The organism is Nocardia rhizosphaerae, from assembly GCF_042650365.1.
Classification (GTDB): Bacteria; Actinomycetota; Actinomycetes; order Mycobacteriales; family Mycobacteriaceae; genus Nocardia; species Nocardia rhizosphaerae.
Window position 1 is genome coordinate 495282 of record NZ_JBHSBA010000007.1, and the last position, 57671, is coordinate 552952.

Sequence of the window (57671 nt, forward strand, 5' to 3'; positions counted from 1 at the left end):
CCTGATCGACGGGACGGGCCGCGACCGCCGCTGACGCGGCGGACCCTCCTCAGAGTCGGGTCTCGTGCGGGCTGGGTGTGCTGGACACGCCTTTCGCTGGAGGCGGTCGCTCGATAGCCAACAGGAAGAAGTACACTTCATCCTGTTGGCTATTCGTGTATTCGGCGACCATCGGGTTTCCGCGTGCACTACAACATGTGACAGCCGTGTGCATCCGTCCGCGTGGCGTCGGTCTTCGGTAGTGGCCTTTCGGCAGGTGTTCGCCGCCGCCGTCGGGCTTCGATCGATGATCGCCTCCGCGTCGCCCCTCTCGTGGAACGTTCCAGCCAAGGGGATCCGGTCGGGTGCTGCGCGTGGTAGCCACGAGTGTTCCCACGTGTCCGTGTCCGGTACGGCTGACGAACAGCCGGTTCGCGCCCGCATGGTGCTGCGCTCCGGCGAGACGAGAGGTCGAGAGAAGAAATATGACGCAGACAACTGAACGTGCTTCGACCGCGGTCGAGGTCGAGCCCGGTGTTTTCGAATCGGTCGCGCTGATCGACAACGGCAGCTTCGGCACCCGCACCATCCGCTTCGAGACCGGCCGCCTCGCCAAGCAGGCCGCCGGCTCCGTGGTCGCCTACCTGGACGACGAGACCATGCTGCTGTCGGCGACCACCGCCGGTAAGCACCCCAAGGACCAGTTCGACTTCTTCCCGCTCACGGTCGACGTCGAGGAGCGCATGTACGCCGCGGGCCGCATCCCTGGCTCGTTCTTCCGTCGCGAGGGCCGCCCCTCCACCGACGCGATCCTCACCTGCCGCCTGATCGACCGTCCGCTACGCCCGTCGTTCGTCGACGGCCTGCGCAACGAGATCCAGGTCGTGGTCACCGTGCTGAGCCTGGATCCGCAGGACCTCTACGACGTGGTGGCCATCAACGCCGCCTCGGCGTCCACCCAGATCTCCGGCCTGCCGTTCTCCGGCCCGGTCGGCGGCGTGCGCGTGGCCCTGATCGGTGGCCAGTGGGTCGCGTTCCCGACCGTGGAGCAGCTCGAGGACGCGGTCTTCGACATGGTCGTCGCCGGTCGTGTCACCGAGTCCGGTGACGTCGCCATCATGATGGTCGAGGCCGAGGCCACCGACAGGGTCATCGCGCTGATCGAGGGCGGCGCGCAGGCGCCGACCGAGGCCGTCGTCGCCGAGGGGCTGGAGGCCGCCAAGCCGTTCATCGCCCGCCTGTGCCGCGCGCAGTCGGACCTGGCGACCCTGGCCGCCAAGCCCACCGAGGAGTTCCCGCTCTTCCCGCCGTACGCGGCCGATGTGTTCGAGGCCGTCGAGGGCACCGCCAAGCGTGAGCTCAACGAGGCGCTGTCGATCGCCGACAAGCAGGCCCGCGAGGCCAAGATCGACGAGATCAAGCTGGATGTGCTCTCCCGGCTCGGCGAGGACTTCACCGGTCGCGAGAAGGAACTGGGCGCCGCGTTCCGCTCGGTCACCAAGAAGCTGGTGCGTCAGCGCATCCTCACCGACGGCTTCCGCATCGACGGCCGTGGGCTGGCCGACATCCGCGCGCTGTCCGCCGAGGTCGCCGTGATCCCGCGCGCCCACGGTTCGGCGCTGTTCGAGCGTGGCGAGACCCAGATCATGGGCATCACCACCCTGGACATGGTGAAGATGGCCCAGCAGGTCGACTCGCTCGGCCCGGAGACCACCAAGCGCTACATGCATCACTACAACTTCCCGCCGTTCTCCACCGGTGAGACCGGCCGTGTCGGTTCGCCCAAGCGCCGCGAGATCGGCCACGGCGCGCTCGCCGAGCGTGCGCTGATGCCGGTGCTGCCCTCGCAGGAGGAGTTCCCCTACGCCATCCGTCAGGTCTCGGAGGCGCTGGGCTCCAACGGCTCCACCTCGATGGGTTCGGTGTGTGCCTCCACCCTGTCGCTGCTCAACGCCGGTGTGCCGCTGAAGGCGCCGGTCGCGGGTATCGCCATGGGTCTGGTGTCGGACACCGTCACCAATGACAAGGGTGAGGACGAGGTCCGCTACGTCGCGCTCACCGACATCCTCGGCGCCGAGGATGCCTTCGGTGACATGGACTTCAAGGTCGCGGGCACCCGTGATTTCGTCACCGCGCTGCAGCTGGACACCAAGCTGGACGGCATCCCCTCGCAGGTGCTCGCCGGTGCGCTGAACCAGGCACACGACGCGCGCACCACCATCCTGGACGTGATGGCCGAGGCCATCGCCACCCCGGACGAGATGAGCCCGTACGCGCCGCGCGTCACCGCGATCAAGATCCCGGTCGACAAGATCGGCGAGGTCATCGGGCCCAAGGGCAAGATGATCAACCAGATCACCGAGGACACCGGCGCCAACATCTCCATCGAGGACGACGGCACCGTGTTCGTCGGTGCGACCGACGGGCCATCGGCTCAGGCCGCGATCGACGCGATCAACGCGATCGCCAACCCGCAGCTGCCGAAGGTCGGCGAGCGCTTCCTCGGCACGGTCGTCAAGACCACCGCCTTCGGCGCGTTCGTCTCGCTGCTGCCGGGCCGCGACGGCCTGGTGCACATCTCCAAGCTGGGTCAGGGCAAGCGGGTCGCCAAGGTCGAGGACGTGGTGAACGTCGGTGACAAGCTGCGCGTGGAGATCGCCGACATCGACAACCGTGGCAAGATCTCGCTGATCCCGGTGGAGGACGAGGCCGCGGCGGCCGAGCCCGCCGCCGAGACCGAGTCCGTGGACGCCGCCGCCGAGTAGTCGCCAGCGGTAGCTTCTTCCGCCTCGAAACCCCCGCCGTTGCCTACGGCGGGGGTTTCGTCGTCTCGGCGACCTGTGGACGTGGTGCGAATCACTGCGATGCAACGGTGATGCAACGTTGTTTCACATAGTGTTGGCGGACACAGTATGTGAACGGCCGTCGAGTCGCATTTCCCCGCGACTGCGCTCCGGCCGTCCCCTCGGCGTATGCGGTCCGATTGCTGGAGGGTTCTCGGCGCCGCCGATCCAGCCCGGTGTGGGAGATTTTGACGGAATCTGGTCCGGTTTATTACCGGACCGAATACGCTTCAGTCGTCTGCGGGCATGGGTGCCGGGTGATGTGGTCGACGATGGAGGTCGGGGATAGCCGAGTCATAGCTGGAGGGCATGTACCCGATGGCGGTGAGCCGGAATGCGCGGATCGTGTCATAGCCGATCGTGCTGAATGCCGGTGTGAGTGGGTGGCTTCCGGGCAGGGTGCCCCGGTATCGGCCGCCCCGCGCCGAGCCCGTCACCGGTGGGTGCGGGGAGTTCGAGAGTTTGTTTCGCGGCCGCGTGGCGTCTCCTGCGGTCGGTAGAGGGAAGGCAGTCCAGATGACCAACACCACTCCGGCGCGCGCGGGAACAGAGCAGTTGGCGGCGCTGGTGGCGGCGGTCGCGGCACTGGAACCGGCCAGGTCCGCGGTGGCATTCGGTGCGGCGACGGTGTCGTATGCCGACCTCGACGGCAAGCTCACCGCCATGGCGGAGCTGACCGGTGGTGCGCTGGACGCCCAGACACTGGTGCAGGTGGTGCTGGCCGAACTGTTCCCCGACGTGCTCGACGCCGCCGACGGTACCTTCGGTGTGCTGCTGGAGTCGCTCGCCGCCGACGCGATGGCCGTACTCGGCGTGGTGGTGCCCACCGCGCCGACGCTGGCCGACCGATTCGCCGAGCAGGTGGCCCGGACCCCGGACGCCGTCGCGGTGTGCTTCGGTGACACGCTCCTGACCTACGCCGAATTCGACGCGAGGGTGGGCGTTCTGGCCGCGCGGCTGGTCGAGCTCGGCGTCGGGCCCGAGGTGCTGGTCGGGCTTTCGCTACGTCGCGGCATCGAGCTGATCGTCGCCGTGCACGCCATCGTGCGCGCCGGCGGGGCCTACGTGCCGCTCGACCCCGATCATCCGGCGGACCGGCTGCGCTATGTGCTCGACGTGGCGCGCCCGCTGGTGGTGGTGACGCGAGCCTGCGATGAGCCGGATCTGGCCGGCTTCCCGGTGCTGCGCACCGACGATCTCGACTGGTCGGCGGCGCCGGCGGCGGTCGAGCGGCGGGCCGCCACGGGCAATACGGCCTATGTCATCTTCACCTCGGGCTCGACCGGCAGGCCCAAGGGTGTCGCGGTCACGCACAGTGCGATCGTGGCCAACCTGGACTGGCGTCAGCGCGGCTATCCGCTGACCCCGGCCGATGTGGTCCTGCAGAAGACGCCGTACACCTTCGACGTGTCGGTGTGGGAACTGTTCTGGCCCCTGCAGATCGGCGCCCGGCTGGTGGTCGCCGAACCGGGACGGCACGGTGACCCGGCCTACCTGGCCGCGCTGATCGCCGAACATCAGGTGAGCGTCACCCATTTCGTGCCGTCGATGCTGGCCGCGTTCGTCGGTGAGCTGGCCGAGACGCCGGTGGACCTGTCGTCGCTGCGGCTGGTGTTCGCCTCCGGTGAGGCGCTGCCCGCCGCCACCGCCGCCCGCCTGCGTGCTCTGTCGGATGCCGCGCTGCACAATCTGTACGGGCCGACCGAGGCCGCGGTCGACGTCACCGCGCATGCGGTGACCGCCGCGGACACGGTCTCGGTGCCGATCGGCGGTCCCGCCGACGACACCGGACTGCTGGTGTTGGACGAGAACCTCGATCCGGTGCCCGCCGGAGTGGTGGGTGAGCTGTATCTGTCCGGTGTCCAGCTGGCGCGTGGCTATGTGGCGCGGCCGGGGCTGACCGCCGACCGGTTCGTGGCCAACCCGTTCGGGCAGCCCGGCGAGCGCATGTACCGCACCGGCGACCTGGTGCGCGGTCTGCCCGGTGGTGACGAGCTGGAGTACCTGGGGCGCAGTGACTTCCAGGTGAAACTGCGCGGTCTGCGGATCGAGCTCGGGGAGATCGAGGCGGTGCTGGCGACGCATCCGCGGGTCGCCAACGCGGCGGTGGTACTGCACCGGCACGCGGCGGGGGAGGCTTTGGTCGGCTATGTGACCTGTGTCGACGGTGCCGAGCTCGACGAGGCCGACCTGCTCGCGCACGCGAAGGCGGCGATGCCGGAGTACATGGTGCCCGCGCTGTTGGTGCGGCTGCCCGCCATGCCGATCAATGCCAGCGGCAAGCTGGACCGGAAGGCGTTGCCGGAGCCGGACTTCCGGGTCGCGGCCGCCGAGTTCCGGGCACCGGTCACCGCGACCGAACGCGCCGTCGCCGACCTGTTCGCCGAGCTGCTCGGGGTCGACGCCGTCGGCCTCGACGACGACTTCTTCCGGCTCGGCGGCAACTCGCTCGTCGCGACCCGAGCAGTCGCCAGGTTGCAGGCGAGTTTCGGTGTGCGCGTGGATGTCCGGGACTTCTTCGACAGCCCTACCGTCGCGGTGCTGGCGAAACTCGTCGAGGACGGGCGGGCCGACGACCGTCCGGCCCTGGTCGCCGGAGCGCGTCCCGAGGTGCTGCCGCTCTCACCCGCCCAGCAGCGCATGTGGTTCCTGAACCGCTTCGACCCCGAATCCGGCGCCTACAACATCCCGATCGCGGTTCGCCTGTCCGGTGACCTCGAATTGCCTGCCCTGCGCGCCGCGGTCGGCGACCTGCTCGCCCGGCACGAGGTGCTGCGCACGGCGTATCCAGAACGCGACGGGGTGGGCACCCAGCACGTGCTGACCATCGATCAGGCCCTGCGCGCCCTCGCCGACGAAGCCGCGGCGGCTGGGCGCGACCGTCTCGCGCGGTCGGCGGCCGATGGCGCGTTGCTCGCGCCGATCGGCATCGGTGCTTCCGAGCTCCGCGGTGCGCTGGCCGCCGTGCTCGAGGCAGGCTTCGATGTGACGGTCGCGCCGCCGATGCGGGTGCGGTTGTTCGAGGTCGACGGTGATCATGTGCTCGTGCTCGTGGTGCACCACATCGCCGCCGACGGATGGTCGGCCGGGCCGCTGGTGCGCGACACGATGGTGGCCTACCAGGCCAGAACCGGTGGGGCGGCGCCGGATTGGGCGCCGTTGCCGGTGCAGTACGCCGACTACACACTGTGGCAGCGGGAGTTGCTCGGCGCCGAGGACGATGCCGAATCCCGCGCGGGCCGGGAAATCGCTTACTGGCGTACCACGTTGGCGGAGCTGCCGGACGAGTCGAGCCTGCCGACGGACCGTCCGCGGCCCGCTGTGGCGTCGATGCGCGGGCACCGGGTCGGGTTCGAACTCGACGCCGATCTGGTGGCCGGCCTGCGCGCCGTCGCCGCCGCCGAGGGCGCGACCATTTTCATGGTGCTGCACGCGGCCCTTTCGGTGCTGCTGGCGCGGCTGTCGGGCAGCACCGACGTCGCCGTCGGCACCCCGGTCGCCGGGCGTGGGGCCGCCGAGCTCGACGACGTGATCGGCATGTTCGTCAACACCGCCGTGCTGCGGACCAGGGTCGACGGCGCCGAATCGTTCGCGGACCTGCTCGGCCGGGTCCGCACCGACGACGTCGCGGCCTTCGCACACACCACCCTGCCGTTCGAGCGGCTCGTCGAGGTACTGGCACCGGTCAGGTCGGCGGGCCGCCATCCGCTGTTCCAGGTGGCGCTGTCGCTGCTGAACCTGCCGCCCGCCGACTTCGCGCTGCCCGGCCTGCGCGCCACGGCCGTCGACCTGCCCTACGACATCGAGAAATTCGACCTGTCGGTGACGCTGCGCGAGTCCGCCGCCGGACTGTCCGGCGAATTCTCCTACGCCACCGACCTGTTCGACCGCGCGACGGTCGCGACCATGGCCCGGCGCTTCACCGGTCTGCTCACCGCCGTCGCCGCCGCGCCCGCCACCCCGGTCGCGGACCTACCGCTGCTGCTCGACGGCGAACTCACCGAGCTGACCACGCGCACCGGCGGTCCGGTCACGCCCGCGCCGCTGCTGCCCGACGTGCTGGCACTGGCGGCCGCCGACCCCACCGCGGTGGCGCTGCGCGACGGCGCGGACACCCGCACCTACGGTGAGCTCGACGCCGCCGCCACCCGGATCGCGCGGCGGCTGCGTGCGGCGGGGATCGGTCCTGGCGATATCGTCGCGGTGAGCATTCCCCGCTCGGCCGCCTCGGTCACCGCGGTCTGGGCCGTCGTGCGCTGCGGCGCCGCCTTCCTGCCCGTCGATCCGAACTATCCGGCCGAGCGCATCGCCCACATGCTGTCGGATTCCGGTGCGGCAGCGGGCATCACCACTGCCGCCGTGCGGGCCGAGCTGCCGACGGCACTCGACTGGCTCACCATCGATGCTCCCCGGGCCGACGGAGCCGGGCTCGCCGGTTCCGACGGTATCGCTGTCGACGGGACCGCCGTGTCCGATCACCGTGCCGCCGAAGACGCGCGTGCCACCACCGCGTTCGGCGCGGGCGGCGAGCGCTGCGGCGTGATCGACCCGGATGCCGACACCAGGTCGGATGCCGGCCAGGGGCTTGCGGCGGCGGCCGGTGCGGTGTCCCGCCGCGCGCTGGATCCGCGCGACCCCGCCTATGTCATCTACACCTCCGGGACCACCGGTCTGCCCAAGGGCGTGGTGATCCCGCACCGCGCGGTCAGTGCCCACCTGCCGGTGCAGGCGCGACGGTATCTGGCCACGGCCGACGCGCGGGTGCTGCATGTGTCCTCGCCCTCGTTCGACATCTCCGTCGCTGAACTGCTGCTCACCGTCGCCGCGGGCGCCACCATGGTGGTCGCGCCGCCAGGGGTGTTCGGCGGCGCCGAGCTGCGTGACCTGTTGCGGGCCGAACGGGTGACCCATGTGATCATCACGCCGTCGGCGCTGGCGACGGTCGACCCGGCAGGACTGACCGACCTGCGCGTGGTGGTCGTCGGTGGTGAGGCGTGCCCGGCCGAACTGGTGGCGAGGTGGACCACCGCGATCCCCGGCCTGCGTTTCCACAACGGGTACGGCCCGACCGAGACCACCATCGTCGCCAATATCAGCGAACCGCTCACGGCGGCGACGCCGATCACGCTGGGCGCGCCGGTGGCGGGCACGACCGAGCTGGTGCTCGACGAACGCCTGCGCCCGGTCCCGGCGGGAGTCGTCGGCGAGCTGTACATCGCGGGCCCACAGTTGGCTCTGGGCTATCACCGCAGGCCCGGCCTCACGGCGGACCGGTTCGTCGGCAATCCGTACGGTGCGCCTGGCGACCGGATGTACCGGACCGGCGACACCGTGCGCTGGGTGCGGCGGGCCGGGGTGGACGAACTGGAGTACCTGGGCCGCAACGACTTCCAGGTGAAGGTGCGTGGCTTCCGGATCGAGCTGGGCGAAATCGACGCGGTGCTCGGCAGGCACTCCGACGTCGGCTTCGCCGCCACGATCGGTCATCGCACCGAGGCGGGCGCGACTCTGCTCGTCGCGTATGTGGTGCCGGCCGCGGGCGCCCGGATCGACACGGCGGCGCTGCTGGCCCACGCGGCGGCCCAGCTGCCCGCCCACATGGTGCCCGCCACGATCGTCGCCATGGACGCGGTGCCACTGACACCGGTCGGCAAGCTGGACCGCTCCGCGCTGCCCGCGCCCGTGTTCGAGGCCGCCGCCTACCGCGCGCCGGAGACGGCCACCGAAACGGCCGTGGCCGCCGCCTTCGCCGAGGTGCTCGAGGTGGACCGGGTCGGCCGCGACGACGACTTCTTCGAACTCGGCGGCACCTCGCTGCTGGCGACCCGGCTCATGGCTCGGCTCGGTACCGACCTGGACGCGCGCGTCCCGGTCCGCCAGCTCTTCGACACTCCCGTCGTGCGCGCCCTCGCCGCCGCGGTGGACCGCACGCGCGGCACCGGCGCCGGGCCCGCGCTCGTCGCCGGGGCGCGCCCGGAGACGCTGCCGCTCTCGCCCGCGCAGCAGCGCATGTGGTTCCTCAACCGGTTCGATCCTGGTTCGGCCACCGACAACATCCCGATGGCGGTGCGGCTCATCGGTGCCCTCGATCCGGCCGCGCTCCAGGCCGCGATCACCGATGTGCTCGACCGGCACGAAGTGCTGCGCACCCGCTACCCGGAACGCGACGGTCACGCCGTAGCCGAGATCCTGCCTGCCGCGGGTACGGTCGGCGAGGTGCTGCCGCGGATCGTCGAGGCGGCCGCGCTGCCAGGTGCCGTCCGCGCCTTCGCGGCCACCGGCTTCGACCTCACGATCGACGCGCCGGTCCGGGCCGCGCTGTGGCGGGTTGACCCGGCCGAGTACGTGTTGGTGATCGTGCTGCATCACATCGCGGCCGACGGGTTCTCGTTCGGTCCGCTCATCCGGGATGTGCTCGCCGCGTACAGCGCGCGGGCGGCGGGCCGGGCACCGGACTGGACGCCGCTGCCGGTGCAGTACGCCGACTACGCGCTGTGGCAGCACGCGGTGCTCGGCGACGCTGCCGATCCGGCATCGGTGGCGGGCCAGCAGCTGGCATTCTGGCGGGAGACCCTCGCCGGGGTGCCGGAGCAGCTGGATCTGCCCGCCGATCGGCGCAGGCCCGCGGTCGCGTCCCGGCGCGGGGCGGTGCACGCGGTCGATATCGATGCCGCCACCCATCGTGCACTGGCGGATGTCGCTCGCGCACACGGGGTCACCGTGTTCATGGCGGCGCACGCGGTGTTCGCGGTGTTGCTGGCGCGGTTGTCGGCGACTACCGACATCGCCGTCGGGACCCCGGTGTCCGGGCGCGGCGAGCGGGCGCTCGACGATCTCGTCGGCATGTTCGTCAACACCCTGGTGTTGCGCACGGAGGTGCCGCTCGACCTGGCGTTCACCGAGCTCCTCGCCCGGGTTCGGGCGACCGACCTGGCGGCCTTCGAGCACGCCGACGTCCCGTTCGAGCGGCTGGTCGAGGCGCTCGACCCGGTGCGCTCCACCGCGCGCAACCCGCTGTTCCAGGTGCTGCTCTCGCTCAACGAGGACACCGGCGGCGAGGTCGTCCTGCCCGGTCTGACCGTCGCCGGTTTCGACCTGCCGACCGCCGTCGCGAAATTCGACCTCGAACTCACCCTCACCGAGCACCGTGACGACACCGGGTCGCCCGCGGGCATCTCCGGGGCGTTCGTGTACGCCACCGACCTGTTCGACCAGGCCACCGTCGCCGGTTTCGCCGACCGCCTGCATCGCCTGCTCACCGGCCTGCTCGCCGACCCGACCAGCGCCGTCGGCGACATCGACCTGCTCGACCCGGCCGAGTACACCACCCTGCGCAGCGCCTGGAACGCCACCGAGGCCGACTTCGACCACACCGCCACTCTCCCGTCGCTGTTCGCCGCCCAGGTGTCCGCGACACCCGAGACCATCGCCGTTGTCGTGGACAGCGACCCCGCCGGGCGAGGCGACGACGGGGCCCGCGCCGTGGCCGCCGTCCAGTCCCGCGAGATCGCCGGGCCGAACGACGTTTCGGCGACATCGGACCGCACGGCACCAGCGCTCCCGGTGGCCGCTGGTTGCCCCGCGCTGACCTACGCCGAGTTCGGTGGCCGGGTGGCGCGGCTGGCCAGGTACCTGATCGGGCTGGGCGCGGGGCCGGGGAGCGTGGTCGCGGTGGCGCTGCGGCGTGGCCTGGATCAGGTGGTCGCGGTGCATGCCGTGCTGGCCGCGGGCGCCGCGTACGTCCCGATCGATCCCGATCATCCGGCCGAGCGCAACAGTTATGTCCTGGATCTGGCGGCACCGGTCTGCGTGCTGACCGCGACCGGACACGAGCTGCCGGTGGCGGATTCGGTGCTCTCGCTCGACGAGCTCGACCTCGCCGACCTGCCCGATCATCCGATCACCGAAGACGAGCGGCGCGCCACGTTGCGGCCCGAACACCTGGCCTACGTACTGTTCACCTCCGGTTCCACCGGCAGGCCGAAGGGGGTGGCCGTATCGCATCGGGCGGCGGTCAACCAGCTGCGGTGGCTCCAGCGCGAATACGGTCTCACCGCCGACGACACCGTCCTGCAGAAGACACCGTTCACCTTCGACGCCTCGGTATGGGAACTGCTGTGGCCCTTGCAGACCGGCGCCCGACTGGTGCTCGCCACCATCGACGGACATCGTGACCCGGCCTACCTGGCCGCCGCCACCGCCAGGCACCGGGTGAGCGTGGTGCAGTACGTGCCCTCGGTACTGGCCGCCGTCGCCGCCGAACCGGCGACCACCGATTCGCTGCGGCTGGTCTTCGCCGGCGGCGAAGCGCTCCCCACCGAGCTGGCCCGGCGGGTGCGCACCGGCACCGGTGCGCGCGTGGTCAACCTGTACGGTCCCACCGAGACCGCCATCCAGGTCACCACGCGCGAAGCGGGCGCGGAGACGGCCGCTGTCGTCCCGATCGGGACGCCCGTCGCCAATACCCGGGTATACGTGCTGGATTCGCGGTTGCGTCCGGTGCCCGCAGGGGTGCCCGGCGAACTGTACGTGGCCGGTGTCCAGCTCGCCGACGGCTACCACCGCCGCCCCGGCCTGACCGCCGAACGCTTCGTGGCCGACCCACACGGTAGCGGCGAGCGTCTGTACCGCACCGGTGATCTCGTGGCCTGGCGCACCGGGCCCGACGGCCCCGCTCTGCACTACCTGGGCCGCACCGACTTCCAGGTGAAGCTGCGCGGCCTGCGCATCGAGCCCGCCGAGATCGAGTCCGCCCTGACCTCGGTCCCCGGGATCGACCGCGCCGTCGTGCTCGTCCGTGCCGAGGACGGCCGCCCCGACCGGCTCGTCGCCTACCTCGTTCCGGCCGCCGGATCTCCCGACCCGGCGACCCTGGACGCCGCCGTCGCGGCCGTGCTGCCGTCGTACATGGTGCCCGGCGCCTATGTGTTCCTCGACGAACTCCCGCTCACCGTCGCGGGCAAGCTGGACCGGCGGGCGCTGCCTGCACCGGAACAACCCGACCGCGATCTCCGCGAACCGGCGACCACCACCGAACGGATCGTCGCGGCCACCTTCGCCGCCGTGCTCGGGGTGGACCGGGTGGGTGCCGGGGACGACTTCTTCGCGCTCGGCGGCAACTCCCTGCTGGCCACCCAGGTGACGGCCAGGCTGGGGACCGCACTGGATGCCGGGGTGCCGGTGCGCGAGCTGTTCGAGACGAGCACGGTCGAGGCGCTGGCACGTCGCCTCGACGCCCTGCGCGGCACCGGGAGCAGGCGCGGTCCGGTGGCCGGGCAACGGCCGCAGCGGATTCCGCTCTCGCCCGCCCAGCAGCGGATGTGGTTCCTGCACCGCTTCGACCCGGACTCGACCGCCTACCACATCCCGGTCGCCCTGCGGATGCGCGGCGAGCTGGACATCACCGCCCTGCGCGGGGCACTGGCCGACCTGATCGCCCGGCACGAAACCTTGCGCACCACCTACCCAGAATTCGACGGCCGCGCCACCCAGCTCGTCGGCGTCCCGTTCGTGCCCGAGCTGACGGTGACCGACACGACCGCCGCCGCGGTGCCCGCCGCGGTCGCGGCCGTGCTGGCCGGTGGTTTCGACATCACCACCGAGGTGCCGGTACGCGCGGCGCTGCTGCGAGTGCACGCCAGCGAGCACGTGCTCGTGCTCGTGGTGCACCATATCGCCGCCGACGGCTGGTCGATGGGCCCGCTGACCCGCGATCTGGTGGCAGGCTATGCGGCGAGGACGGCAGGCGCGCAACCGCACCTGCCGGCGCTCACCGTGCACTACGCCGACTACGCGCTGTGGCAGGCCGAGGGTCTCGGCAGCGTCGACGACGCCGCGGCGCCACTGGCCCGCCAGCTCGCCTACTGGACCGACCGGCTGGCCGGTCTCCCCGATGTGCTCACCCTGCCCGCCGACCGCCGCAGGCCACTGATCGCCTCGAACCGGGGCGCCACCGTCACCACCGTGCTCGACGCCGAATTGCACCGGCGTATCGAGGAATTGGCACTGGCTCGGCGGGCCACACCGTTCATGGTGCTGCACGCCGGACTCGCGGTGCTGCTGGCGCGGCTGTCCGCGGGCAGCGACATCGTGGTCGGCACTCCGGTCGCCGGGCGTGGGCATCGCGAACTCGACGAGATCGTCGGCATGTTCGTCAACACCGTGGTGCTGCGCGCGCGGGTCGATCCCGCGACCCGGTTCGGCGACCTGCTCGACGCCGTCCGCGCGGGTGATCTCGACGCCTTCGAACATGCCGACGTGCCGTTCGAAACTCTGGTGGACGCGCTCAACCCGGCACGTTCCCAGGGCTATTCGCCGCTGTATCAGGTGTCGCTGGCCTTGCAGAACCAGCGCGTCAGCGCGTTCGAACTGCCCGGGCTCACCCTGTCGGCGGTGCCCATGCCGGACGCGCCGATCGAAGTCGACCTGGACTTCACCTTCGTCGACCGGCACGCCGCCGACGGCACCGCCGACGGTATGGATCTCGAACTGCGCTACGCCACCGATCTGTTCGACGCGGGCACCGTCACCGACCTCGCCGCGATGCTCGAACGGGTGCTACGGGCGGCGGTCACCGAGCCGGACACCGCCGTCGGCGACCTCGCCCTGCTCGACGACCCCGCCGGGGCGATCGGCCCGCACGGCGATATCGTGCCGCTCGCGCGGCCCCTGGCCGAACTCGGTGTGGCGGCCCCGCTGGCCGCGCACCTGGTCGACGCGGCCGCCGCCCGGAATCCGCACGCCGTGGCCGCCGTCTTCGAAGGCACCGACATCACCTACGGCGCGCTGGCCGCCCGCGCGAATCGCCTCGCGCGCAGGCTGATCGAATGCGGTGTCGGCCCGGAGACCACGGTCGCGGTCGCCGTGCCGCGCGGGATCGAGCTGCTGGTGGTGCTGCACGGTGTCCTCGCCGCGGGCGGGGTGTACGTGCCGATCGACCCGGCCCAGCCCGCCGACCGGATCGGGCACGTCCTGGCGACCGCGGCACCACGGCTGGTGATCGCGGCAGGTGCGGGCGACCTCGACCACGTCGACAGCGGAATCCGATCGGCCACCGCCTCGGTGCATTTCGCCGCCGCCTCGCGCTCCGGCTTCCCGGTGCTCACCGTCGCCCAGCTGGAGGATCAGGGGCGGGCGCCGGTGTCGGGCGGGCCGGTCACCGACGCCGAGCGCCTGGCTCCGCTGCATCCCGACCATCCGGCGTACGCGCTGTTCACCTCCGGCTCGACCGGCCTGCCCAAGGGCGTGCTGGTATCGCACCGCGCGGTGGTCAACGAATTGTGCTGGCTGCGTGGGGAGTACGGGCTCACCGCAGCCGATCGGCTGATGCAGCGGGCACCGCTCACCTTCGATGTGTCGCTGTGGGAACTGCTGTGCCCGGCGCTGCTCGGGGCCACCGTGGTGCTGCTGCGGCCCGGCGGCCATCTCGATCTGGCCTACCAGGCCCGCGTGGTGCGCGAACAGGGTGTCACCGTGGCCGAGTTCGTGCCCTCGGTACTGGCGGCCATGCTCGCCGAGGGTCTCGCCGACGACCTGCGCGGACTGCGCATGCTGCACCTCGGCGGCGAGGAACTGCCGGCCGCGCTGGCGGCCACGGTGCTGGCGAGCCTGCCCGCCGAGCTGCACAACACCTACGGTCCCACCGAGGTGGCCATCACCAGCACATTCGCGCAGATCACCGCGCCGGTCGCGCACACCGAGCTGCCGATCGGCAGGCCCACCTGGAATGTGCGCGCCTATGTGCTCGACGAGCGGCTGCATCCGGTGCCCGCCGGTGTCGTCGGAGAGCTCTATCTGGCGGGCGATCAGTTGGCCCGCGGCTACCTCGGCAGGCCCGATCTGACCGCCGCCCGCTTCGTGGCCGACCCGTTCACCGATGCCGGGGCGCGCATGTACCGCACCGGTGATCTGGTGCGCCGGGATCGGTCGGGGGCACTGGTGTACTTGGGCCGCAACGACTTCCAGGTGAAGATCCGCGGGCTGCGGATCGAGCTGGGCGAGATCGAGGCCGCGCTCGGCGACGCGCCGGGAGTGAGCCATGCCGCCGTGCTGCCCGCCACCGACGAGGCCGGACGGCAGTGCCTGGTCGGCTACGTGGCGGGACCGGTCGACACCGCGGTCGTGCGCGCCCACGTCGCGGGCCTGGTCCCCGCCTACATGGTGCCGGCCCACCTGGTGGTGCTCGATGCCGTGCCGCTCAACTCCGCGGGCAAACTGGACCGCTCCGCGCTCCCGGCCGCCGACCTGTCGGTGACCGCCACCTATGTGGCGCCCCGCCCCGGCACCCAGACCGTCCTCGCGGGCGTGGTCGCCGACCTGCTCGGTGTGGCGCGGGTCGGCGCCGAGGACGACTTCTTCGCCGTCGGCGGCAACTCCCTGCTCGCCATGCGCCTGGTCGCCCGCGCCAACGCGGCGCTCGGCAGTGGGCTCGAGGTGCGCGATGTGTTCGACGCCCCGACCGTCGCCGCCCTCGCCGCCCGCGCGGGCAGCGCCGCCGAGCAGCTGCCGCCGCTCACCGCGGTGACGCCACGCCCGGCCCGGATTCCGTTGTCCCTGGCCCAGACCCGCCTGTGGCTGCTGAACCGGATCGATCCCGATTCGGCGGTCTACACCCTGCCCATCGCCCTTCGCCTGACCGGTGACCTGGACACCGCCGCCCTGTGGGCCGCGCTGCGCGATCTGCTCGATCGCCACGAATCCCTGCGCACCGTTTTCCCCGAGGACGCCGACGGGCCCGTCCAGGTCGTCGTGCCGACCGCACGCGTCCTGCCGGTCGCCGAGGTCAGGGCGGTCGCCGAGGCCGACCTGCCCGCCGCGGTCCGCGAGATCATCACCGCGGGCTTCGACCTGACCGCCGAACCGCCGGTGCGCGTGGCGCTGCTGGCCGGGGCTCGCGAGGGCGAAGCCCGGTTGGGCGATGCGGACGCCGAGCATGTGCTGGTGCTCGCGGTACATCACATCGCCGCCGATGGGGTGTCGACCGCACCGCTGGCGCGAGACCTGGTCGCGGCCTACGCCGCACGCAGCGCGGGGCGGGCGCCGGAGTGGGAGCCGCTGCCGGTGCAGTACCCGGACTTCACGCTCTGGCAGCACGACGTGCTCGGCGACGCGGCGGATCCGGGGTCACGGCTGGCCCGGCAGCTGACCCACTGGCGTACCGAATTGGCCGGGCTGGCACCGGTGCTGGAGCTGGCGACCGACCGGCCACGGCCGAGCACGCGCACCGGGGCGGGCGCGTCGGCGGTCTTCGAGGTGCCGGGCGAGGTGGCCGCCGGGATCACGGAACTGGCGCGCCGTCACGGCGTCTCGACCTTCATGGTGGTGCACGCCGCCTTCGCGGTGCTGCTGTCGCGGCACGGCGCCGGACCCGATATCGCGATCGGCACCCCGGTCGCCGGGCGCGCCGACGCCGCGCTCGACGAGCTGGTCGGCATGTTCGTGAACACGCTGGTGCTGCGGACCGGGGTCGACGGCGGCACCGCCTTCGCCGACCTGCTCGCCCAGGTGCGCGCGGTGGATCTGCGCGCCTTCGCCCATGCCGACCTGCCGTTCGAACGACTGGTGGAAGCGCTGGATCCGGTGCGCTCGACCGCCTACTCGCCGATCGTCCAGGTGATGCTGGCATTCGAGCACCGCGACGACACCGTCATCGAGCTGCCCGGCCTGCGGATCGGCGAATTCGCGCTGCCCGCCGCCACCACCCAGTTCGATCTGTCGCTCGCGATGGACGAGATCATTACCGCCACCGGCGAACCCGGCCTGCGCGGTGCGCTGCGCTACGCCACCGACCTGTTCGACGCCGAGACCGTCGCGGCCCTCGGACAGCGGTTCGTCCGGGTGCTCGCAGCGGTGGTCGCCGACGACACCGTGCCGGTCGGCGCCATCGACCTGTTCGACGCCGCCGACACCGCGCGGCTCGCCGCCTGGAACGACACCGTCGCGCCGCTGGACCACACGGCGACCCTGGTGTCGCTGTTCGCGGCCCAGGCGGCCAGGACCCCGGACGCCGTCGCGCTCGACTTCGAGGGTGAACGGATCACCTACGGTGAGTTCGCGATCCGGGTCGCCCGGCTCGCGCGGTGGCTGATCGGCGCGGGCGCGGGGCCGGACACCATCGTGGGTGTCGGCCTGCGCCGCGGCCTCGACCTGCTCGTCGCGCTGTACGCCGCCCAGGCGGCAGGCGCGGCGTACCTGCCCATCGACCCCGACCATCCGGCCGACCGGATCACCGATGTCCTGACCACGGCCGCACCCGTGCTGGTGCTCGCCGCCGACGGCTTCCCCGCGACGCGCACCCGGACCGTCGACCCGGCGCGACTCGAGCTCGCCGGGTTCGCCACCGAACCGGTCACCGACACCGAACGGACGCGGCCGCTGCGCGGCGACGACCTGGCCTACGTGCTGTTCACCTCCGGCTCCACCGGAAAGCCCAAGGGCGTCGCGGTCACCCACACCGCGATCGTGAACCGGCTCGGCTGGATGCAGGACACCTACCGTCTCGACGCCGCCACCGCCGTACTGCAGAAGACCCCGATCACCTTCGACGTGTCGGTGTGGGAACTGTTCTGGCCGTTGCAGATCGGTGCCACCCTGGTGATCGCCCGCCCCGACGGCCACCGCGATCCCGCCTACCTGGCCGAGGTCGTCACCCGCGCCGGGGTCGGTGTCGCGCATTTCGTGCCATCGATGCTGGCCGCCTTCCTCGCCGAACCGCGCGCCGCGGGCTGTGTGTCGCTGCGGCAGGTGTTCGCGTCCGGGGAGGCACTGCCCGCCGCCGACGCGCAGCGGCTGCGCGCCCTGCTGCCAGGGGTGGCGGTGCACAACCTGTACGGGCCGACCGAGGCCGCGGTCGACGTCAGCTTCCACGAGGTCACCGACGCCGACACCGTCACCGTGCCGATCGGCGCACCGGTCGCCAACACCGCCCTGCACGTGCTCGACGCCCGGCTGCGTCAGGTCCCGGTCGGGGTCCCCGGCGAGCTGTACCTGGCCGGTGTCCAGCTCGCCCGCGGCTACCTCGGCCGCGCCGACCTGACCGCCGACCGTTTCGTCGCCAACCCGTTCGGTACACCGGGCGACCGCATGTACCGCACCGGCGATCTCGTCGTCCGCACCCGTACCGGTGAACTGGAGTACCTGGGCCGCACCGACTTCCAGGTGAAGCTGCGTGGCCTGCGCATCGAACTGGGTGAGATCGAGGCAGCACTCACCGGGCTCGACACCGTCGAGCGGGCGGTCGTCACCGTCCGTGACGACGGCACCGGCGCCTATCTGGCCGCCTACCTCGTGCCGGCGGCAGACAGCGCGGAATCGGAGATCGATGTCGCGCAGGTGAGAACCGCACTCCAGCGCGCACTCCCGGCCTATATGGTGCCGACGGCGTTCGTCGTCCTCGACGCCTTGCCGGTCAACGCCTCAGGGAAGCTGGACCGGCGCGCGCTGCCCGCACCGGAGCTGGCGCCGCGCGAGTTCCGTGCGCCGGCCACCCCGGCCGAACAGCTGGTCGCCGGTGTGCTGGCCGAGGTGCTCGGCGTCGAGCGGGTCGGCGCCGACGACGACTTCTTCGATCTCGGCGGCAACTCGCTGATCGCGACCAAGGTCACGGCCAGGCTCGGTGCCGCGCTCAACCGTCAGGTGCCGGTGGCGCGGATCTTCGAGAATCCGGTGGTGGCCGCGCTGGCCGCCGCGCTCGACACCGCCGACGGCGGGGCGAGGCCCGCGCTGGTGGCGGGGGAGCGGCCCGCGCTGATCCCGCTCTCGCCCGCCCAGCAGCGCATGTGGTTCCTGAACCGGTTCGACCCCGACTCCGCCGGGTACAACGTGCCGATCGCGGTGCGGCTCACCGGCGCGCTCGACACCGCCGCGCTGGCCGCCGCGATCGGCGACCTGGTCGACCGGCACGAGGTGCTGCGCACCGACTACCCGGAAACCGCCGACGGCCCGGTGCAGCGGATTCACTCCGCCGCCGAAGCCGGTGTGGCCCTGCGGATCCGCGATGTCGCCGCCGAGGATGTGCTCACCGAGGTGACGGCGCTGGCCGCCACCGCCTTCGACGTCACAGCGGGCGTGCCGTGGCGGGCCGTGCTCTACCGGATCTCCGATCAGGAGGCGGTGCTGGCGCTGGTCGTGCACCACATCGGCGCCGACGGATCCTCCGTCGTGCCGCTGGTCCGCGACCTCATGACCGCCTACCTCGCCCGCCGCGACGGTGCCGAACCCGGTTGGGCGCCACTGCCACTCCAGTACGCCGACTACGCGCTGTGGCAGCGCGCCGTCCTCGGCGACGAGACCGACGCCACCTCGGTGGCCGCCCGTCAGCTCGACTTCTGGCGTCGTGAACTCGCCGAGCTCCCCGACGAACTCGCCCTGCCGCTGGATCGGCCGCGCCCGGCCGTGCGCACCATGGTCGGCGGCACGGTGCCGGTCACCGTGGACGCCGCGACCCATGCCCGCTTGGCCGAGCTGGCCAGGGGCGCGGGCGCGACCCTGTTCATGGTGGTGCACACCGCGTTCGCCGCCCTGCTCGGCCGCCTCTCCGGCAGCGCCGACATCACCGTCGGCACGCCGGTCGCCGGGCGTGGGGACGCGGCGACCGAAGAGCTGATCGGCATGTTCGTCAACACGCTGGTGTTCCGTACCCGGCTGCGGGCGGGGGAGACCTTCGAGCAGCTGCTCGCCCGGCAGCGGGCCACCGACCTCGCCGTCTACGCCCACGCCGACGTGCCGTTCGAACGGCTCGTCGAGGTGCTCGACCCGGCGCGGTCCACCGCACGGCATCCGCTGTTCCAGGTCGGCTTCTCGTTCCAGAACTTCGCGCGCGCCGACCTGGCGCTGCCGGGGATCACCGTGACCGGGCTCGATCTGGGCAACGAGCTGTCGCAGTTCGATCTGCATCTGATCGTCGGCGACGACTACACCGCCGGTGCGCCCGCCGGGGTCACCGGCGTCCTCACCTACGCCGACGACGTGTTCGACCCCGAGACCGCGGCGGCGATCGCCCGCAGACTGGAACTCCTGCTCGCGGCCGTCGCCGCGGCGCCGCACACCCCGCTGGACGCCATCGACGTGCTCGAACCCGCCGAGCGGACCCGCGTCCTCACCGAGTGGAACGCGACCGCGCACGAGATCGACCGCGCGGCCGACCTGCTCGCCCCCTTCCGGGCCATGGTCGACGCCAATCCCGCCGCGACCGCACTCGTCGCCGGTGACACGGCACTGACCTACGCCGAGTTCGCGGCCAGGGTCAACCGTTCGGCGCGGTATCTGATCGCGCAGGGGGTCGGCCCCGAGGTACCGGTCGCCCTCGCGATCCGCCGCTCCGTCGATCTCGTCGTCGCGATGTACGCCGTCCTCACCGCGGGCGGCGCCTACGTCCCGGTGGACCCCGACCACCCGGCCGACCGCATCGCCCAGATCCTCGACACCGCCCGCCCCCGCCTGATCCTCACCACCGAGGCGACCGATTTCGAGGTTCCGCCCGCGCAGCCGCCGAACGCGGCGCCGGAGCACCGCGCGGCCATGACGGACCAGGACCGGCACGGCACATCCGCGCCGCCGGTCGTCGTGCTCGAGTCCGTCGACCTGGCGGCGTACCCGGACCATCCGGTGTCGGCCTCGGAACTCACCGCGGCGCTGCGGGATTCGCATCTGGCCTACGTGCTGTTCACCTCCGGCTCGACCGGCAGGCCCAAGGGCGTGGCGATGAGCCGCGCGGGTGTCCGCAATCAGATCGCCTGGCTGAACTCGCAGTACCGGATCGGTGCCGACGACAGCTACCTGCAGAAGTCCGCCGCCGGTTTCGATCTGTCGGTGTGGGGATACTTCGCGCCCTTGGCCGCGGGGGCGACGCTGGTACTCGCCACCGCCGACGGCCACCGGGACCCGGAGTACCTGGCCGAGCTGATCGCGGCCAGGGGCATCACCGTCACCGATTTCGTGCCGTCGATGCTGGCCGTGTTCGCCGCGCACGCCCGGCCCGACCAGCTGACGAGCCTGCGCCTGATCCTCGCCATCGGCGAAGCCCTCACCCCCGACGTGGTCGCCGCTGTCACCGCGAAATCCGCTGCGGCGGTGCACAACCTGTACGGGCCAACCGAAGCCGCGGTCTCGGTCACCGCCTGGCCCGCCGACGGCGCCACCGGCCCCACCGTCCCGATCGGTGTCCCCGAATGGAACACCGAGGTCTACGTACTGGACGAGCGGTTGCGACCGGTCGCACCTGGCGTGGCGGGCGAGCTCTACCTGGCCGGTGACCAGCTGGCCCGCGGCTACCTCGGCAGGCCGGAACTCAGCGCCGATCGCTTCGTCGCCAACCCCTTCGGCGGCTCCGGCGACCGCATGTACCGCACCGGTGACCTGGTTCGCTGGACCCGCGACGGTGTGCTGATGTATCTGGCGCGCAAGGACTTCCAGGTGAAGTTCCGCGGCCAGCGGATCGAGCTCGGCGAGATCGAAGCCGCCATGACCGGGCTCGACACCGTCGGCCAGGCGGTGGCCGTCGTCGCGCCGAGCCCGACCGGCGACCGGCTCGTCGGCTACGCCGTTGCGGTGCCCGGCGCCGAACTCGATGCCGCGCGGCTGCGTTCGGCCGTGGCCACGGTGCTGCCGTCGTACATGGTGCCGTCGGTGATCGTCGTGCTCGACGCGCTCCCGCTCAACACCTCGGGCAAACTCGACCGGGCGGCGCTGCCCGCACCGGAATTCGTCGCCACCCCGTTCCGCGCCCCGGTGTCCCCGGTGCAGCGGGCCGTCGCCGAGGTGTTCGGCGAGGTGCTCGGCCGCGACCTGGTCGGCCTCGACGACGACTTCTTCGAACTCGGCGGCAACTCGCTGGTCGCCACCAGGGTCGCGGCCCGGCTCGGCGCCGCCCTGTCGACCAGGGTGCCGGTGCGCACCCTGTTCGAGGCGAGCACCGTCGCGGACCTGGCCGCAGCCCTGGCCGGACGGGCCGGCGGCGGGGCAGGCCTCGCGCTCACCGCATCGGCACGGCCGCACCGGATTCCGCTCTCGGCCGCCCAGCAGCGGATGTGGCTGCTCAACCGGCTCGATCCGGAATCCGCGGCCTACAACATCCCGATCGCCGTGCGGCTGCACGGCGATGTCGACGCCGACGCGCTGGCCGCCGCCGTCACCGATGTGCTCGACCGGCACGAGGTACTGCGCACCGCCTACCCGGCCGTCGACGGTATCGGACACCAAGCTATCTGGCAGTTCGTGCCGACCCCGGTCGTGGAAACCGTCGACCCGATCGCGGTGCCCGCCGTGGTGGCCGCCGAGATCGGGCGCGGATTCGACGTCACCGCCGCACCGCCGGTGCGGGTGCGGGTGCTGCGCTGCGGTGCCGACGATGTGGTGCTGGTGGTGGTGATCCACCACATCAGCGCCGACGGATTCTCCGCCGGACCGCTACTGCGCGACACCACCACCGCCTATCTGGCGCGCCGGGCGGGTGCCGAACCGGGCTGGGCACCCCTGGCGGTCCAGTACGCCGACTACACGCTGTGGCAGCGCGCCGTCCTCGGCAGCGAGGACGATCCCGGTTCGCTCGCCGCCCGCCAGCTGCGCTTCTGGCACGACCGGCTCACCGGTCTGCCCGGCCTGCTGGAACTGCCGACCGACCGGCCGCGTCCCGCGGTCGCCTCGCAGCGTGGTGCGAGCGTGGAAGCCACCGTCCCCGTGGCGATCTGGCATCGGGTTCGGCAGCTCGCCCGGCGGGTGGACGGCAGCGAGTTCATGGTCGCGCACGCGGCACTGGCCGTGCTGCTCGCCCGGCTCGCCGGCACCGGCGACATCGCGGTCGGCACACCCGTCGCAGGTCGCGGCGAAGCGGCGCTGGACGAGCTCGTCGGCATGTTCGTCAATACGCTGGTGCTGCGCACCGCCGTCGACCCAGCCGCCTCGTTCACCGAGCTGCTCACCCAGGTCAGGCGGGTCGACCTGGACGCCTTCGAACACGCCGACGTTCCGTTCGAACGGTTGGTCGACGTGCTCGACCCGGTGCGCTCTACCGCGCACAGCCCGCTGTTCCAGGTGCTGCTCGCCTACCAGAACATGGACGCCGCACCGGCCGAGCTGACCGTGCCCGAGTTCACCGTTACCGGCCTCGGCAGCGAGACCACCATCGCCAAGTTCGACCTGGACCTGGTGCTGTCCGGCACCGCCGACGGCGGGTGCGCGCTGAGCCTCACCTACGCCACCGACCTGTTCGACGTCGGCACCGCCACCCGCATCGCCGAGGGCTACCTGCGGCTGCTCGACGCGCTCACCGCCGACCCGGCCGGGGCCGTCGGCGACCACGACCTGCGCACCGACGCCGATCGCGAACTGCTCGACACCTGGCGCGACACCGCCCATCCGGTGCCCGCCGCGGTCCTGCCGACCGGATTCGACCGCCAGGCCACCGCGACACCCGAGGCGGTCGCGGTCATCGATGGGGACACCGAGCTCGGCTACGGCGAATTCGCCGCGCGGGTCAACCGGCTCGCCCGCCACCTGGTGGCGCACGGCGTCGGCCCCGACACGGCGGTCGCGGTCGCGCTGCGCCGCTCACCGGAACTGCTGGTGGCGGTGCACGCGGTCCTCACCGCGGGCGGCACCTATCTGCCGATCGACCCGGATCATCCGGCCGACCGGATCACCCGCGTTCTGCGGACCGCGCACCCGCTGTGCGTGCTCAGCACCGCCCGCGATGCCGCCGACCTGCCCGCCACCGGTGCGGCCGAGCTGATCCTGCTCGATCGCACCGACCACACCGGCTACCCGGCGGGCCCGCTCACCGACGCGGACCGAGCGCAGCCGTTGCGGCCGGAGCACACCGCGTACGTGATCTTCACCTCCGGCTCGACCGGCGAGCCCAAGGGCGTCGGCGTGCCGCACGGCGCCATCGTCAACCAGTTGCACTGGATGGCGACGGAATTCGGCTTCGGACCGGGCGACACCGTGCTGCACAAGACGCCGATCACCTTCGACGCCTCGATCTGGGAACTGCTGCTCCCGACCAGGGTGGGCGCCCGCATCGTCGTGGCCCGTCCCGGCGGCCACGCCGACCCCGCCTACCTGGCCGAGGTGATCGCCCGGCACGGCGTCGACACCGTCCAGTTCGCCCCGACCGTGCTCGCCGCCTACCTCGCCGAACTCGAATCGAACCAGCCGGTCGTCGGCGCGGAATTCGGCGTCGTGGAACGCGCGCGGCCGGTGCGATCGAGCGACGTCGACACGGTGGCCGGTGGGTTCAGGTATCCGCGGCGGATCTTCGCCGGTGGTGAGGCTCTGCCCGCCGCGCTCGCCCAGCGCACCCGCGTGGTGACCGGCGCCGAGGTGATCAATCTCTACGGCCCGACCGAAACCGCCGTACAGGTCAGCAGTCACGTGGTGGCCGATGCCGACCAGGTGACGGTGCCGATCGGAAACCCGGTGTGGAACACCGGGCTCCATGTCCTCGACGGGCGGTTGCGGCCGGTCCCACCGGGCGTGGTCGGTGAACTGTATGTCGGCGGTGCGCAACTGGCGCACGGCTATCTCGGTGCCGCCGCGCTCACCGCCGAGCGGTTCGTGCCCGACCCGTTCGGGGCGGCGGGCGCGCGGATGTACCGCACCGGCGACCTCGTCCGGTTGCGGCTCGGCGCGCACGATGCGCCCGCGCTCGACTATGTCGGCCGGTCGGATCTGCAGGTGAAGCTGAATGGTCAGCGGATCGAACTCGGCGAGGTGGAGGCCGCGCTGCTGCGGCAACCCGGCCTCGCCCAGGCCGCGGCCGCGGTGGTCGCCGCGGCAGGCGCGGATCGGCTCGTCGGCTATGTGGTGCCCGGCACGGATCGGGAAGGGCCCAACGCCGATCCGGCCCGGCTGCGCTCGGCGCTGGCCGCCGAACTACCCGGCTACCTGGTGCCCGCCACGATCCTGGTCCTCGACACCTTCCCGGTGAACACCTCCGGCAAGCTCGACCGCAGGGCGCTGCCGGTGCCGCAGCTGCGCCGCGCCGCCTACCGTGGGCCGGTCACCGAGACCGAGCGCGTGGTGGCCGAGGAGTTCGCCCAGGTGCTCGAGCTGGACCGGATCGGCATGGACGACAACTTCTTCGACCTCGGCGGCAACTCGCTCACCGCGGTCCAGCTGTCGGCCCGGCTCGGCCGATCGCTTGGCGTCGACGTGCCGGTGGCGTGGTTCTTCTCCGGGCCGACCCCGGCGGTGGTGGTGGAACGCCTTCGCGCCGAAGACGATTCGGCCGACGACGCGTTCGCGGTCCTGCTCCCGCTGCGCGCGGGCGGCACCGGTGCGCCCCTGTTCTGCATCCATCCCGTCGGCGGGGTGTCCTGGTCGTTCGCCGGGCTCACCCGCCACCTCGATCCGCGTCGCCCGGTCTACGGCCTGCAATCGCCGGCTCTCACCGCGGGCGAACCACTCCCGGACAGTATCGACGCGTGGGCGCGCCGTTACGTGCGCGCCATCCGCGAGGTGCAGCCCGACGGGCCGTACCACCTGCTCGGCTGGTCGCTGGGTGGGCTGCTCGCGCACGCGGTGGCCACCCTGCTGCAGGCCGAGGGCGCCGAGGTGGCACAGCTGGCGATGATGGACAGCTGGCTCGGCGACGCACCGGAGCAGACCCCGCCGCCCACCGTCGGTGATCTGCTCGGCGGGTTGGCGGGCGCCGAGTTCGACCGCGAGTTCGACGCCGCGGGTCTGGCCGCCGCCGCGGCCGACCTGGGCGGACCGCTGGCCGCGCTGGACCGCGACCGGATCACCCGCATCCTCGACGCCGCCACCGAATCGCTACGGCTGGTCGAGGAGTACCGGCCGCGTCGGTTCACCGGTGATCTCGTGTACTTCGCCGCCACCGTCGACGACCCCACCGGCGCCAGGGGTGCGGCGACCTGGGTCGAGGCCGTTACCGGCGCCGTGCACCGGCACGGCATCGCCGCCACCCACTGGGCGATGGCCGGCGATGCGGCCCTCGCCCGGATCGCGGCGGTCCTCGACGGCGCCGACCCCACGGCCGCTCCGGTCGGGTCCGGCACCGGTGACCCGGCCAGGGCCGCTGCGCGGGCGGGGGCGCCGGGCGCATAGAATCGCTGAGCCGGCCGTCGTGCCAGCTGCCCGCATTCGAGGCATCCGCGCACGTCGCCAGCACCCGCTTTGCGAGAGGTCGAGAAACCATGCCAGTACAGCCGTCCGGTGGGATCGGGTGACGAAGCCACAGCTGACCGAGTCGAATGCCGAATCCGCCGACCTCGTCGGCACCGAGGGTGGGGTACGGCGCACCGTGCTGCCCGGCGGGCTGCGCGTGGTGACCGAACACGTCCCCGGCGTGCGCTCGGCCTCCATCGGGGTGTGGGTGGGCGTTGGCTCCCGCGACGAAGGCCCCACGGTCGCGGGCGCGGCGCACTTCCTCGAGCACCTGCTGTTCAAGGCCACCCCCACCCGCTCGGCCCTCGACATCGCCCAGGCCATGGACGCCGTCGGCGGCGAACTCAACGCCTTCACCGCCAAGGAACAGACCTGCTACTACGCCCATGTCCTCGACGAGGATCTACCGCTGGCCGTGGAACTGGTCTCCGACGTGGTGCTCGACGGGCTGTGCCGGGCCGCGGATGTCGACGTGGAACGGCAGGTGGTGCTCGAGGAAATCGCCATGCGCGACGATGATCCCGAGGACCTGGTCGCCGACTCCTTCCTCACCGCGCTGTTCGGTGACCATCCGATCGGGCGCCCGGTGATCGGCACCGTCGAATCCATCGAGGGCATGCGCGCCGGCCAGCTGCGCGGCTTCCACCAGCGCCGCTACCGGCCCGACCGGATGGTCGTCGCGGTCGCGGGCAATGTCGACCACGACCGCACCGTCGAGCTGGTGCACCGCGCGTTCGCCGCGCACCTGGACAGCGCCGCCGCGCCCGCACCGCGCCGCGAGGGCACCTTCCGCGCCAAGGCCGAGCCGGGGCTGATCCGGATCAACCGCGACAGCGAACAGACCCACCTGGTGTTCGGGGTGCGCGCGTTCGGCAGGCACGAGGGCCGGCAGCGCTGGCCGCTGTCTGTGCTCAACACCGTCATCGGCGGCGGACTGAGTTCCCGGCTGTTCCAGCGCATCCGGGAGGAACGCGGTCTCGCGTACTCGGTGTACTCGAGTGTCGACACCTTCGCCGACACCGGCGCGTTCTCGGTGTATCTCGGCTGCCAGCCCGAGAACCTCGCCCAGGTCGCGACCCTGGCGCGCGAGGTGCTCACCGACGTGGCGGACAACGGCGTCACCGACGCCGAATGCGCCCGCGCCAAGGGCTCGCTGCGCGGCGGTCTCGTACTCGGGCTGGAGGACTCGGCGTCGCGGATGAACCGGATCGGCCGCAGCGAACTCAGCTACGGCAACCACCGCAGCGTCTCGGCCACCCTGGCCCGCATCGACGCCGTCACCACCGAGGAGGTCGGCGCGATCGCGCGCACCCTGCTCGCCCGGCCCTTCGGCGCCGCGGTCGCCGGTCCGTTCCGGCGTACCCGCGATCTGCCCGCGGCGGTGCGCAAGCTCGTCGACCGCTGAGGAATTCGCCTGTCAGTCCGCGGCGGCGCGGTTCGCGGCGTCGACGACCGCGGGCAGCAGTCCGGGCAGCGCCACGGCCAGTTCCTCGGTCCGCAACCGCTGGAACGTCTGGCCGTCGATGGTCGTGCGCTCGATCAGCCCCGCCTCGCGCAGGATCTTGAAATGGTGGGTGGCCGTGGATTTGTTGATCGCGTCGTAGAGCGCGGCGCACCGGACCGGGCCGTGCGCGTTGGCGAGCCTGCGCACCATCTCCAGCCGGACCGGATCGTGCAGGGCGCTCAGCACGGCGGGCAGCCCGGCGACCGGGGTGGTCTGCGCCGGGGGAAGGCCGTTAGCCTGCGTCATGATCTACCTCACTCCGGGGTTTGATAGTCATCATACTCGGCGTACGCTCGACGACGTTCGATGGTTGTCAAACTCACCTGATGGGGGCTGCGATGGCGGCGACGGCACTCGCTCCGGTCGAGTCGGGGCAGCGCTGGGCGTACGGGCTCGTGCTCGCGGCCAGCGCGGTGGCGCTCGGTGTGTCCGGGGCGCCCGCCCCGCTGTACGGCATCTACGAGACCCAGTGGCACTTCACCCCGCTCACCACGACCATGGTGTTCGCGGTCTACGCGGTGGCCGCGCTCGGCGCCGTCCTGGTCGCGGGCCGGGTCTCCGACGTGATGGGCCGCAAACCCGTGATCGTCGGCGCCTTCGCCACCATGATCCTCGGCCTGCTGGTGTTCCTGCTGGCCGACTCGGTCCCCATGCTGCTGCTGGCCAGAGCCCTGCACGGCGCGGCGGTCGGCGCCACGGTCGTCGCCGGTGCCGCGGCCCTGCTCGATCTGCGCCCCGACCGTGGGGCGCGCTCCGGGCAGCTCACCGGGGTGGCCTTCAATGTCGGCATCGGGATGGCCGTGCTGGGAACCGCGGTGCTCGCGCAGTACGCGCCCTCACCGCTGCGCACCCCGTACGTGGTGATCGCGGTGATCTGCCTGGCCGCGGCCGCGGGCCTGCTCGCGCTGCGCGAGCCGCACACCGCGCGGCGCAAGGCCCGCATCCGGATCGCCAAACCGGCGGTGCCGCACGAGATCCGGGTGGACTTCTGGTTCTCCGCGATCGGCGTGATGGCCGCCTGGTCGGTGCTGGGCGTACTGCTGTCGCTGTATCCATCGCTCGCCGCGGCCGAGACGGGCATGCACAACCTGGTATTCGGTGGCGCCGTGGTGGCGAGTACCGCCTTCGCGGGGGCGGCCTCGCAGCTGTTCGCCACCCGCATCCCAGCGCGTCGCGCGGCGATCATCGGTGACCTCGGCATGGCGGTCTCGCTGCTGGCCACCATCCCCGCGCTGGCCACCGCGCAGCCCGCCGCGGTCCTGCTCGCCGGCATCGCGCTCGGCGCCACCTTCGGGCTCGGTTTCGGCGGGTCGCTGCGGCACCTGTCGGAGGTCGTCCCGCCGCATCGGCGCGGGGAGACCATGTCGGCCTACTACCTGCTCGCCTACTCGGCGATGGCGCTGCCGACCCTGGCCGCGGGCTGGGCGGCGACCACCTGGGGGATCGCGACGGTGTTCCCCTGGTTCATCGTGCTGGTCTCGGTGGCCTGCGTCGGCGCCGCACTGCTCGGGCTCCGTGGAACCCGAGCAGCGGCGCGGTGACTAGCTGGGCCAGCCGCCGTAGGGAACGGTGATCAATTCCAGGAAATGGCCGTCGGGGTCGAGGAAGTAGACCCCGCGGCCACCGTCGTTGTGATTGATCCGACCGGCCCCGTGCTGCTGGGGATCGGCCCAATGATCGAGGCGGTAGCGCTGAATCTTGGCGTAGGCAGCATCGAATTCCTCCTCCGAGACGAGGAACGCGTAGTGCTGCGGCTGGATTTCGGTGACGTGCGGTGGCACCTTCGCGAAATCGACGGTGACCCCGTTGGCGGTGGGGAGCGAGATGAACGGACCCCACTCCGCCCCTACGTCCAACCCGAGGATGTCCGCCCAGAATTCGGCGGTCACCCGATGATCGCTACATCCGACGATGGTGTGATCGAACTGCACTGACAGTGGATTTCTCCTTGGTCCGTGACGGCCCCGACCCTGGGCTCGGTACAAGGCGGCCGACAGGAGCGCCGTCACGGGGGTCGAGATTAGCGCCGGATCGCGGATCGGGCAATGCGGTCGGCGGGTAGCGTCGCGCACATGAGGATTCGAGGAGCCGTTCTGGAAACGATCGCCGCGCCCGCACCGTTCGCCGAATCCCGGCCGATCACCGTGTGCGAGCTCGACCTGGCCGCACCGGGACCGGGGGAGCTGCTGGTGCGGATCGAGGCGGCGGGGTTGTGTCACTCGGATCTGTCGGTGGTCGACGGCAACCGGGTGCGCCCGGTTCCGATGCTGCTCGGGCACGAGGCCGCCGGGATCGTCGAGGAGGTCGGCGGTGGCGTCACCGATATCGTGGTGGGTCAGCGGGTCGTGATGACCTTCCTGCCGCGCTGCGGCGACTGCGCGGGTTGTGCGAGCGGCGGGCGCACCCCGTGCGCACCGGGCAGCGTCGCCAACAACGCGGGCGAGCTGCTCGGCGGCGGGCGCCGACTGCGCCGCGACGGCGTGGAGGTGCACCATCACCTCGGCGTCTCGGGGTTCGCCACGCATGCCGTGGTGGACCGGCGCTCGGTCGTGCCGGTCGACGACGATGTGCCGCCCGAGCTCGCCGCCGTCCTCGGCTGTGCGGTCCTCACCGGCGGCGGCGCACTGCTCAACGCCGCGAAGCCGGGGCCGGGCGACCGGATCATGGTGGTCGGGCTCGGCGGGGTCGGCATGGCGGCGGTGCTTGTGGCCGTCTCGCTCGGTCTCGGCGAGGTGATCGCGGTCGACACGGTGCCCGAAAAACTGCTGCTGGCAAGGGAATTCGGGGCGAGCGCGGCCTATACCCCGGCCGAGGTCGCCGCGGCGGGCAGCGTCGCGGACGTGGTCGTCGAGGCGGCGGGCAATGTCCGCGCGTTCGAGACCGCGGTGGCAGCCACCGCGCCCGGTGGCGTCACCGTGACGGTGGGTCTGCCTGCCCCGGACGCGACGGCGACCATCTCCCCGCTGGCCCTGGTGGCACAGGGCCGCACCATCGTCGGCAGCTACCTCGGCTCGGCGGTCCCCGCCCGCGACATCCCCGAATACGTCCGCCGCTGGCGCGCGGGCACCCTGCCGCTGGACAAGCTGGTCTCGGCCAGGATCGGGCTCGACCAGGTCAACCAGGCGATGGACGACCTGGCGGCCGGTGCCGCACTGCGCCAGGTGATCGTGTTCGACTGACGGAGGGTCTGCCTCGGCAGCGGCACGTGCGCCACTCTCGATCGTGCGGCAGTACATCGAGCAGCAGACCCGGCCGATGTCCGCGCTCCTTCCGTCATCCGCCCGCGTGCACGACCGGCCGTCCGTTGCGGGGCTGGGTGGGTCGATTGCTGTGCGCGAACAGCGATCGATAGGCGTCCACCTGGGCCGGTGACACCGCCACCGGGGTGTCGAAGACGATCCAGGACACGCCCTCGGTACACGGGGGAGTGGTGAGCGAACCGCGGTAGCGGAACTGGTCGCGCCGGGTGGGTAGTAGCGTGGCCGGGTCGATCGGTCCGACACCGGGAACCGAGTCGCCGGTGGCCGACGGCAGCGTTGTGAAGATCGGATCGAAGCGCCGCGCCCCGGCTTCGGGGCGCAGCAGGACACCGAGCACGGCCACCTGACCGGCGGCGCTGCGGTGAACCAGATGCAGTTCCATGGCCGAGCTGTCCCCGTCGATGGTGTGCTCGCTCGGCAGATGGAAGTGGAACTGGCTCAGTTCGAACGGAGTGCCGTCGACGACGAGCCGATTGCCGTTGCCCGCGGGCAGCTGGGCCTGCACGGTGTGGCCGTTGTTGCGCAGCTCGACCGGCACGGCGGACCCGTAACCGACGGCGATCCCCGCGGCCGCGTCGATCCGTTCGTGTCCGGGTAGATCGATCGGCGACTGCTCGCGCCCGGTGCCGCAGGCCAGGTAGTCGTGATCGAGCGCGGGCCACGCGCCGGGGCCATCGGCGTCGTAGTCCCAGTGTGTCGGGCGTGCGCCCGCGTCGTCGGCGGCGCAGGCGAGCACGCCCGCGACCAGTGCGACGGATCCGAGGAGCGCCCCGCGGCGGGACACCCGCCGCGCGGTGGGTGCGGTTCGCTCGACTCCGGCCATGCAGATCACCCCTTCGCAGCACGAGGCGGCGCCGCGGCACCGTCCTGGTGGCCGCGATGGCAGTCCGATTCGTCCTGCTGGCTACGAATGTCCTTCGCGCCCCGGCGATATCGCCGGAACGTGTGGATCGACGGTAGGGATCGCCGGGTCGTACACGCCAGACTCGGGGGCGGCGAGATATCTCACAGCGCCGGCGTCCCGACCGCCCGCGCGGTGCCCGCCTTCGGCGACGCGCCCACGGTCGGTACCCGGTTTCGGGTGGCGGGCCGCGACCGACCTCACCGAGGGGCACCGGCCGCAGCTCGATAGGCTTGGGCCAATCGGGAACGAGGCGAGGAGAAGCGGGTGACCATTCGGGTCGGAGTGCTCGGAGCAGGTGGCAAGGTCGGGCAGGCGATCTGCGCGGCCGTGGAAGCGGCGGCCGATCTGGAGCTGGTCGCCCAGGTCGACAAGGGCGACGCGCTGGAGACGTTCACCGAGACCGGCACCCAGGTCGTGGTGGACTTCACCCACCCCGACGTGGTGATGCCGAACCTGAAGTTCCTCGTCGAGAACGGCATTCACGCCGTGGTCGGCACCACCGGCTTCGACGAGGCCAGACTGGCCGAGGTCCGCGGCTGGCTGGACGCGCGGCCCGACGTGGGTGTGCTGATCGCCCCGAACTTCGCCATCGGCGCGGTGCTGTCGATGCGCTTCGCCGAGCAGGCCGCGCGCTTCTTCGACTCCGTCGAGGTCGTCGAGCTGCACCACCCGAACAAAGCCGACGCGCCGTCGGGCACCGCCTACCGCACCGCGGCGCTCATCGCCGCCGCCCGCGCCGAGGCAGGCGTCGGCGCGAGCCCCGACGCCACCACCACCGAACTCGACGGTGCCCGCGGCGCCGACGTCGAGGGCGTGCGGGTGCATTCGGTGCGCCTGGCCGGGCTCGTCGCCCACCAGGAAGTCCTGTTCGGTACCCAGGGCGAGACGCTCACCATCCGGCACGACTCCATCGACCGGAACTCTTTCGCGCCCGGCGTGCTGCTCGGGGTGCGCGAGATCGGTGCCCGCCCCGGCCTGACCGTCGGACTCGACCCGTTCCTCGATCTGTGAGCACCCCCGAACCCGCCGCGCGCCGACCCGACCGCGAGGTCGGGAAAATCCTCGCGGTCATCGCGTTCCTGGTACTGGCGCTGGGCTACTACTTCGTCCGGCTCGGCGGGGTGGCCATCGCCTACATCGCCGACGGCGGATTCGCCGGGATCGCGATCGGCATCGGCATGCTCGGCCTGCCGATCGTGGGTGTCTGGATCGTCTGGGCCACCCTGAAAGCCGCACTGGCCCACCAGCAGCTGGCCCGCCGCATCCACGACGAGGGCCTCGAGGTGGACACCTCGCAGCTGCCGCGTCGCCCGTCCGGCCGCATCGAACGCGACGCCGCCGACGAACTCTTCGCCCGGATGAAGACCGAATGGGAGGCCGACCCGGACAACTGGCGTTCCTCCTACCGGCTGGCCCGCGCCTACGACTACGCGGGCGACCGCGGCCGCGCTCGCGAAACCATGCGCCGCGCGGTGGCGCTGGAGAAACTGGACCGAGAGGCGTAGATGGCCCGGCTGCTGATCGTCCACCACACCCCGTCGCCGTACACCCAGGCGATGTTCGAGGCGGTGGTGGCGGGCGCCACCGACCCCGAGATCGAGGGCGTCGAGGTGGTGCGCCGCGCCGCGCTCGCCGTCACCGCCCCCGACGTCCTGGCCGCCGACGGCTACCTGCTCGGCACCCCCGCCAACCTCGGCTACATGAGCGGCGCCCTCAAACATGCCTTCGACACCTTCTACTACCCGTGCCTCGACTCCACCCGCGGGCGCCCGTACGGCCTGTTCCTGCACGGTAACGAGGGCACCGAGGGGGCGGAGAAGGGCGTCACGGCGATCACGACCGGACTCGGTTGGGTGCAGACCGCGGACTACGTGATCGTGTCCGGCAAGCCGGCCAAGGACGACCTCCAGGCGTGCTGGGAACTCGGCGCGACCGTGGCGGCCCAACTCATGGAATGAGCGGCGCCGTGGTTCTCCCCGCCCCGAATTCTGGCGGCTGACACACGCGGCCCGGATGCGGTAGAACTCGACACCGAGGTGCGCGGGCAGACCGCGGATGGTGTCGAGGATGGATGGTGAGCGAGTTGGAGCAGGCTGCGCCGGTGCGGCGGATCGGGTTGGTCGAGGACCACGAGTCGGTCGCGATCGGGCTGGCGGCCATGCTCGGGCCCGAGCCCGATCTGGACCTGGTCGCCACCGCCGACTCGGTATCCGGGCTGCTCGCCGCCACCGACGCGCTCGACCTGGTGGTGCTCGACCTGCGGCTGCCCGACGGGTCCACCCCGGAAGACAACGTCAACGCGCTACGCGAACGCGGCATCGAGGTGTTGGTGTTCACCGGTGCCGACAACGCGTTCCTGGTGCGCTCGGCCGCGAAAGCCGGCGTCCTCGGTGTGGTGCGCAAGTCCGAGAGCGTGGCGACCGTGGTGGCGGCGGTGCGCCGGGCCGCCTCCGGCGAACAGGTCGTCACCACCGACTGGGCGGCCGCCATCGACGGCGACCCGCAGCTGTCCGATGTGGGGCTCAGCCCGCGCCAGGAGGAAGTGCTCATGCTGTACGCCTCGGGGGAGAAGGCCTCGCGGGTGGCGCGGCTGACCGGGCTGTCCGAGCAGACCGTGAACGACTACCTCGGCCGGATCCGGCAGAAGTACGCCGACGCGGGCCGCCCCGCCCCCACCAAGACCGATCTGTACAAACGCGCCGTCGAGGACGGCTGGCTGCCGGTGCCGGAACGGCAGCAGCGCACGTGACCACGGCGGTCCAGGAGCGGACACCGGGCACCGGGGACTCCGACCTCTCCCTGGCGGCCACCGACCAGATCCTGCGCAGGCTGGGGATGGTGATCGGGGTCGGCGCGATGATCGTGATGATGCTGGAACTGCCTGCGGTGCTCGTACAGCAGGAGAACCTCTCGGTGTGGCCGGAGGTACACCTGGTCGGCGCTTATCTGCTGTTCGCGCCGCTGGCGGCGGTGTCGGTGGGTGGTCCGGTCACCGCCATCCGGCGGATCGCCGCCGGGGCGGCGATGTGTTACTCGGTCGCGACGGTGCTCACCCCGCTGGTGTACTCGGTGGTCTCGATCGGCTCGTTCGCCTCCTGGCCCTATCGCGGGCTCGCGCTCGGCGCGATGGCGGCCGGGCTGGCCTGGTCGGCGCGGATCGCGATCGGCTGCACCGCGGTGCTCGCCGTGGCGACCAGTGTGTCCAACGGCCTTGTGGTACCCGACAGCTCGGCCTGGGACGTCGTCGGCGACATCACCAGGGCACTCGGGGTGGGCGCGCTCTTCCTGTGGTGTGTGATCTACGCGCGGACCGCCGCCGACCGGGTCGACCGGGAGAAGACCGAACAGCGCACCAGGGCCGCGACCGTCGCGGCCACCGCGGCACGGGAGCGCGAAGGCGCGCGCTTCGCAGCGCTCATCCACGACGGTGTGCTGTCGACGCTGCTGGAAGCATCGCGCGCGACCGGCTCGTCCGCGGTGCTGCGCGACCAAGCCGCCCGCACCCTCGACCAGCTCGAACAGGCCCGCGGCGCCCCCGAGATCGACCACCTCGACGCCGCCGCCGCGGTGGAGTTCCTGCGTGCGGCGGTGCGCGAGGTGGATACCGGGCTCGAGGTGCGCGCGGCGCGGCGCGGAGCCGACCTGTCCTTGCCGATGGAGGCGGCCCAGGCACTCGGTGCCGCGCTGAGCGAGGCTGTGCGCAACAGCCTGCGCCATGCGGGAGCCGCGGGCCGCGAGGTCCGGCGCACGGTGTCGGTCGCCATCGCGACCGGGGGTATCCGGGTGGTGCTCACCGATGACGGCGCCGGGTTCGACCCCGCGCGGATCCCGGTCGACCGGATGGGGATCGCGGGCAGCATCCTGGGCCGGATGCGGGCCCTGGCAGGAGGTGCCGCGTTCGTCGAGTCCGCGCCGGGCGCGGGAACCGTGGTAACCCTGGTGTGGGGCAGTGATGGCTGAGCGGGAACAGCCGTTCGGCATGCGCGACCTGCTCGGGCTCAGCGACGGCATGGCCTGGCTGTTCGTGGTGATCTTCGAGGCCACCATCGTGCTGTACCTGCGGGTGAATTTCGATATCGCGCCCGCGGTGCCCGCCGCCCTCGCGTTGGCATCGATGGCGACCGCGGCGCTGGTGGTGCTGGTCTGCCCGGTCGACCCGCTGCCCTGGCCCGCGACGGTGTACGTGGCCTGCGCGGGTCCGGTCGCGATGGCGCTGTCGGTACCGTGGATCGAGAATCCCTCGGGGTTCTCGCACCAGATGTGGACCGCGTACCCGACCTCGTATCTGCTGGCGATGCTGGTGCTGCGCGGCCGCATCCTGCCGGCCTGGGCGGGGGTCGCGGCTGCGGCCACGGTGCTGGTGACCATGGGCGTGTTCACCACCTGGCATCCGGAGACCGCGGTGCGGGCGCTCACGCCCATCGCGACCGTCGCCGCGGTGACGGTGTTCATGGCGATTCTGCGGCCCACCCAGCGTTCGCTGCGCGAACTGCGCCACCAGGCTACCGACCGCGCCGCCACCGAGGCGGCGCTGGCCGCGGCCACCGCCGAGCGCGACCGGCAGCTGGCCCGGCTCGATCTGCTGGCTCGTCCGATGCTGGCCCGCATCGCGGCGGGCGAGGAACTGACCGCCGCCGAACGCGAACAATGCGGACTGCTCGAAGCCGAACTGCGCGACGGGCTGCGCGCCCCCGATCTGGTCACCACGCGGCTCAGCGCGGCGGCCCGCGACGCGCGCGCCCGAGGGGTCGAGGTGACGCTGCTCGACGACGGCGGCTTCGGTGGCGTATCCAGCAGCGTGCGCGCGGAGGTGATCGAGGCGGCCGCCGGTGAGCTCGATGGCGCGACCGCGGGCCGGGTGACGGTACGGGTCCTGCCGGTCGGGCGTCGCTGGGTGGCGACCGTGCTGGCGACCGGCCCCACCGGCGACCGCCGCCTCGAGATCGACACCGCGGGCACGGTCAGGATGTCGACCTGAGCGAGCGGACGCAATGCGCGGACAGGCACCGCCACGTGGTGAAGCCCTGCAAGGCCGCAGGCGAAGGGACGCGCGAACGGCGGGCCGGCGCGGCCGCCTCGGCTGTCGTGCCTGCGGTGAGCCATGGCGAGACGCAGGCACGAGCGCGGCGAATCTGTCGGACCCCTCTGCCAAGCTGAGCGAATGCAGCGGATGAATGCGGCGACGGCTCGGCGGATCGCGCTGGCCGCACAGGGTTTCGGAAAACGCAGGCCGACCAAGCCGAATCGGCGGGCCGTGCTCGATGTGGTCGCCAGAACCCGGCTGCTGCAACTGGATTCGGTGTCGGCGGTGGTGCGCGCGCACTACGCGCCGGTGTTCAGCCGGATCGGCCCCTACGACCGCACCCTGCTGGAACAAGCGGCCTGGAGCGACAGCGCCCGCGCCCGCCGCGGGCTGGTCGAGTACTGGGCGCACGAGGCCGCCCTCATCCCGGTCGCGGACTGGCCGCTGCTGCGCTGGCGGATGGCCGAGTACCGCCAGGGCCGCTGGGCGGGGATGCGCAAGGTGATCGACCGCAACCCCACCCTCGGCAAGGACATCCTCGATGTCGTCACCGAGGTCGGCGCCGCCAGCGCGGGAGAGATCGAACGCCACCTTGAGCTGGACAAGCCGCGCCCCAAGGGCACCTGGTGGAACCTGTCCGACACCAAGATGATCTGCGAACAGCTCTTCGCCGCCGGTGAGCTGTCCATCGCCCGCCGGGCCGGTTTCACCCGGCACTACGACCTCACCGAACGCGTCGTCCCCGCCGACGTCCGCGACCGCGAGATCGGCGAGGAGGAGGCCGTTCGCGAGCTGATCCGCCGGTCGAGCCGCGCGCTCGGCATCGGCACCGAGCCCGACCTCCGCGACTACTACCGCCTCAACCGCCGCCAGAGCGCCCCCGCCATCGCCGATCTGGTCGACGCGGGGGAACTGATTCCGGTCACCGTCGACGGCTGGGACGTGCCCGCCTACCTGCACCAGGAGGCGAGCACACCCCGCCGGATCACCGGCGCGGCGCTGCTGTGCCCGTTCGACCCGCTGATCTTCTTCCGGCCACGCACCCAGCGGATCTTCGATTTCCACTTCCGCATCGAGATCTACACGCCCGAACCCAAACGCGTGCACGGCTATTACGTCTTCCCGTTCCTGCTCGACGGGCAGCTCGTCGGCCGGGTCGATCTGCGCGCCGAACGCGGCACCGGCAGACTGCTCGTCCCCGGCGCGTTCGCCGAACCCGGACATCGCACGCCCGAGACCGCGCAGGCGCTGCGCGGCGCGCTACGGGAGATGGCCGACTGGCTCGCGCTCGACGAGATCGTCATCGGCGAGCGCGGCGACCTCGCCCCACTGCTGTGAGCGGGCCAGCTACCAGTTCTTGGGGCCCTGGCCGCGCATCTGATCGCGCAGCGCGCCGCTGACCGCACCGGACAGCCACGAGTTCAGCGACTGCCCGTTCTGGGCGGCGGCTTCCTCGGCCTTGGACTTGAGCTGTTCGACCAACCGCAGGGTGACCCGGCTGATATCGCCGGTCATCTCCTCGAAGGTCGGCGGCTCCGCCGACCCCGACGGCGTGTTCTTGCGCACGTCGGCCACGGCGTCGGTGCCGTCCAGCCGCACGTGCACGGTGCGGTCACCGAGCTCGGTGCTGATCTCGGCGGCCAGCTCCGACAGCGCCGCGAGCAGCACGAGCCTGCTCGAGCTCTCCACCGCAGCGGCCAGTGCGGCGGCGGTGGCCTGCGTCTTCTCGTCGCCGAGGGCGGCCGCGGCGATCAGTTCCTCGCGCAGCCGCGCGGTATGAGCGTTCAGATCCATGACATCAGTCTGACGTCGGCTATGACATCATGCAAGGTCGCGATGATGTCATCGATGCTCGGCGTGTCGGCGAAAATCACCCACCGGCAGCCGGATCGGCCGCTAGGGTGTCGAGGCTCGACCGGGGACCGGGTAGCCTTTGCGACCATGACGAACGGTGAATCGACGCCAACGGAGCTGCAGGCCTCCGGCACGGTAGGTGTCGCGATGGTGACCCCCTTCAGCGCCGCGGGCAAGGTCGACATCGATACCGGGGTCGCCCTGGCGGCGCGCCTGGTCGATCGCGGCGTCGATCTGCTGGCCATCTCCGGCACCACCGGCGAGTCACCGACCACCACCGAAACGGAGAAGTCCGACCTGCTGCGCGCCGTGGTCGACGCCGTCGGCGACCGCGCCACCGTGATCGCGGGCGCGGGCACCTACGACACCGCGCATTCGCTGGAACTGGCGCGCGCGGCCGAGAACGCGGGCGCGCACGGTCTGCTCGTCGTCACCCCGTACTACTCGCGCCCCACGCAGGAGGGGCTGATCGCGCACTTCAGCGCGGTCGCCGACGCCACCGCGCTGCCGGTGACGCTCTACGACATTCCGCCGCGGTCGGTGGTGCCCATCGCCATCGACACGATCCGCAGGCTGGCCGATCACCCGAACATCGTCGCCGTGAAGGACGCCAAGGGCGACCTGGTCTCCGGCGCCGACCTGATCGCGACCACCGGCCTGGCCTTCTACTCCGGCGACGACGGGCTCAACCTGCCCTGGCTCTCGGTCGGCGCGACCGGCTTCATCAGCGTGATCGGCCACCTCGTGCCCGATCGGCTGCGCGAGATCCACTCCGCCTTCACCAGCGGTGACGTCGTCCGGGCCAGGGAGATCAACGCGACGCTACTGCCGCTGTTCGCGGCCATGACCCGCCTGGGAGGTGTGGCGATGTGCAAGGGAGCTCTACATCTGCTCGGTGTCGACGTGGGTGAACCTCGGTTGCCCCAGCTGATGCCGACACCGGCGCAGCTCGACGCGCTGGCACTGGACCTGCAAGCTGCGGGGGTGACGGCATGACCGAGCCCACCGGCCGCAAGCCGCGCCGTCGCTCCGCAAGCCGCGCCGCGGGCGCGCCCGAACCGATCCCGGTGACACCCCCGGCCGCCGAACCGACGCCCCGGCCCGCCGAACCGGTCGCCGAGATCGTCGCCGAGGCCGAGCTGGTCGGTGCCGCCGAGGTCGGCACCGAGCTGATCAGCGTGCCAGAGGAGCAGGCCGCCGCCCCGAAGAAGACCGGTACGCGCCGCGCCAAGAGCAAGCCCGCCGAACAGGCGCCGCAGCAGCCCTCCCGCGGTGGCCGGGGCAGGCAGGGCCGTGGCCGTGGCGCCGCGGCCACCGCCGAGCCGCGCGAGCAGGCCGCCCAGGACAAGCTCGGTGCCCCGCCGAAACTGGCGAAGAACGGTCTGCGGGTGTTCGCACTCGGCGGCATCGGTGAGATCGGCCGCAACATGACCGTGTTCGAATACGGCGGCAAGCTGCTGATCGTCGACTGCGGTGTGCTGTTCCCCGAGGACCAGCAGCCCGGTGTCGACCTGATCCTGCCCGACTTCCGGCCGATCGAGGACCGGATGGACGACATCGTCGCCATCGTGCTCACTCACGGTCACGAGGATCACATCGGCGCGGTGCCGTTCCTGCTGCGCAACCGCCCCGACATCCCCGTGATCGGCGCCAAGTTCACCCTCGCACTGGTGGCAGCCAAGTGCCGGGAGCACCGGCTGCAGCCCAAGCTCATCGAGGTCGCCGAGGGCGAGACCACCGTGCACGGGCCCTTCGAGTGCGAGTACTTCGCGGTCAACCACTCGATTCCCGATGCCATCGCCGTGGCGATCCGCACGGCCGCCGGCGTCGTGCTGCACACCGGTGACATCAAACTCGACCAGCTGCCGCTGGACGGCCGCCTCACCGACCTGGCCGGCTTCTCCCGGCTCGGCGACGAGGGCGTCGACCTGTTCCTGGTCGACTCCACCAACGCCGAGGTCCCCGGCTTCGTCACTCCCGAACGCGAGATCGGCGGGGTGCTCGACAATGTGATCGGCAAGGCGCGCAACCGCGTGATCGTGGCCTCGTTCGCCAGCCACGTGCACCGCATCCAGCAGGTCGTCGACGTGGCGCAGAAGTACAACCGCAAGATCTGCTTCGTCGGCCGCTCGATGGTGCGCAATATGCAGATCGCGCAGGACCTGGGCTACCTGACGGTGCCCGACAACGTGGTCGTCGACCTCGACGCCGCGGCCAACCTGCCCGGCAACCGGCTGGTGCTGATCTCCACCGGTTCCCAGGGCGAGCCGCTCTCGGCACTCGCCAGGATGGCCCGCGGCGATCACCGGCAGATCAACATCCGCGCCGACGACCTGATCGTGCTGGCCTCCTCGCTGATCCCCGGCAACGAGAACTCGGTGTTCGCGGTGGTCAACGGCCTGGCCCGGCTCGGCGCGACCGTCATCACCCAGCAGAACGCGAAGGTGCACGTCTCCGGCCACGCCTCGGCCGGTGAGCTGCTCTACCTCTACAACGCGGTGCGCCCGACCAACGCCATGCCCGTGCACGGCGAATGGCGGCACCTGCGCGCCAACGCCGCGCTGGCGGTGGCGACCGGGGTACCGGAGGAGCGCGTGGTGCTCGCCGAGGACGGTGTGGTGGTCGACCTGGTCGACGGGATCGCCTCGATCGTCGGCCGGGTCCCGGTCGGGCACGTCTACGTCGACGGTCTCTCCGTCGGTGACGTCGGCGAATCGACCCTGTCGGACCGGCTGGTCCTCGGCGAGGGCGGCTTCATCGCCATCACCGTCGTCATCGACGCCACCACCGGCAAGGCGGTCAGCACCGAACTCAACGGCCGCGGCTTCTCCGACGACCCGACCGCGCTCAGCGGCGCGAACGAACTGGTCGACGCCGAACTGCTGCGCCTTGCGGGCGAGGGCATCACCGACACCCACCGGATCGCGCAGGGGGTGCGCCGGGTCGTGGGCCGCTGGGTCTCCGACACCTACCGGCGCCGTCCGATGATCGTGCCGACGGTCCTGGGCGTCTGAGCCGGATCGAAACCGCCGGGTGACCGTGTCGCCCGGCGGTTTCGTCGTCAGCGGGTCATTCCTGGCAGGCCGCGGAGTCGAGCTCGGCCGACTTCACGATATTGCAGGCGAAGACGTGGGAGACCTTCCACGATTCGCCCTCGGCGACGAAGTCCACGAACGCGTCCTGGACCGGCGTGCCGTCGATGGTGACATCGGCATCGGCCTTGAGTTTGCCGTCGGCCGGATCGCCGACGTTCGTGATCGCGACGGTGACGTTGTTGCGCTCGGCCGCGTCGACGAACTTGTCGACCAGCATCGGATCCTGGTCGGCGTCCTCGATGTAGGTCTTCTTCTCCTCGGCGGTCAACTGCCCGGCCAGCGCCTTGTTGATGCGGCCGTTGAGTTCCTCGACGGTCGGCTTGGGCAGGTCGGGCGGTGTGGTGACCGCGAGTTCGCCCCCTTCCTCCTTGTCCTGCTTGGTGTCTCCCGATTCGAACGCGGTCGCGGCGGTGGTGGTCGCGGCGGCCTCGCCGGTCGAACCGGAATCGGATCCGCACGCGGTGAGCCCCAGCGTCGCGACGATCGCGACGAGGGCAGCGGCGGTCTGCATCGGACGGATTTTCACTTCCAACTCCCGGATACTGGTCGATACGAGGCGGGCTAGAGCTGGTAACCGCTGGTGCAGTTCCAGTGCTTGATCGAGGCACGGCCCGGATTGTTGTTCAGCGCTTCCTGTTTCGCGCCGCGGATGGTCGCCGCGGAGCCGTAGCTCCACCAGCCGCGCGAGATCGCGATCGCGCCGCAGCCGTTGCGGTAGGAGACCTTCACGTCGCAGCCGCCGCCACCACCGCCGCGTCGGCAGGCCGCCAGCGCGGCCGCGCCGGCATCGGCGAAGCTGCCGTAGTCGGTGGCGTATCCGTAGACCCCCGGTCGCACGGACACCGCGATGGCGCCGTAGTTGCTCGACTGCGCCTGTGCCGGAGCGACATGCCCGGCGAACATCGCCGCGGCGGTGGCACCGAGCACAGCCGCGCTGGTGAGCATTCTCTTCACTTGTTGCTTCCCCTTCGTAAGCAATGGGTCGATGACCCGATGGAGCGCAGTCAACGTACCGGCCTGTTCCGGGTTCACGCCACCGGTGTCCGCAGGTCAGGGCCCGGATTGCAAGGGTTCGACAAGGATTCGGCAAGCCGGGGACCGCGAAACGCGGTCCCCGCCCGATTCGGTGCGATCCGTCCGGGGGGCCGTGACCTGCGGGTCCGGGTGAGATCACCGTCCCAACCGGGGTGGGACCAGTGTTGCGGATGGTCCGGACGGTGCCTGAGCGGCTAGCCTGATGGTCATGGCAGGTAAGTCCCGCAGCACCACGACCTCTCGGGCGCGGGCGGGAGCGAGCCGGGGGCAGACGTCGCCGGCGCGATCCCGTTCGGCGACTCCACGAGCGTCGGCGGCGCCGCGCGGACGCACCACCGCGGCGCGACGACCGGCCAGGCGGGCCTCGAACACGGCGCCGCTCGCGGTGCTCGGCCGTGGCGTCGGCAGCGGCTGGACCATGCTGGCCCGCGGCGTCGGCGCCACCACCCGCACGCTGAGCCGGGCGGGGGAGATCGAACACGGGCACCGGCGCGACGGCATCGGCCTCGCGCTCATCGCGGTGAGCGCGATCATCGCCGCGGCGATGTGGATGTCGGCGGGCGGTCCGGTGGGGCGCTTCCTCGAAGACATCGTGCGTGCCGTGGCAGGCACCGCCGGTGGGCTGGCTCCGGTGCTGTTCGTCGCGCTCGCAGTGGTACTCATGCGCACCGAACCGCATCCGGAGATCCGTCCCCGCCTCGTTCTCGGTGGTGTGCTCGTGATCCTGCCCGCGCTGGGCGTGTGGCATCTGGCCGCCGGTTCACCCACCGACGCGCACGGCCGGGCCGGGGCCGCAGGCGCGCTGGGGTACGCGATCGGCGGCCCGCTCGGGCAGGGCCTCACCCCATGGCTGGCACTGCCGATCCTGCTGCTGGCCATCGTGTTCGGCGTGCTGCTGCTCACCGGGACCACGGTGCGCGAGGTGCCGTCGGCGCTGCGCGACTATTTCGGTCTCGGCGAGCACCGCGACGATGGCGATCCGTACGATCCGGCCAACTACGACGCCGACGGTTTCCCGGTGCACCGCAACCGGACCCGCCGCCGCGGCCGCACTCCCGAGGACAACTACCCGCCCGACGAATTCGCCGACGCGGTCACCGAATCGCTGGGCGAACCGCCGCTGCGCGAGGCCAAACAGCTGCGCCTCGACGAGGAGCCGCCCGTACCGAAGCCGGCGCCCGAACCCGCGCGTAAACGCCAGCCCGCCAAGGCCGTCGACCAGACCCCGCCGCCACCGCCGGAGCCGGAGTTCGTCACCGATCGCGTGGTCGACGGCGACTACACCCTGCCGCCGCTGACGCTGCTGCTCGACGGCGAACCGCCCAAGAAGCGTTCGGCCGCCAACGAATCGATGATCGAGGCGATCACCGAGGTGCTGGTGCAGTTCAAGATCGACGCGGCGGTCACCGGTTTCGTGCGCGGGCCGACGGTCACCCGGTACGAGGTCGAACTCGGACCAGGCGTGAAGGTCGAGAAGATCACCGCGCTGCACCGGAACCTGGCCTACGCGGTGGCCACCGAGAACGTGCGCCTGCTCGCCCCGATTCCGGGCAAGTCCGCGGTGGGTATCGAGGTGCCCAACTCCGATCGTGAACTGGTGCGACTCGCCGATGTGCTCAAGTCGCCGCACACCCGCAACGACCATCACCCGCTGGTGATCGGTCTCGGCAAGAACATCGAGGGCGAGTTCGTCTCGGCGAATCTGGCCAAGATGCCGCACCTGCTGGTGGCCGGTTCCACCGGTTCCGGTAAGTCCAGTTTCGTGAACTCGATGCTGGTCTCGCTGCTGCACCGGGCCACGCCGGAGGAGGTCAGGATGATCCTGATCGACCCGAAGATGGTGGAACTCACGCCGTACGAGGGCATTCCGCACCTGATCACGCCCATCATCACCCAGCCCAAGAAGGCCGCGGCCGCGCTGGCCTGGTTGGTGGAGGAGATGGAACAGCGCTATCAGGACATGCAGGCCAACAAGGTCCGCCACATCGACGACTTCAACAAGAAGGTGAGGTCGGGCCAGATCACCGCGCCGCTCGGCAGCGAGCGGGTGTACCGGCCCTACCCGTACATCCTGGCCATCGTCGACGAGCTGGCCGACCTGATGATGACCGCGCCGCGCGACGTGGAGGACGCGATCGTGCGGATCACCCAGAAGGCGCGCGCGGCGGGCATTCACCTGGTGCTGGCCACCCAGCGCCCGTCGGTCGACGTGGTCACCGGCCTGATCAAGACCAATGTGCCGTCCCGGCTGGCGTTCGCGACGTCCTCGCTCACCGACTCCCGCGTCATCCTCGACCAGCCGGGCGCGGAGAAGCTGATCGGCATGGGTGACGGCCTGTTCCTGCCGATGGGCGCGGGTAAACCCACCCGGCTGCAGGGCGCGTTCATCTCCGACGAGGAGATCGCCGCCGTCGTCGAGTTCAGCAAGACCCAGGCCGAACCGGAGTACCAGGACGGTGTCACCGCGGCCAAGGCGGGCGAGGCCAAGGACGTCGACCCCGATATCGGCGACGACATGGACGTGCTGCTGCAGGCGGTGGAGCTGGTGGTCACCTCTCAGTTCGGGTCCACCTCGATGTTGCAGCGCAAGCTGCGCGTCGGCTTCGCCAAGGCGGGCCGGTTGATGGATCTGATGGAGACCCGTGGCGTCGTCGGGCCGAGCGAGGGTTCCAAGGCGCGCGATGTGCTGGTCAAACCCGATGAGCTCGACGGGCTGCTGTTCTCGATCCGGGGCGGCGATCCCGGTGCGGGCGCGGACGACTAGGGCCCCGGACGCGGCGGACTGCGGGTCGCCCGCTTGGGTCACCTGTGCGAACCGGCCGGCTCGGCCGGGGCTATAGTTGCACTATGCAACACCCATCGGGGCGGTGGCCCGCCGAGGTCGCCGCGGTCCATGACGCGCTGACGCGAGTCGTGCGCGAGATCGTCGCGGGACGGCCGAGTGTCGACGGGCTGCCCTCGTTCGCGCTGCAATCGGTGCTGTCCTACATCGACCGGAATCCCGGCTGCCGGGCCACCGAGATCGCCGAGACGTTCGGGGTGCACCGGTCGACGATCTCGCGCCAGCTGCGCAGCTGCGCGGACGCGGGCTGGGTGCGGGCCGGGGAAGGCAGCCTGCATTCCGGCTACCCGCTGACCCTGACCGCCGAGGGCGGGCAGGCGCTCGCGGCGGCCGCCGAACGCGACCTCGCCGAGATCGCCGAGCGGATGGCGGACTGGACGCCCCGCGACATTGCCGACTTCGCCGCCGCGCTGCGGCGCTTCGGCCACTCCGATCCCACCACTGGAGACGATCATGCGTGAGTTCACCGCGGCACCCACCTTCACCATCGCCGAGGGCGACACCATCGTCGACTCGGTGTACGCCCAGGCCGAGCAGGCGCCCGAACGAGTGCTGTTCTCCCGTCCGGTCGACGGCGACTGGATCGACGTCACCGCGGTGGAGTTCGCGCGCCTGGTCTCCTCGGTCGCCATGGGCCTGATCGCCAACGGTATCCAGCCCGGTGACCGGGTGGTGCTGCTGTCGGCGACCCGCTTCGAATGGACCCTCCTGGATTTCGCCATCTGGGCCGCGGGCGCGGTGACGGTGCCCGTCTACGACTCGTCCTCGGCCGAGCAGGTGCGCTGGATTCTCGAGGACTCCGGCGCGGCCATCGCGCTGGTGGAGCGGGCCGCGCAGAAGGAACTGCTCACCGGCGCGCCGGAAACGCTGCGCCGCACCCTCGTCATCGACGACGGCGCCGAAGCCACCCTCGTCGCCGACGGGACCGCCATCGCCGACGTGGCCCTGCGCGAGCGGCTCGACGGCCTGCGTGCCGAGACGATCGCCTCGCTGGTCTACACCTCCGGCACCACCGGCAGGCCCAAGGGCTGTGTGCTCACCCATCGCAACTTCCTGGCCGAGGTGCGCGGCATCCGTACCGCCACCATCGGCGACATCGCCCGGCCGGGCAACCGGATGCTGACCTTCCTGCCGCTGGCGCATGTGCTGGCCAGGGCGGTGTCGCTGGCGGCGTTCGACGCGGGGATGACCCAGGCGCACTGGGCGGACTTCAAGACCATCACCGAGCAGTTCGCGCGCTTCGCCCCGCACACCATCCTCGGTGTCCCCCGGGTGTTCGAGAAGGTGCGCGACGGGGCGGACAAGAAGGCGCGAGCAGGTGGTTTCGTCAAGGCCGCGATCTTCGAGTTCGCCGAGCGGACAGCGATCCGGTGGAGCGAGAACCTCGACCACACGGGCGGATTCGCGCGCCCGCCGTCCCCGCTGCTGCGGGCGAGCCACGCGCTGTGCGATCGGCTGGTGTACGCGCCGCTGCGGGCGGCGCTCGGTGGCGACTGCGCCTACGCCATCTCCGGCGGTGGGGCGCTCGCGCCGCGGCTCGGGCACTTCTTCCGCGGGCTCGGCGTGCCGATCTACGAGGGGTACGGGCTCACTGAATCCACCGCGGCGCACTGTGTGAACTCCCCGGGCGCGATCAAGATCGGCACCGTTGGCCGGCCGCTGGGCGGCAGCGGGGTCCGCATCGCCGCCGACGGTGAGATCGAACTGTCCGGCGGCGTGGTGTTCGCCGGCTACTGGCACAACGACGCGGCGAGCGCCGCCGCGCTGGACGACGGCTGGCTGCGCACCGGCGACATCGGCGAACTCGACGCGGACGGCTTCCTGTCCATCACCGGCCGCAAGAAGGATCTGCTCGTCACCGCGGGCGGCAAGAACGTCTCGCCGGGTCCGCTGGAGGACCGCATCCGCTCGCACGCGCTGATCTCGCAGGCGGTCGTTCTCGGCGACGGACGCCCCTTCGTCACCGCGCTGATCACCGTCGACCCCGAGGCCTTCGCGGCATGGAAGAGCACCACCGGCCGTCCGGCGAGCGCGACCATCGGCGAGCTGCGCGCCGATGCCGCGCTGCGCGCCGAGGTGCAGCGGGCGATCGACGATGCCAACAGCGGTGTCTCGCACGCGGAATCGATCAAGAAGTTCGTGCTGCTCGAGCGCGACCTCACCGAGGAATCCGGTGAGCTCACCGCGACCATGAAGGTGAAGCGGCACGTGGTCGCCGAGCGGTTCGCCGACCGGATCGAGCAGATGTACCGGAGCCCTGACCGCTGACCGACGCGCCGGACCGGGGTGCCCGCGGCCACGCCTGTGTGTGAAATCATGGCGGGCAAGCGTTCCGCAAAGCCAACTGAAACGGACATTTCAGGCATGATGGACGGCATGAACTTCATCGATCGGACCACCGCATGCAGGTGACCGCGCTCGAGTGGGTGATCACCGGTCTGGTGATCCTCGGCTTGTTCGTCTTCGACTTCTTCGCTCACGTGCGCACCCCGCACGAACCGACCTTCAAGGAATCCGGCTTCTGGTCGGCCGTCTACATCGGCCTGGCGCTGCTGTTCGGCGGGTTCGTCGCCTGGAAATGGGGCGGCACCTTCGCCGGGGAGTACTACGCGGGTTTCGTCACCGAGAAGGCACTCTCGGTGGACAACCTGTTCATCTTCCTCATCATCATGACCACCTTCGCGGTGCCGCGCATCTATCAGCAGAAGGTGCTGCTGATCGGCATCGTGCTCGCGCTGGTCATGCGCGCGGTGTTCATCGCCGTCGGCGCGGCCGCGATCAGCGCGTTCAGCTGGGTGTTCTACCTGTTCGGTGCGTTCCTGATCTACACCGCGGTGAAGCTGCTGCGCGAGAGCGGCCATGAGGTCGAGCACGAACAGCAACGCGACAGCCGGATCGTCCGCATCGCCAAGCGGATCCTGCCCACCACCGACGAGTACCACGGCGACAAGCTGATCACCAAGATCGACGGCAAACGGGTGGTGACTCCCATGCTGATGGCGCTGCTTGCCATCGGTTTCGCCGACCTGCTGTTCGCCCTCGACTCGATCCCGGCGATCTACGGCCTCACCGAGGAGCCGTACCTGGTATTCACCGCCAACGCGTTCGCGCTGATGGGTCTGCGCCAGCTGTACTTCCTCATCGGCGGCTTGCTGGACCGGCTGGTCTACCTGTCCTACGGACTGGCGGCCATCCTGGCGTTCATCGGCGTCAAACTGGTGCTGCACGCGTTGCACGAGAACACCCTGCCGTTCATCAACGGTGGCGAGCACGTGAGCGTGCCGGAGATCTCGACCGTGTTCTCGCTGAGTGTCATCATCGGGATCCTGCTCGTCGCCACGGTGGCGAGCCTGCTACGCACCCGCAAGACCACGGTGTGAGCGCGCACTGCCCGGGACCGCGACGGTTCCGGGCAGTGTCGTGTCAGCGGATTCTCACTCGCTGAAGGCGCCCATCACCGGGAGCCATTCGACCACCCGCACCGCCTCGATCAGGCCCTTCAGTGCGAACGGATCAGCGGTGAGCAGCTCACCGAGCGCGTCGGCGTCGGGATACCGGAAGATCAGCAGTGCGCCCGTACCGTCCGGGTAGGGGCCGCTGGTGAGCAGCGTGCCCGCGTCGACCAGCGCGTTGAGCCAGCCGCGGTGCTCGGGCCTGTGCAGGGCGCGGTCGGCCGCGGTGGCTTCGGTGTAGGTGTAGTGCACGGCGAAGATCGGCACGGGCATCGCTTCCTGCTCGGTGGCGGATCAGAGGGTCAGCAGCATACGGGTGTTGCCGAGCGTGTTCGGTTTCACATAACTGAGGTCGAGGAACTCGGCGACACCGGTGTCGTAGGACCGGCACATCTCGGCGTACACCTCGGCCGTCACCGGCGTGCCGTCGATCTCGACGAAACCGTGCCTGCCGAAGAAGTCGACCTCGAAGGTCAGCACGAACACCCGCCGCAGCTCCAGTTCGCGCGCGACCGTGACCAGCCGATCCACCACGGCGCCGCCGACCCCACGCCCCTTCACCACCGGATCCACCGCGACCGTGCGCACCTCGCCCAGATCGGCCCACAGCACATGCAGCGCGCCACAGCCGACGACGCGCCCGTCGAGTTCGGCGACCCAGAATTCCTGCACCGACTCATACAGGGTGACCAGGTTCTTCTCCAGCAGAATGCGGCCTGCGTACTCGTCGACCAGTCGCTTGATCTCGGGCACGTCGGAGGTTCGCGCGCGTCGGACGACCACACCGGGGTTCCCGGCGGGGCCGGAGGCGGTAGCGGAGCGTGACCACGCAGGCCCCTCGGGAACGCCGCGGTCGGCACCGGTGACTGGCGCCGCGATCGGCGCGACCGGATGCGTGTCGCTGCTCGAACCACCAAGTGGTCCCCGTGAGGTCATGGGGTGCACAGTAGTCGGCCGGGTTACCGATAGTCTTGACGTGTGCCGCACATCCTGTCGAACCGCTCGCCGCATCGCACCGGGCGTACCGACCGGGTCGGGGGTGCTGTCCGCGCGAGCAAACCGCGCGCGACATCAACGGATTTCGGCGCTGCGCCGGTGAGTGCCGAAAGGTCAGGGCATGAGAGCTTGCGTCATCACGGAGGGCGCCCGAGCATGCCGGAAGAACACAGCATGAGAGGTCAGCGCCTGGAGGCGGTAGCGTGCGTCACCACGAAGGGCAGCCGATCATGCCGAGACGGTGGAGCATGAGCGTGCGGCCCGAGGAGATCAATCGGGGATGGGATGCGGCCGCGGCGGTGCCGGGGCGGGCCGAGGCACGGGTACCGGTGCTCAATATCGCGAATGCGCTGACCGTCGCGCGCATCGTGCTGGTGCCGCTGTTCGTGCTGGCGCTCTTCGCGGGCGGCGGGCACGACACCCGCTGGCGGATCATCGCCGCCGCGGTATTCGGCCTCGCCGCGATCACCGATCGCTTCGACGGGCAACTGGCCCGCAAATACGGTCTGGTCACCGATTTCGGCAAGCTCGCCGACCCCATCGCGGACAAGGCGCTCATCGGCTCGGCCCTGGTCGGGCTGTCGGTCCTCGGTGACCTGCCGTGGTGGATCACCCTGGTCATCGTCGGCCGTGAGCTCGGCATCACCCTGCTGCGACTGGTGGTGGTACGCCACGGGGTGATCCCGGCGGGCCGCGGCGGCAAGCTCAAGACGCTGGTGCAATCGATCGCCATCGCCCTGCTGGTGCTGCCGCTGACCGGGGCGTTCCACACCGCGGGCATGTGGCTGATGTACGCCGCGGTGGCGCTGACCGTACTCACCGGGCTCGACTACGTGGGCCAGGCAGCCCGGCTGTGGCTGGCCGCCGGTCGCGAGTCTCGCCCATGACCGATCCGCTCGTCGCAGGCGCCCCGGTCGCCGACCTGGTCACGGCCATGGCGGCGGCCGGGCAAACCCTCGCCACCGCGGAATCGCTGACCGCCGGACTGCTCGCCGCCACGGTGGCCGGCGTGCCGGGGGCCAGCGCGGTGCTGCGCGGCGGGCTCATCGTGTATGCCACCGACCTCAAGAACCAGCTGGCCTGCGTCGACGACAACACGCTCCGGCTGCACGGTCCGGTCGACGCCTCGACCGCCGAACAGCTGGCTGTGGGCGCGCGCAAGCGCTGCGGGGCGGACTGGGGAGTGGGACTCACCGGGGTCGCCGGACCCGATTCCCAGGACGGGCACCCGGTCGGGACGGTATACCTCGGAGTGGCCGGTCCGTCGCACAGCGAAGTGGTCCGGTTGAAACTGCACGGGGACCGGTGGACCATCAGGATCGGTGCGGTGCACAGCGCGGTGCGGGAGTTGCTGCGCTGCGTGACGACGATTCGGCCCGGTGGGGAACCACCGGCGGGCGCTCGACGTTGAGCCAGAAAGAGGTGAACACCGCTGCGGCGGTGACACGAGGTGGAGGAGAACGAGATGACGCTGCTGCGGGAGGCAATCGGGGACAGTCTGCGGCGTGCGCGTCTCGCCCAGCATCGAACGCTGCGTGAGGTGTCCACCTCGGCGCGAGTGAGCCTCGGCTATCTGTCGGAAGTGGAGCGCGGCCGCAAGGAAGCCTCCAGTGAACTGCTCGCCGCCATCTGCGAGGCACTGGACGTGCCGCTGTCGCGGGTGCTGTGGGATGTGAGCACCATCATGGCCGGCGCCGACGGCACCGCGCCGCGCGAACCCGCCCTCACCGGGCCCGCCGCCGAACCGGAGGCGGCCGAACCCGCCGCCGCGGAGCCCGCCGCCGCCCCCGAATCGGCGACCGCGAGCGCCGCCGCCGAGGGCGCGCGCATCGGCATCGCCTCCGACACCCGCATCGTCATCCCGGCGCCGCGGGCCGAAATGCTGGTACTGGTGAAGGGGATGTGACGCGGCGAACCACGTGCCCGACACGCGAGACGCTGCACACCGATGGTGAGAACCGATAGATTCTCACCAGGCGTCGAGTGGGCCGGTCATCTCCGGCTCAGGTGCCGCATGGTGAAGGATAAGCACATATCTGGTGCGTGACGGTCGCGCACCACCAGTCGCACGAGCGACGCACAGATGGAGGCGGGATCAATCGATGGCTAATCCGTTCGTGAAGGCCTGGAAGTACATGATGGCCCTCTTCGACTCCAAGATCGAAGAGCATGCGGATCCGAAGGTCCAGATTCAGCAGGCTATCGAGGAAGCGCAGCGTCAGCACCAGGCGCTGTCACAGCAGGCGGCGTCGGTGATCGGCAACCAGCGGCAGCTGGAGATGAAGCTGAACCGTCAGCTCGACGAGGTCGAGAAGCTCAACGCCAACGCTAGGCAGGCGGTCACCCTGGCCGACCAGGCAGCCGCCGCGGGCGATACCGAGAAGGCGATCCAGTACACCAACGCCGCCGAGGCGTTCGCCGCCCAGCTGGTCACCGCCGAACAGTCGGTGGAGGACCTGAAGGTGCTGCACGACCAGTCCCTGCAGGCCGCCGCGCAGGCCAAGAAGGCGGTCGAGCAGAACGCGATGATGCTGCAGCAGAAGGTGGCCGAGCGCACCAAGCTGCTCAGCCAGCTCGAGCAGGCCAAGATGCAGGAGCAGGTCTCGGCCTCGCTGCAGCGGATGGATTCCACCCTGTCCGCACCCGGTTCCACCCCCAGCCTCGACGCGGTCCGCGACAAGATCGAACGTCGCTACGCCGACGCCCTCGGCGCCGCCGAACTGGCGCAGAACTCGGTGCAGGGCCGGATGATGGAGGTCCAGCAAGCCAGTATCCAGATGGCCGGGCACAGCAAGCTCGAGCAGATCCGCGCCTCCATGCGCGGGGAAGCCCTGCCCACCGGCAACAATGCCGCCGCCATCGACCCGGCCAAGCAGCCTGCCCAGGCACCGCAGATCAACAAGGGCCAGGCCGCGCAGCAGTAACTTTGGAGCGCTGGCGCGCTCGAGTCGCGGCCCCTTGGTCCCCGTCGATCAGGCACCGTTTCTTGCTCCTTCGTCGCTTGCGAAACGGCGCCTGATCGACGGGGACGGCCGCGACCGCCGCTGCGCGGCGGACCCTCCTCGAGGTCGGGTCGTGCGGGGCTGGGTGGGTGGTGAAGGCTGTGGGCCTCGTGAGTGCCGGCCTGCTCGATCGTTACCCATCGGGGCCTGTCGGTCGGGTGCATTCCGCTGCTGCGTCTCGTGCGATGTGGAACCGGTCGGCAGCACGGCTTCGAGATAGCGAAGTCGGGCGGTGCGGGGAGTCGTATCCGGTTCCGGCGCCGGGGTGCTCGGGTCCGGGCGCGAGGGGGCCTCTCGTGGACGGGCTCGGGAGGGGTCCGTGTGTGCGGTGTTCCGGTGCGGATGGGCAGTTCCGCCGGGCGTGTTGTCGGGGGTTGGTGGTAAACCTGGGGGCGCTGCGGGTGTTCGGTGCGGCGGAAGGATGTGGACATGAGCGGGAGAGCACGGCGCGAGCGGGCCGAGATCGCCGGACCTGCGGCGCTCGGGCAGGGTGCGCCCGGTGGGGTGCCCGCGACGCTGCGTGAGGTCGGCGAGCAGGCGATGTTCGCGGTGCGGCGCTGGGCCGATCCACGGGAGCGGGAACTGCGGCGCCGACGCAGGGCCCGCAGGCGCAGCTTCCAGTTCGGCACCGCCTCCGGTATCACCACCATCGGGGCGGTGGGGCTGGCCGTGGTGTCGGCGCCGGCCTGGGCGGTGGTCGTGATCGGCGGCGGCGCGGTCGCGTTCGTCACCGGGACCGCGCTCAGCGCCCGGCGCTACCTGCAGCTGCGCGACCAGCCTCTGCCGCAGGCGGCCTTCGTCGCCCGCAAGACACCGGGCCTGCGCTCGGCCGCCCGCGCCCCGATCCAGCGGTTGATCAGGGCCGAACGCGCCCTGCACGGCCTCGGTGGTCAGATCGCCGCGGGCCGCCGCCTGCCCGAGGACGAACTGCGCGACCTGCTCGAGACCGCCCGCTCCGGTTCGGCCGCCCTGCACGCCCTCGCTACCGACATCACGGCGATGGAACAGGCCGCCGACACCGTCGGCCGGGCCAACCAGGAGACCGTGTCCGCCCTGAAGACCACCATCACCGGAGTGCTCGCCCGGCTCGAGACCGGCGTCGTCGAATACGAGCAGCTGGTCGCGGCCGCGGCCAGGATCCTCGCCGTCCCCGAGGACACCGTCGTCGCCTACCAGTTCAACGGCATCGTCGCCGATCTGCGCGCCGCCGCCGACCGGCTCGACGGGTGGGCCCAGGCACTGGCCGATCTCGCCGACGGCCCCGTCGGCCCGCGATAACCCCACCCGCGCAACGACTTCGGTCCCGGCACCACCCGGTGTCGGGACCGTCGTCGTTCAGGCGATCGTCTGGCGCAGGGCGTCGAGCTCGGCGGCGCGCAGGTTCTCCACCGTGGACGAGGCGGGGGAGTCGAAGACCCGCACCCGTCGGCTGTCCGGCTCGAAAGTCGGCCAGCCGGGGTCGCCGTCGCGGGCGAACGACACCCAGGCCGCGTGGATTTCGTCGGCCAGCGCCTGCGGCGGATTCGCTCCGGTGATCGACTGTGCCTCGGCGAGCGCGTCGAAGACGAACGGCACCTCGAGCACGTGGCAGGACCCGAGGCCGGAAACCGCGGTGGGCCAGGCGAATTCGTACATGTACGTCGGCGCGGCCGCGGCGTTGGCCGCGGCGAAATCGAGGGTGCCCGACCGGAAACACCAGTCGGTGAGGATCGCGTTGAAGATCTCGGCCGGGGTGGCATCCGGCCGCTGGGCCGCATAGGTCGCCGCGACGGTCGGGTCGATGCCGTACCGGGCGAGGACCAGTGGCAGCGTCTCGGCGGTAACGGCCGCGGCGATGCCGGTGGGCACGGTGAAGAACCGGAACTCGTCGGCGGTGGTGCCCGCGATGAGCGGTACCGCGCGCTCGGGATGCGCGGCGAGTTCCCCCGTCGGCAAGCCGGGTACGAGGTCGTCGTCGATCACCGGGAACAGGCTCATGATGCCGAGGCCCTGGGTGATCACCGAGGCGCCCCAGCGCTGCGGATCGGGATCGGTCATCAGCGCGAGCGCGACCGCGTTCTGCGCGGTCCGCAGCTGTTGCGGACCGAGCTCGCCGAACGCGGCGGTGGTAGGGGCGAGCCCGAGTTCGCTTGCCAGCGCCGCCGCCACCCGCCGCGCGTCCGCGAGCTCGGCGACGGCCGACCCGTTGCCGCTCTGCATGATGGCCCGGCCGAACAGCCCCCGCGCCTGCGGCGCGGCGATCAACGTCGCCACGCTCATCCCGCCCGCCGACTCACCGAACACGGTCACCCGCTCGGGATCGCCGCCGAACACGGCGATGTTCTCGCGCACCCAGCGCAGCGCGAAGACCTGATCGTGCAGACCCCGGTTCAGCGGTGCGCCGTCGAGCGCGGCGAACCCGGAGATACCGAGCCGGTAGTTGATCGACACCAGCACCACGCCGTCGCGCGCGAAGGCCGAACCGTCGTAGATTTTCCTGGCATTCGAGCCGCGGACGAAGGCGCCGCCGTGGATCCATACCAGCACCGGCAACCCGCTCGCGGCCGGATCGGGGGTCCAGACATTGACGTTGAGGTAGTCGTCGCCGGGGATCCCGTCGCTGCCGATCAGCGCGTGAATCGGTGCCGGATAGGGCGACTGGGCGCAGGTGGCGCCCATGGCGGCCGTGTCACGCACCCCCGTCCATGCCGGTGCGGGTTCGGGCAGCTCGAAACGGCGCGGACCCACCGGCGCCGCCGCGTAGGGCACGCCGAGAAAGCGGGTGACACCCGCTTCGGTGCGGCCCCGGATCGCGCCGCTGCTTATCGTGACGATGGGTTCCATGGTCTCCTCCTCGCGCTGACGCCCCGATTATGAGTCGCCTGTCCAGGACCTGGAGCCGTTTCGCCGCACCCTCTGTGCTACGGCACAAGCGGTCCGGAAAGCACCGCGGCGCCGGCGGCACGGTCACCCGACCAGGTGAGCGCGGGGTCGTCGGCTTGCTTACGGGCCCACAGCGTGAGCAGTACGTCCGCGGCGGTGCCCGCCAGTTCGGCGACCGGGGTTCCTGGCCCGTAGGTCCAGTCGCCGCCGGTGTCGGTGGTGTGGATCCGCAGCGCCACCGCCGGCTCGGTAGCGAGGCCACGCTGGATCATCCGCGGCGCGAACAGCTCGAACACCTCCGCGATCCCGTCGGTGGCGAAGGCCGGGTCGATCGGAGTGGCGGAGCCGAGTGCCGCCGTGGCGTCCCACAGGTGCATGACCGTCTCGTGGGCGCGGCGACGGCGCCAGAACCCGACGGTACGCGGCATGCTGCGGGTGAATGTCCAGGCCTCCTGGTCCGGGTCGGCCGACAGGGCTGTGACCAGAGCCTCGGCCGTGTCCTCGTACCACGCACGCAAGGCGGCGGCGTCCTTCGGCGCAGGCGGGCCGTGATGGTCGCCGCGCAGCTCGCGCACCGCGGTCACCACCCACAGGTTGCCCTGGCCGACATGGTCGACCAGATCGTAGAAACTCCAGTCGCCGCAGGACGGCACCGGGGTGGCCAGGTCGGTAGCGCCGGTGACGAGCGAGCCGAACTCGTCGAGTCGCTCGCGCAGGATGGTCAGGAAATCCATGGGGCTCACGGTATCCCGAGTGCGCCACCGGTGCGCCCGATCGGCACCCGGCTCTCGGGGTGAACCCTGATCTCCACCCGGATATCCGTGCTGACCAGGAGATTTATGGGCGTTCCGGTGGCAGCATCGATGGTGTCGGATCGCCGGACGGCGGCCGCGGAACAGGCGAGGAGTACATCATGGTGTGGAAAGTCATCGGTATCGTCGTGGTCGCGCTGATCGCGTTCTGGATCATCGGGGCACTGGTCAAGGCGCTGCTGCCGATCCTGGTGATCGCCGCCATCGGAACCGGGGTCTACCTGCTCTACAAGGCGGTGACGGGATCCAACGACAGCGGTCCGCTCACCAAGGCGTGAACCGGGTGGACTCCGCCTAGCATGGGCCGGGTGGAACAGCTACCCGAGGACTGGCAGCGCGGACTGGTGATCGTCGCGCATCCCGACGACATCGAGTACGGGGCGGCCGCAGCGGTCGCCCGCTGGACCGGGCAGGGCAAGGACATCCGCTACCTGCTCGCGACCAGCGGTGAGGCGGGCATCGCGGGGATGCCGCCCGCGCAGGCCGCGCCGTTGCGCGAGGCCGAGGAGATCGCGGGGGCGCGCGAAGTGGGCGTGCACACGGTGGAATTCCTCGGCCATCCCGACGGCCGGATCGAGGAAGGCCTGGCGTTGCGCCGCGATATCGCCGCCGCCATTCGCCGACACCGCCCGGAGATGGTGGTGCTGTTCAACTTCGGTGACACCTGGGCTCCCGGTTTCGTCAACAGTGCCGACCATCGCGCGCTCGGCCGTTCGGCGATGGACGCCATCTCCGACGCCGGCAACGAATGGATCTTCCCCGAGATCGCCGAGCTCGCACCGTGGTCGGCGCGCTGGGCCGCGGTGGTCGGTCCTGTCGCCACCCACGCGGTCGATGTCGGCGACCAGCTGGACAAGGCGCGGGCTTCCCTGGCCGCGCACCGCCGCTACCTCCAGGTGCTCAGCGCGGTGCCGGTGTCCGAGCAGGTGAACGAGATCGTCGCGATGGCAACGGGTCCCAAGGAAGGCTTCCCGGCCGCGCACGCGGTCGGCTTCGAACTGTTCACCTTCGGCTGAGTCCGGCCGCGTTCGCGGCGACTCCACCAGCCGCGCCACCCGGTCACCGAGCAGACCGCGTACGGCGGCGG

The 57671-nt window shown here is 71.2% G+C and carries 35 protein-coding genes and 1 pseudogene (1 of these 36 only partly in view); 25 read left to right on the forward strand and 11 right to left on the reverse strand.

All coding sequences use genetic code 11. The annotated features are described in order from the left end of the window. The first annotated feature begins 464 nt into the window (after window positions 1-464). The 3 genes from ACFOW8_RS17085 to ACFOW8_RS17095 all read left to right on the forward strand — a co-directional run bounded on the left by ACFOW8_RS17085 (window position 465) and on the right by ACFOW8_RS17095 (window position 27348). Window positions 465-2744: a polyribonucleotide nucleotidyltransferase gene (locus ACFOW8_RS17085; RefSeq protein ID WP_378551604.1), complete on the forward strand. Its 2280-nt coding sequence runs from the start codon at window positions 465-467 to the stop codon at window positions 2742-2744. Between the two features lie 594 nt (window positions 2745-3338). After that, window positions 3339-25883: a non-ribosomal peptide synthase/polyketide synthase gene (locus tag ACFOW8_RS17090; protein WP_378551605.1), complete on the forward strand. Its 22545-nt coding sequence runs from the start codon at window positions 3339-3341 to the stop codon at window positions 25881-25883. Between the two features lie 133 nt (window positions 25884-26016). Then, window positions 26017-27348, forward strand: a complete 1332-nt coding sequence (locus ACFOW8_RS17095; RefSeq protein ID WP_378552061.1) for a M16 family metallopeptidase — start codon at window positions 26017-26019, stop codon at window positions 27346-27348. A gap of 12 nt (window positions 27349-27360) precedes the next feature. Here the strand turns inward: ACFOW8_RS17095 and ACFOW8_RS17100 are convergent, their stop codons facing one another. Then, a complete protein-coding gene (locus ACFOW8_RS17100) occupies window positions 27361-27693 on the reverse strand; it encodes an ArsR/SmtB family transcription factor (RefSeq protein ID WP_378551606.1) in 333 nt (110 codons plus the stop codon). Window positions 27694-27773: 80 nt separating this feature from the next. Here ACFOW8_RS17100 and ACFOW8_RS17105 point away from each other — a divergent pair, with 80 nt between their 5' ends. Next, window positions 27774-28988 carry an MFS transporter gene (locus tag ACFOW8_RS17105; protein ID WP_378551607.1) on the forward strand — a complete coding sequence of 405 codons (1215 nt, stop codon included), beginning with the start codon at window positions 27774-27776 and terminating at the stop codon, window positions 28986-28988. Here the strand turns inward: ACFOW8_RS17105 and ACFOW8_RS17110 are convergent, their stop codons facing one another. Then, a complete protein-coding gene (locus ACFOW8_RS17110) occupies window positions 28989-29384 on the reverse strand; it encodes a VOC family protein (RefSeq protein WP_378552063.1) in 396 nt (131 codons plus the stop codon). Between the two features lie 135 nt (window positions 29385-29519). Between ACFOW8_RS17110 and ACFOW8_RS17115 the strand changes: the two genes are divergently transcribed. Continuing rightward, on the forward strand, window positions 29520-30626 hold the full coding sequence (locus tag ACFOW8_RS17115) for an alcohol dehydrogenase catalytic domain-containing protein (protein ID WP_378551608.1): 1107 nt from the start codon (window positions 29520-29522) through the stop codon (window positions 30624-30626). A gap of 94 nt (window positions 30627-30720) precedes the next feature. On the opposite strand, the gene ACFOW8_RS17120 is transcribed toward ACFOW8_RS17115, so the two are convergent. Beyond that, window positions 30721-31530: a carbonic anhydrase gene (locus ACFOW8_RS17120; protein WP_378551609.1), complete on the reverse strand. Its 810-nt coding sequence runs from the start codon at window positions 31528-31530 to the stop codon at window positions 30721-30723. A 345-nt stretch (window positions 31531-31875) separates the two neighbouring features. Here ACFOW8_RS17120 and dapB point away from each other — a divergent pair, with 345 nt between their 5' ends. The 7 genes from dapB to ACFOW8_RS17155 all read left to right on the forward strand — a co-directional run bounded on the left by dapB (window position 31876) and on the right by ACFOW8_RS17155 (window position 37972). Next, window positions 31876-32622: a 4-hydroxy-tetrahydrodipicolinate reductase gene (gene dapB, locus ACFOW8_RS17125; RefSeq protein ID WP_378551610.1), complete on the forward strand. Its 747-nt coding sequence runs from the start codon at window positions 31876-31878 to the stop codon at window positions 32620-32622. After that, window positions 32619-33116, forward strand: coding sequence for a hypothetical protein (locus tag ACFOW8_RS17130; protein ID WP_378551611.1), 498 nt, complete (start codon window positions 32619-32621; stop codon window positions 33114-33116). The genes dapB and ACFOW8_RS17130 overlap by 4 nt, the downstream gene beginning before the upstream one ends. Then, window positions 33117-33569 (forward strand): flavodoxin family protein, encoded by a 453-nt coding sequence (locus ACFOW8_RS17135; protein ID WP_378551612.1) that lies wholly within the window; start codon window positions 33117-33119, stop codon window positions 33567-33569. 113 nt (window positions 33570-33682) lie between these two features. Then, the gene (locus ACFOW8_RS17140; RefSeq protein ID WP_378551613.1) at window positions 33683-34360 is read left to right on the forward strand and encodes a response regulator transcription factor; all 678 of its coding nucleotides are present in this window, start codon (window positions 33683-33685) and stop codon (window positions 34358-34360) included. Next, window positions 34357-35571 carry a sensor histidine kinase gene (locus tag ACFOW8_RS17145; RefSeq protein WP_378551614.1) on the forward strand — a complete coding sequence of 405 codons (1215 nt, stop codon included), beginning with the start codon at window positions 34357-34359 and terminating at the stop codon, window positions 35569-35571. The genes ACFOW8_RS17140 and ACFOW8_RS17145 overlap by 4 nt, the downstream gene beginning before the upstream one ends. Continuing rightward, window positions 35564-36589: a hypothetical protein gene (locus tag ACFOW8_RS17150; protein ID WP_378551615.1), complete on the forward strand. Its 1026-nt coding sequence runs from the start codon at window positions 35564-35566 to the stop codon at window positions 36587-36589. The genes ACFOW8_RS17145 and ACFOW8_RS17150 overlap by 8 nt, the downstream gene beginning before the upstream one ends. A 183-nt stretch (window positions 36590-36772) precedes the next feature. Beyond that, a complete protein-coding gene (locus tag ACFOW8_RS17155) occupies window positions 36773-37972 on the forward strand; it encodes a winged helix-turn-helix domain-containing protein (RefSeq protein WP_378551616.1) in 1200 nt (399 codons plus the stop codon). Window positions 37973-37981: 9 nt separating this feature from the next. Here ACFOW8_RS17155 and ACFOW8_RS17160 read toward each other — a convergent pair whose 3' ends face one another. Next, a complete protein-coding gene (locus tag ACFOW8_RS17160; protein WP_378551617.1) occupies window positions 37982-38428 on the reverse strand; it encodes a hypothetical protein in 447 nt (148 codons plus the stop codon). 147 nt (window positions 38429-38575) lie between these two features. On the opposite strand from ACFOW8_RS17160, the gene dapA reads away from it, so the two are divergent. Next, the gene (gene dapA, locus ACFOW8_RS17165; protein ID WP_378551618.1) at window positions 38576-39484 is read left to right on the forward strand and encodes a 4-hydroxy-tetrahydrodipicolinate synthase; all 909 of its coding nucleotides are present in this window, start codon (window positions 38576-38578) and stop codon (window positions 39482-39484) included. Further along, window positions 39481-41502, forward strand: a complete 2022-nt coding sequence (locus ACFOW8_RS17170; protein ID WP_378551619.1) for a ribonuclease J — start codon at window positions 39481-39483, stop codon at window positions 41500-41502. The genes dapA and ACFOW8_RS17170 overlap by 4 nt, the downstream gene beginning before the upstream one ends. Window positions 41503-41557: 55 nt before the next feature. Here the strand turns inward: ACFOW8_RS17170 and ACFOW8_RS17175 are convergent, their stop codons facing one another. Continuing rightward, window positions 41558-42094 carry a hypothetical protein gene (locus tag ACFOW8_RS17175; protein ID WP_378551620.1) on the reverse strand — a complete coding sequence of 179 codons (537 nt, stop codon included), beginning with the start codon at window positions 42092-42094 and terminating at the stop codon, window positions 41558-41560. A gap of 50 nt (window positions 42095-42144) precedes the next feature. Next, complete coding sequence (locus ACFOW8_RS17180; protein ID WP_378552065.1) at window positions 42145-42528, reverse strand: DUF4189 domain-containing protein; 384 nt, start codon at window positions 42526-42528, stop codon at window positions 42145-42147. Between the two features lie 298 nt (window positions 42529-42826). Here ACFOW8_RS17180 and ACFOW8_RS17185 point away from each other — a divergent pair, with 298 nt between their 5' ends. From ACFOW8_RS17185 to ACFOW8_RS17200, 4 genes are all read left to right on the forward strand, one after another. After that, the gene (locus ACFOW8_RS17185) at window positions 42827-45382 is read left to right on the forward strand and encodes a DNA translocase FtsK (RefSeq protein ID WP_378551621.1); all 2556 of its coding nucleotides are present in this window, start codon (window positions 42827-42829) and stop codon (window positions 45380-45382) included. Between the two features lie 83 nt (window positions 45383-45465). After that, the gene (locus ACFOW8_RS17190; protein WP_378551622.1) at window positions 45466-45921 is read left to right on the forward strand and encodes a MarR family winged helix-turn-helix transcriptional regulator; all 456 of its coding nucleotides are present in this window, start codon (window positions 45466-45468) and stop codon (window positions 45919-45921) included. Beyond that, on the forward strand, window positions 45914-47728 hold the full coding sequence (locus tag ACFOW8_RS17195) for an AMP-dependent synthetase/ligase (protein WP_378551623.1): 1815 nt from the start codon (window positions 45914-45916) through the stop codon (window positions 47726-47728). The genes ACFOW8_RS17190 and ACFOW8_RS17195 overlap by 8 nt, the downstream gene beginning before the upstream one ends. Before the next feature lie 134 nt (window positions 47729-47862). Next, window positions 47863-48840, forward strand: coding sequence for a TerC family protein (locus ACFOW8_RS17200; protein ID WP_378551624.1), 978 nt, complete (start codon window positions 47863-47865; stop codon window positions 48838-48840). Window positions 48841-48894: 54 nt separating this feature from the next. Here the strand turns inward: ACFOW8_RS17200 and ACFOW8_RS17205 are convergent, their stop codons facing one another. Next, a complete protein-coding gene (locus ACFOW8_RS17205) occupies window positions 48895-49179 on the reverse strand; it encodes a YciI family protein (protein WP_378552068.1) in 285 nt (94 codons plus the stop codon). Between the two features lie 27 nt (window positions 49180-49206). Next, window positions 49207-49848, reverse strand: a complete 642-nt coding sequence (locus ACFOW8_RS17210) for an amino-acid N-acetyltransferase (protein WP_378551625.1) — start codon at window positions 49846-49848, stop codon at window positions 49207-49209. 308 nt (window positions 49849-50156) lie between these two features. On the opposite strand from ACFOW8_RS17210, the gene pgsA reads away from it, so the two are divergent. The 5 genes from pgsA (at window position 50157) to pspM (ending at window position 54188) form a co-directional block, all read left to right on the forward strand. After that, window positions 50157-50795: a CDP-diacylglycerol--glycerol-3-phosphate 3-phosphatidyltransferase gene (gene pgsA / locus ACFOW8_RS17215; protein ID WP_378551626.1), complete on the forward strand. Its 639-nt coding sequence runs from the start codon at window positions 50157-50159 to the stop codon at window positions 50793-50795. Then, complete coding sequence (locus tag ACFOW8_RS17220) at window positions 50792-51319, forward strand: CinA family protein (RefSeq protein WP_378551627.1); 528 nt, start codon at window positions 50792-50794, stop codon at window positions 51317-51319. Before pgsA ends, ACFOW8_RS17220 begins: the two co-directional genes overlap by 4 nt. A 54-nt stretch (window positions 51320-51373) precedes the next feature. Beyond that, window positions 51374-51814 carry a helix-turn-helix domain-containing protein gene (locus ACFOW8_RS17225; protein ID WP_378551628.1) on the forward strand — a complete coding sequence of 147 codons (441 nt, stop codon included), beginning with the start codon at window positions 51374-51376 and terminating at the stop codon, window positions 51812-51814. A gap of 196 nt (window positions 51815-52010) precedes the next feature. After that, complete coding sequence (gene pspA, locus ACFOW8_RS17230; RefSeq protein ID WP_378551629.1) at window positions 52011-52832, forward strand: phage shock protein PspA; 822 nt, start codon at window positions 52011-52013, stop codon at window positions 52830-52832. Between the two features lie 507 nt (window positions 52833-53339). Continuing rightward, the gene (pspM, locus tag ACFOW8_RS17235; RefSeq protein ID WP_378551630.1) at window positions 53340-54188 is read left to right on the forward strand and encodes a phage shock envelope stress response protein PspM; all 849 of its coding nucleotides are present in this window, start codon (window positions 53340-53342) and stop codon (window positions 54186-54188) included. Between the two features lie 57 nt (window positions 54189-54245). Here pspM and ACFOW8_RS17240 read toward each other — a convergent pair whose 3' ends face one another. Together ACFOW8_RS17240 and ACFOW8_RS17245 are read right to left on the reverse strand one after the other, a co-directional pair. After that, complete coding sequence (locus ACFOW8_RS17240; protein ID WP_378551631.1) at window positions 54246-55733, reverse strand: carboxylesterase/lipase family protein; 1488 nt, start codon at window positions 55731-55733, stop codon at window positions 54246-54248. A 77-nt stretch (window positions 55734-55810) separates the two neighbouring features. Beyond that, entirely contained in the window at window positions 55811-56506 is a 696-nt protein-coding gene (locus ACFOW8_RS17245) for a maleylpyruvate isomerase family mycothiol-dependent enzyme (RefSeq protein ID WP_378551632.1), read from the reverse strand. 179 nt (window positions 56507-56685) lie between these two features. Between ACFOW8_RS17245 and ACFOW8_RS17250 the strand changes: the two genes are divergently transcribed. Next, window positions 56686-56862, forward strand: coding sequence for a hypothetical protein (locus ACFOW8_RS17250; protein WP_378551633.1), 177 nt, complete (start codon window positions 56686-56688; stop codon window positions 56860-56862). A gap of 30 nt (window positions 56863-56892) precedes the next feature. Then, complete coding sequence (locus ACFOW8_RS17255) at window positions 56893-57600, forward strand: PIG-L deacetylase family protein (RefSeq protein ID WP_378551634.1); 708 nt, start codon at window positions 56893-56895, stop codon at window positions 57598-57600. On the opposite strand, the pseudogene ACFOW8_RS17260 reads toward ACFOW8_RS17255, so the two are convergent. After that, window positions 57586-57671 (reverse strand): annotated as a pseudogene (locus ACFOW8_RS17260) (hypothetical protein) (its annotated part continues 64 nt past the right edge of the window); the annotation flags it as partial. The gene ACFOW8_RS17255 and the pseudogene ACFOW8_RS17260 overlap by 15 nt on opposite strands.

Coding starts and splice junctions, on each gene's coding strand:
- ACFOW8_RS17120 (WP_378551609.1), bottom strand. CDS start 31,530: ATGGCCGGAGTCGAGCGAACCGCACCCACCGCGCGGCGGGTGTCCCGC.
- ACFOW8_RS17180 (WP_378552065.1), bottom strand. CDS start 42,528: ATGCTCACCAGCGCGGCTGTGCTCGGTGCCACCGCCGCGGCGATGTTC.
- ACFOW8_RS17190 (WP_378551622.1), top strand. CDS start 45,466: ATGCAACACCCATCGGGGCGGTGGCCCGCCGAGGTCGCCGCGGTCCAT.
- ACFOW8_RS17090 (WP_378551605.1), top strand. CDS start 3,339: ATGACCAACACCACTCCGGCGCGCGCGGGAACAGAGCAGTTGGCGGCG.
- ACFOW8_RS17115 (WP_378551608.1), top strand. CDS start 29,520: ATGAGGATTCGAGGAGCCGTTCTGGAAACGATCGCCGCGCCCGCACCG.
- ACFOW8_RS17140 (WP_378551613.1), top strand. CDS start 33,683: ATGGTGAGCGAGTTGGAGCAGGCTGCGCCGGTGCGGCGGATCGGGTTG.
- ACFOW8_RS17160 (WP_378551617.1), bottom strand. CDS start 38,428: ATGGATCTGAACGCTCATACCGCGCGGCTGCGCGAGGAACTGATCGCC.
- ACFOW8_RS17105 (WP_378551607.1), top strand. CDS start 27,774: ATGGGGGCTGCGATGGCGGCGACGGCACTCGCTCCGGTCGAGTCGGGG.
- pspA (WP_378551629.1), top strand. CDS start 52,011: ATGGCTAATCCGTTCGTGAAGGCCTGGAAGTACATGATGGCCCTCTTC.
- ACFOW8_RS17100 (WP_378551606.1), bottom strand. CDS start 27,693: ATGACGCAGGCTAACGGCCTTCCCCCGGCGCAGACCACCCCGGTCGCC.
- pgsA (WP_378551626.1), top strand. CDS start 50,157: ATGAGCGTGCGGCCCGAGGAGATCAATCGGGGATGGGATGCGGCCGCG.
- ACFOW8_RS17250 (WP_378551633.1), top strand. CDS start 56,686: ATGGTGTGGAAAGTCATCGGTATCGTCGTGGTCGCGCTGATCGCGTTC.
- ACFOW8_RS17185 (WP_378551621.1), top strand. CDS start 42,827: ATGGCAGGTAAGTCCCGCAGCACCACGACCTCTCGGGCGCGGGCGGGA.
- ACFOW8_RS17135 (WP_378551612.1), top strand. CDS start 33,117: ATGGCCCGGCTGCTGATCGTCCACCACACCCCGTCGCCGTACACCCAG.
- ACFOW8_RS17155 (WP_378551616.1), top strand. CDS start 36,773: ATGCAGCGGATGAATGCGGCGACGGCTCGGCGGATCGCGCTGGCCGCA.
- ACFOW8_RS17175 (WP_378551620.1), bottom strand. CDS start 42,094: ATGCAGACCGCCGCTGCCCTCGTCGCGATCGTCGCGACGCTGGGGCTC.
- ACFOW8_RS17195 (WP_378551623.1), top strand. CDS start 45,914: ATGCGTGAGTTCACCGCGGCACCCACCTTCACCATCGCCGAGGGCGAC.
- ACFOW8_RS17200 (WP_378551624.1), top strand. CDS start 47,863: ATGCAGGTGACCGCGCTCGAGTGGGTGATCACCGGTCTGGTGATCCTC.
- ACFOW8_RS17245 (WP_378551632.1), bottom strand. CDS start 56,506: ATGGATTTCCTGACCATCCTGCGCGAGCGACTCGACGAGTTCGGCTCG.
- ACFOW8_RS17210 (WP_378551625.1), bottom strand. CDS start 49,848: ATGACCTCACGGGGACCACTTGGTGGTTCGAGCAGCGACACGCATCCG.
- ACFOW8_RS17220 (WP_378551627.1), top strand. CDS start 50,792: ATGACCGATCCGCTCGTCGCAGGCGCCCCGGTCGCCGACCTGGTCACG.
- ACFOW8_RS17170 (WP_378551619.1), top strand. CDS start 39,481: ATGACCGAGCCCACCGGCCGCAAGCCGCGCCGTCGCTCCGCAAGCCGC.
- pspM (WP_378551630.1), top strand. CDS start 53,340: ATGAGCGGGAGAGCACGGCGCGAGCGGGCCGAGATCGCCGGACCTGCG.
- ACFOW8_RS17085 (WP_378551604.1), top strand. CDS start 465: ATGACGCAGACAACTGAACGTGCTTCGACCGCGGTCGAGGTCGAGCCC.
- ACFOW8_RS17150 (WP_378551615.1), top strand. CDS start 35,564: ATGGCTGAGCGGGAACAGCCGTTCGGCATGCGCGACCTGCTCGGGCTC.
- ACFOW8_RS17240 (WP_378551631.1), bottom strand. CDS start 55,733: ATGGAACCCATCGTCACGATAAGCAGCGGCGCGATCCGGGGCCGCACC.
- ACFOW8_RS17225 (WP_378551628.1), top strand. CDS start 51,374: ATGACGCTGCTGCGGGAGGCAATCGGGGACAGTCTGCGGCGTGCGCGT.
- dapA (WP_378551618.1), top strand. CDS start 38,576: ATGACGAACGGTGAATCGACGCCAACGGAGCTGCAGGCCTCCGGCACG.